The organism is Streptomyces sparsogenes (genome assembly GCF_001704635.1).
GTDB lineage: Bacteria > Actinomycetota > Actinomycetes > Streptomycetales > Streptomycetaceae > Streptomyces > Streptomyces sparsogenes.
Genome location: NZ_MAXF01000020.1, coordinates 1 through 56770 on the forward strand (window position 1 = coordinate 1; position 56770 = coordinate 56770).

Annotated in this window: 52 protein-coding genes and 2 pseudogenes (1 of these 54 cut by a window edge); 36 read left to right on the top strand and 18 right to left on the bottom strand. The window is 70.9% G+C overall.

Features of this window, described 5'->3' with window-relative positions:
• Nucleotides 1-226: pseudogene (locus tag BBH68_RS03055) on the top strand (IS982 family transposase); the annotation flags it as partial.
• Between the two features lie 19 nt (nt 227-245).
• Here the strand turns inward: BBH68_RS03055 and BBH68_RS03060 are convergent.
• The gene (locus tag BBH68_RS03060) at nt 246-2510 is read right to left on the bottom strand and encodes a hypothetical protein (RefSeq protein ID WP_211301815.1); all 2265 of its coding nucleotides are present in this window, start codon (nt 2508-2510) and stop codon (nt 246-248) included.
• A 243-nt stretch (nt 2511-2753) separates the two neighbouring features.
• The gene (locus BBH68_RS41745; protein WP_065958680.1) at nt 2754-3656 is read right to left on the bottom strand and encodes a hypothetical protein; all 903 of its coding nucleotides are present in this window, start codon (nt 3654-3656) and stop codon (nt 2754-2756) included.
• Nucleotides 3657-3819: 163 nt separating this feature from the next.
• Here BBH68_RS41745 and BBH68_RS03070 point away from each other — a divergent pair, with 163 nt between their 5' ends.
• On the top strand, nt 3820-4167 hold the full coding sequence (locus tag BBH68_RS03070) for a putative quinol monooxygenase (protein WP_065958681.1): 348 nt from the start codon (nt 3820-3822) through the stop codon (nt 4165-4167).
• A gap of 52 nt (nt 4168-4219) precedes the next feature.
• Here the strand turns inward: BBH68_RS03070 and BBH68_RS03075 are convergent, their stop codons facing one another.
• Nucleotides 4220-5572, bottom strand: coding sequence for a hypothetical protein (locus tag BBH68_RS03075; RefSeq protein ID WP_065958682.1), 1353 nt, complete (start codon nt 5570-5572; stop codon nt 4220-4222).
• A 373-nt stretch (nt 5573-5945) separates the two neighbouring features.
• Here BBH68_RS03075 and BBH68_RS03080 point away from each other — a divergent pair, with 373 nt between their 5' ends.
• Nucleotides 5946-8696 (top strand): hypothetical protein, encoded by a 2751-nt coding sequence (locus BBH68_RS03080; protein ID WP_076971031.1) that lies wholly within the window; start codon nt 5946-5948, stop codon nt 8694-8696.
• Between the two features lie 98 nt (nt 8697-8794).
• Here BBH68_RS03080 and BBH68_RS03085 read toward each other — a convergent pair whose 3' ends face one another.
• The 6 genes from BBH68_RS03085 to BBH68_RS42890 all read right to left on the bottom strand — a co-directional run bounded on the left by BBH68_RS03085 (nt 8795) and on the right by BBH68_RS42890 (nt 12498).
• Nucleotides 8795-9184, bottom strand: a complete 390-nt coding sequence (locus BBH68_RS03085) for a peptidase inhibitor family I36 protein (RefSeq protein WP_065958683.1) — start codon at nt 9182-9184, stop codon at nt 8795-8797.
• A gap of 103 nt (nt 9185-9287) precedes the next feature.
• The gene (locus BBH68_RS03090; RefSeq protein ID WP_245737863.1) at nt 9288-10580 is read right to left on the bottom strand and encodes a hypothetical protein; all 1293 of its coding nucleotides are present in this window, start codon (nt 10578-10580) and stop codon (nt 9288-9290) included.
• 12 nt (nt 10581-10592) lie between these two features.
• Nucleotides 10593-11054, bottom strand: coding sequence for a hypothetical protein (locus BBH68_RS42710; protein ID WP_065958684.1), 462 nt, complete (start codon nt 11052-11054; stop codon nt 10593-10595).
• Between the two features lie 395 nt (nt 11055-11449).
• Nucleotides 11450-11866, bottom strand: a complete 417-nt coding sequence (locus tag BBH68_RS03100) for a PIN domain nuclease (RefSeq protein ID WP_065958685.1) — start codon at nt 11864-11866, stop codon at nt 11450-11452.
• A complete protein-coding gene (locus tag BBH68_RS03105) occupies nt 11863-12072 on the bottom strand; it encodes a type II toxin-antitoxin system VapB family antitoxin (protein ID WP_065958686.1) in 210 nt (69 codons plus the stop codon). The genes BBH68_RS03100 and BBH68_RS03105 overlap by 4 nt, the downstream gene beginning before the upstream one ends.
• A gap of 156 nt (nt 12073-12228) precedes the next feature.
• Nucleotides 12229-12498 carry an ATP-binding protein gene (locus BBH68_RS42890; RefSeq protein WP_245737864.1) on the bottom strand — a complete coding sequence of 90 codons (270 nt, stop codon included), beginning with the start codon at nt 12496-12498 and terminating at the stop codon, nt 12229-12231.
• Between the two features lie 295 nt (nt 12499-12793).
• On the opposite strand from BBH68_RS42890, the gene BBH68_RS03115 reads away from it, so the two are divergent.
• From BBH68_RS03115 to BBH68_RS03190, 16 genes are all read left to right on the top strand, one after another.
• Entirely contained in the window at nt 12794-13681 is an 888-nt protein-coding gene (locus BBH68_RS03115) for a helix-turn-helix domain-containing protein (protein ID WP_076971030.1), read from the top strand.
• Nucleotides 13682-13693: 12 nt separating this feature from the next.
• Nucleotides 13694-13894 carry a DUF397 domain-containing protein gene (locus tag BBH68_RS03120; RefSeq protein WP_065958687.1) on the top strand — a complete coding sequence of 67 codons (201 nt, stop codon included), beginning with the start codon at nt 13694-13696 and terminating at the stop codon, nt 13892-13894.
• Nucleotides 13895-13980: 86 nt separating this feature from the next.
• Nucleotides 13981-14640 carry a response regulator transcription factor gene (locus BBH68_RS03125; RefSeq protein WP_065958688.1) on the top strand — a complete coding sequence of 220 codons (660 nt, stop codon included), beginning with the start codon at nt 13981-13983 and terminating at the stop codon, nt 14638-14640.
• A 42-nt stretch (nt 14641-14682) separates the two neighbouring features.
• Nucleotides 14683-15822 (top strand): winged helix DNA-binding domain-containing protein, encoded by a 1140-nt coding sequence (locus BBH68_RS03130; protein ID WP_065958689.1) that lies wholly within the window; start codon nt 14683-14685, stop codon nt 15820-15822.
• Nucleotides 15823-15999: 177 nt separating this feature from the next.
• Nucleotides 16000-19146: an alpha-N-acetylglucosaminidase gene (locus tag BBH68_RS03135; RefSeq protein ID WP_065958690.1), complete on the top strand. Its 3147-nt coding sequence runs from the start codon at nt 16000-16002 to the stop codon at nt 19144-19146.
• A 96-nt stretch (nt 19147-19242) separates the two neighbouring features.
• Nucleotides 19243-21267 carry a hypothetical protein gene (locus BBH68_RS03140; RefSeq protein ID WP_065958691.1) on the top strand — a complete coding sequence of 675 codons (2025 nt, stop codon included), beginning with the start codon at nt 19243-19245 and terminating at the stop codon, nt 21265-21267.
• Nucleotides 21268-21386: 119 nt separating this feature from the next.
• Nucleotides 21387-21617, top strand: coding sequence for a type II toxin-antitoxin system VapB family antitoxin (locus BBH68_RS03145; protein ID WP_065958692.1), 231 nt, complete (start codon nt 21387-21389; stop codon nt 21615-21617).
• The gene (locus BBH68_RS03150) at nt 21614-22015 is read left to right on the top strand and encodes a PIN domain nuclease (protein ID WP_065958693.1); all 402 of its coding nucleotides are present in this window, start codon (nt 21614-21616) and stop codon (nt 22013-22015) included. Before BBH68_RS03145 ends, BBH68_RS03150 begins: the two co-directional genes overlap by 4 nt.
• A 24-nt stretch (nt 22016-22039) precedes the next feature.
• Nucleotides 22040-22222: a hypothetical protein gene (locus tag BBH68_RS03155; protein ID WP_065958694.1), complete on the top strand. Its 183-nt coding sequence runs from the start codon at nt 22040-22042 to the stop codon at nt 22220-22222.
• Nucleotides 22223-22411: 189 nt separating this feature from the next.
• Entirely contained in the window at nt 22412-24070 is a 1659-nt protein-coding gene (locus BBH68_RS03160; RefSeq protein ID WP_065958695.1) for a glycoside hydrolase family 13 protein, read from the top strand.
• 25 nt (nt 24071-24095) lie between these two features.
• The gene (locus BBH68_RS03165; RefSeq protein WP_065958696.1) at nt 24096-25136 is read left to right on the top strand and encodes a LacI family DNA-binding transcriptional regulator; all 1041 of its coding nucleotides are present in this window, start codon (nt 24096-24098) and stop codon (nt 25134-25136) included.
• A 115-nt stretch (nt 25137-25251) separates the two neighbouring features.
• The gene (locus BBH68_RS03170) at nt 25252-26130 is read left to right on the top strand and encodes a phosphatase PAP2 family protein (RefSeq protein ID WP_076971028.1); all 879 of its coding nucleotides are present in this window, start codon (nt 25252-25254) and stop codon (nt 26128-26130) included.
• Nucleotides 26131-26402: 272 nt separating this feature from the next.
• Nucleotides 26403-27335, top strand: coding sequence for an HAD family hydrolase (locus BBH68_RS03175; RefSeq protein WP_079150766.1), 933 nt, complete (start codon nt 26403-26405; stop codon nt 27333-27335).
• A gap of 19 nt (nt 27336-27354) precedes the next feature.
• On the top strand, nt 27355-28530 hold the full coding sequence (locus BBH68_RS03180) for a threonine synthase (RefSeq protein ID WP_065958698.1): 1176 nt from the start codon (nt 27355-27357) through the stop codon (nt 28528-28530).
• Entirely contained in the window at nt 28527-29162 is a 636-nt protein-coding gene (locus tag BBH68_RS03185; protein ID WP_065958699.1) for a helix-turn-helix transcriptional regulator, read from the top strand. The genes BBH68_RS03180 and BBH68_RS03185 overlap by 4 nt, the downstream gene beginning before the upstream one ends.
• 104 nt (nt 29163-29266) lie before the next feature.
• Nucleotides 29267-29716, top strand: coding sequence for a DNA-binding protein (locus BBH68_RS03190; protein ID WP_065958700.1), 450 nt, complete (start codon nt 29267-29269; stop codon nt 29714-29716).
• Between the two features lie 30 nt (nt 29717-29746).
• On the opposite strand, the gene BBH68_RS03195 is transcribed toward BBH68_RS03190, so the two are convergent.
• Complete coding sequence (locus BBH68_RS03195) at nt 29747-31129, bottom strand: MFS transporter (protein WP_065958701.1); 1383 nt, start codon at nt 31127-31129, stop codon at nt 29747-29749.
• A 205-nt stretch (nt 31130-31334) separates the two neighbouring features.
• Between BBH68_RS03195 and BBH68_RS03200 the strand changes: the two genes are divergently transcribed.
• A complete protein-coding gene (locus tag BBH68_RS03200) occupies nt 31335-31874 on the top strand; it encodes a winged helix-turn-helix transcriptional regulator (protein WP_425428763.1) in 540 nt (179 codons plus the stop codon).
• On the opposite strand, the gene BBH68_RS03205 is transcribed toward BBH68_RS03200, so the two are convergent.
• The 4 genes and pseudogenes from BBH68_RS03205 to BBH68_RS03220 all read right to left on the bottom strand — a co-directional run bounded on the left by BBH68_RS03205 (nt 31862) and on the right by BBH68_RS03220 (nt 37084).
• A complete protein-coding gene (locus tag BBH68_RS03205; RefSeq protein ID WP_065958702.1) occupies nt 31862-35176 on the bottom strand; it encodes a bifunctional [glutamine synthetase] adenylyltransferase/[glutamine synthetase]-adenylyl-L-tyrosine phosphorylase in 3315 nt (1104 codons plus the stop codon). The two genes, BBH68_RS03200 and BBH68_RS03205, sit on opposite strands and share 13 nt — an antisense overlap.
• 152 nt (nt 35177-35328) lie before the next feature.
• A pseudogene (locus BBH68_RS03210) lies at nt 35329-35415 on the bottom strand (glutamine synthetase); the annotation flags it as partial.
• Between the two features lie 129 nt (nt 35416-35544).
• A complete protein-coding gene (locus BBH68_RS03215) occupies nt 35545-36234 on the bottom strand; it encodes an HAD family hydrolase (RefSeq protein WP_342673113.1) in 690 nt (229 codons plus the stop codon).
• Nucleotides 36218-37084 (bottom strand): GntR family transcriptional regulator, encoded by an 867-nt coding sequence (locus BBH68_RS03220; RefSeq protein WP_065958703.1) that lies wholly within the window; start codon nt 37082-37084, stop codon nt 36218-36220. Before BBH68_RS03220 ends, BBH68_RS03215 begins: the two co-directional genes overlap by 17 nt.
• A 703-nt stretch (nt 37085-37787) precedes the next feature.
• Here BBH68_RS03220 and BBH68_RS03225 point away from each other — a divergent pair.
• From BBH68_RS03225 to BBH68_RS03295, 15 genes are all read left to right on the top strand, one after another.
• Complete coding sequence (locus tag BBH68_RS03225; protein ID WP_425428764.1) at nt 37788-38045, top strand: hypothetical protein; 258 nt, start codon at nt 37788-37790, stop codon at nt 38043-38045.
• Nucleotides 38042-38371 carry a hypothetical protein gene (locus BBH68_RS03230; RefSeq protein ID WP_065958705.1) on the top strand — a complete coding sequence of 110 codons (330 nt, stop codon included), beginning with the start codon at nt 38042-38044 and terminating at the stop codon, nt 38369-38371. The genes BBH68_RS03225 and BBH68_RS03230 overlap by 4 nt, the downstream gene beginning before the upstream one ends.
• The gene (locus tag BBH68_RS03235; RefSeq protein ID WP_065958706.1) at nt 38368-39345 is read left to right on the top strand and encodes a DNA cytosine methyltransferase; all 978 of its coding nucleotides are present in this window, start codon (nt 38368-38370) and stop codon (nt 39343-39345) included. The genes BBH68_RS03230 and BBH68_RS03235 overlap by 4 nt, the downstream gene beginning before the upstream one ends.
• Entirely contained in the window at nt 39342-39677 is a 336-nt protein-coding gene (locus BBH68_RS03240) for a hypothetical protein (RefSeq protein WP_065958707.1), read from the top strand. Before BBH68_RS03235 ends, BBH68_RS03240 begins: the two co-directional genes overlap by 4 nt.
• A 158-nt stretch (nt 39678-39835) precedes the next feature.
• On the top strand, nt 39836-40891 hold the full coding sequence (locus BBH68_RS03245; RefSeq protein ID WP_065958708.1) for a hypothetical protein: 1056 nt from the start codon (nt 39836-39838) through the stop codon (nt 40889-40891).
• A 211-nt stretch (nt 40892-41102) separates the two neighbouring features.
• Nucleotides 41103-41603 carry a hypothetical protein gene (locus tag BBH68_RS03250; RefSeq protein ID WP_065958709.1) on the top strand — a complete coding sequence of 167 codons (501 nt, stop codon included), beginning with the start codon at nt 41103-41105 and terminating at the stop codon, nt 41601-41603.
• A gap of 20 nt (nt 41604-41623) precedes the next feature.
• On the top strand, nt 41624-42184 hold the full coding sequence (gene traA, locus BBH68_RS03255; RefSeq protein WP_065958710.1) for a plasmid transfer protein TraA: 561 nt from the start codon (nt 41624-41626) through the stop codon (nt 42182-42184).
• Between the two features lie 72 nt (nt 42185-42256).
• Nucleotides 42257-44287, top strand: a complete 2031-nt coding sequence (gene traB / locus BBH68_RS03260; protein WP_065958820.1) for a plasmid transfer protein TraB — start codon at nt 42257-42259, stop codon at nt 44285-44287.
• A gap of 171 nt (nt 44288-44458) precedes the next feature.
• Nucleotides 44459-44911 (top strand): hypothetical protein, encoded by a 453-nt coding sequence (locus tag BBH68_RS03265; protein ID WP_065958711.1) that lies wholly within the window; start codon nt 44459-44461, stop codon nt 44909-44911.
• Between the two features lie 13 nt (nt 44912-44924).
• A complete protein-coding gene (locus BBH68_RS03270; RefSeq protein ID WP_065958712.1) occupies nt 44925-45206 on the top strand; it encodes a hypothetical protein in 282 nt (93 codons plus the stop codon).
• A 20-nt stretch (nt 45207-45226) separates the two neighbouring features.
• Nucleotides 45227-45502 carry a hypothetical protein gene (locus BBH68_RS03275; protein WP_065958713.1) on the top strand — a complete coding sequence of 92 codons (276 nt, stop codon included), beginning with the start codon at nt 45227-45229 and terminating at the stop codon, nt 45500-45502.
• Nucleotides 45503-45585: 83 nt separating this feature from the next.
• Nucleotides 45586-46470 (top strand): bifunctional DNA primase/polymerase, encoded by an 885-nt coding sequence (locus BBH68_RS03280; protein ID WP_065958714.1) that lies wholly within the window; start codon nt 45586-45588, stop codon nt 46468-46470.
• A gap of 2 nt (nt 46471-46472) precedes the next feature.
• Nucleotides 46473-47948: an ABC transporter ATP-binding protein gene (locus BBH68_RS03285; protein ID WP_065958715.1), complete on the top strand. Its 1476-nt coding sequence runs from the start codon at nt 46473-46475 to the stop codon at nt 47946-47948.
• Between the two features lie 537 nt (nt 47949-48485).
• Complete coding sequence (locus tag BBH68_RS03290; RefSeq protein WP_065958821.1) at nt 48486-48725, top strand: helix-turn-helix domain-containing protein; 240 nt, start codon at nt 48486-48488, stop codon at nt 48723-48725.
• A 90-nt stretch (nt 48726-48815) separates the two neighbouring features.
• A complete protein-coding gene (locus BBH68_RS03295; RefSeq protein ID WP_065958716.1) occupies nt 48816-50081 on the top strand; it encodes a tyrosine-type recombinase/integrase in 1266 nt (421 codons plus the stop codon).
• 75 nt (nt 50082-50156) lie between these two features.
• On the opposite strand, the gene glnA is transcribed toward BBH68_RS03295, so the two are convergent.
• A complete protein-coding gene (gene glnA / locus BBH68_RS03300) occupies nt 50157-51518 on the bottom strand; it encodes a type I glutamate--ammonia ligase (RefSeq protein WP_065958717.1) in 1362 nt (453 codons plus the stop codon).
• Nucleotides 51519-51901: 383 nt separating this feature from the next.
• Between glnA and BBH68_RS03305 the strand changes: the two genes are divergently transcribed.
• Nucleotides 51902-53521, top strand: a complete 1620-nt coding sequence (locus tag BBH68_RS03305; RefSeq protein WP_065958718.1) for a multicopper oxidase family protein — start codon at nt 51902-51904, stop codon at nt 53519-53521.
• Nucleotides 53522-53628: 107 nt separating this feature from the next.
• Here the strand turns inward: BBH68_RS03305 and BBH68_RS03310 are convergent, their stop codons facing one another.
• From BBH68_RS03310 to BBH68_RS03320, 3 genes are all read right to left on the bottom strand, one after another.
• A complete protein-coding gene (locus tag BBH68_RS03310) occupies nt 53629-54414 on the bottom strand; it encodes an alpha/beta fold hydrolase (RefSeq protein WP_065958719.1) in 786 nt (261 codons plus the stop codon).
• A 176-nt stretch (nt 54415-54590) separates the two neighbouring features.
• On the bottom strand, nt 54591-55796 hold the full coding sequence (locus BBH68_RS03315) for an MFS transporter (RefSeq protein WP_065958720.1): 1206 nt from the start codon (nt 55794-55796) through the stop codon (nt 54591-54593).
• Nucleotides 55797-55921: 125 nt separating this feature from the next.
• Nucleotides 55922-56770, bottom strand: partial view of an endonuclease/exonuclease/phosphatase family protein gene (locus BBH68_RS03320; RefSeq protein WP_076971025.1) — the 3' portion only. Its footprint extends 180 nt past the window's final position; only the last 849 of its 1029 coding nucleotides appear in the window; its start codon lies beyond the right edge, outside the window; its stop codon occupies nt 55922-55924.

Sequence of the window (56770 nt, forward strand, 5' to 3'; positions counted from 1 at the left end):
GGACGAGCCCGTCCGGCACGGGAAGATCGTCCGTGTCCGCCAGTGGATCGAGGCCGTCATCGACACCCTCAAGGGCCAGCTCAGCCTGGAACAGCACGGCGGCAGAACACCGGCCGGAGTCTTCGCCCGCACCGGACAACGACTCCTCGCCCTGGCAGCCGGCATCTGGCACAACTGGACCACCGGCGCCAAGATCAAACGATCCCTGATCGCCTACGACCACTGAGAACATCGGACTCACTCATCTAGACTCCCGGCCGCCCCAGGGCCTGGAGCGCCTCCCGGCGCGCGCTGTCGTGGCGTTCCTGGCCGGAGCCGACGAGGGTCTTGGTGAGGCCGCTGTCCGCGTCCTCACCGTGCTGCTGGGTCCAGCCCACGACGAGGGAGTCCACCTGCCGCTGGCCGACGTCGAAGACCTTCATGTTGTCCAGCGCCGCCGACGCGTTGGCCTGGGCGGCGTAGTCCTTGCCCCACTCGTACATGCCCGCGTAGAGGATGGAGCCGGCGATGTCGGCGGCAACCGGCAGATGCCCCCCGAGGGGCTTGTCCGGCACGAAGTTGAGCGCCCCTCCGGTCACCAGGAAGCTGGCCGTCCGGACGTCCGTGGCCCACTGCACCGCCTTGTCCCTCTTGTCGAAGAGGATGTCGGAGGTGACCCCGTCGTAGAAGCCGAAGGTGGAGGAGGCGGCGTTGATGGCGGCGGTGCGGTCGTTCGGGTTCTTGAAGTCGGTCCGGGCCAGAGTCTCCGCCGCGTACTGCCGCTCCGCGGCGTACATCCCGGCGTAGGCGTTGGGGTCCTCCGCGACGCCGCGCATGATGCGCGACAGCTCATCGGGCGACACGGCCATGCGGACCGTGCCGTCGTCCGTCCACACCCCGCCGCCCGCGTAAATGTCGGAGCCGTCGCCGGTGCGGGAACGGAGCGTCCCGTCGTCGTCCCCCATCCCGCTGTACGCGTGATTCTTGTAGTCCTCGTTGGTGCGGGACAGGATCTCGTGGGTGTCGGGGGTGTAGTCCATCAGCATGTGGCCCAGGGGCGAGCGCAGGCCGGCGGGCATCTGATCGCCCTTCCAGTCCTTGTTGAGCAGCTTGATGGTGTCGTGCATGACCCGCGCCTCGGCCTCGGTGTGTCCGCCCAGCGCGTGGTCGGTGCCCGGCACATTGCCGGTGGCGGCCGCCTCCAGGGCCCGGCCGAACCCGCCGCGCACATCCGCGTCGGAGGCGTCGTCGCCCACGGTCTCGATGTTGCCGCGCCAGTTGGTGGTGTTCTTGAGGTCCCAGTCGCGGTCCTGCACCAGGTACTTCAGCCGGTCGTTGCCGCCGTCCGCCTTCGGGTCGAGATACCCGGTGGCCGTCTTGGGGTCATGGCTCATGATGTCGAGGGCGCCGTCGACGGGGTCGTTGGCGAACCAGCCGTCGTCCTTGCCGCTGAACTCTCCGTAGAGGTCCCAGATGTTCTTGTCCTTCCGCTCCGCCGCGATCATGTCGTCGGTCAGGTCGGAGAGGAACTGGGAGGAATACCCGCGGCCCTGCTTCATGAGGGTGACCAGGCTCTGGTAGCCACGGGCCCCCTGGCCCTGACCGGTGCCCACGCTGATCTTGTTGTCCACCGCGTCCAGGTCGTACTTCTCGACGCCCGCCTTTTTGAGGCCCTCCCGCCACGTGTCGTAGAAGGGGTCGGAGGGGGACTTGGTGGCGGTGGCCAGGGTGGTGGCCAGGCCCTTTTCCAGGGCGCGGAAGTTCTCCTTGTCGTCGCCCTTGGCCAGGTCGAAGTACTTGTTGGCCAGCTCGATGGTGCCCTTGGGGCCCATGCCGGCCAGGAAGGTCTGGCTGAACGTCTTGTCGTCCTGGTTGTCCCGGAACAGCCGCTGGTACTCGGCCATCTCCTTGGCGCTGAGCTTCTCGCCGGAGTTGAGCTTGGTCGAGAGGTCCTTGGCTTCCTCGGCCTCGACCTTCTCGATATCGCCCTCGGCCTTGGCGTTGAACCCGTTGTCGATGCCGTCGATGAGGTTGGAGTCCCGCACGGCCGCCTGGAGCGCGAGCTTCACGCCCTGGTCGGCGTCGTCGACCGCCTTGACCGCGGCCGCGATGTGTTCCGTCCATGACAGCTCAGTGGTGTGCAGGTCCGGGTCGTGCTTGATGGTGAAGGCATCGTCCTTGCTGACCTTCGAGAAGTCGTAACTCGCTCTCCCGTCCTCCGAGACCTTCATCCCGGCCTTCACCGCGTCCGCGACCGCGGACTTCACCTTCCCGTGCAGGTCCTTCAACTGGGCGTGCGCGTCCCGGAGAATCGAGGCGATTGCCTTCGCCTCCGTCTGGGCGGCGGTGAATTGCTCATCCGTCATGCCCACCTGAATCTGCCCGAGGCCATTCGCCACGCCGGTCCACGTGCCGTCGGTCGCGGCCGTCTTTACTTGCTGCTGATATGCCTTCTGGACTTCGGAGAACTGCTTCGCAGCCTCCGTCCATTGCTTCGCTGCGGTCTCCAGGAAAGACAGGTCGACTGTCATGACCTGGTGGTACGTAAGCACAAATCCCCCATGGTTGGCCATCAATAGAAAATAAAACGGGTACGTCGGCCAACCGTGACAGTACCCCTGACCTGGGGCCGCAAGACCCCTCCGAGGCCGTTTTCATAATACGGCAAGAAAACTTTCACAAAGAAAGGGAAAACGGTCGGACAGCCAGGGGTATTTGTGACTCGCCTCACGGTCCGCAGGTCCGTCTCGCACGCAACCCGCGGACGACACCGGTCATTTCGGAACTTCGACCCTCACCTCCTTACGGAGAGCGGTGGCGATCTGGGCGGACTCGTCGAGCGTCAGATCCCTGGTCCCTTCCTGGGGCGCCACCAGGACCACCGTGTCGTAGTCGGCCCAGACACACAGCGCCAGCGTGTTGGGCTCATCCGGGCTCGGCTCCTCCTTCGCCCTGATGGCCTGGCACTTCATGACGGCGTTCTCCAAGCCCGCGGGCGACTTGCGCTCCGGGCTGCCCACCACGAGGGCGTCACTGTCCTCGCCGCCCACCGTCTCGCTCTTCTTCTTCAGGTTGGTGAAGAAGGCGTCGACGGACTTCTCCGGATCCGGCACAGTCCCGTAGACGCCCATCATCTGGATCTTCTTCGCGTCATTGGGGGTGGCCCACTCCACCTTCACCCCCATGCCCGACGTCAGGCCGAACTCCTGCGCCTCCTCGCTGTCCAGTTGTTGCGCGGTGCTGTCCCCTGAATCACTCGTGTATTCACCGAGCACGGTCGAGGGCACGGTGAGCCTGTAGTCCTTTCCGTCGTCGGTCAGCCCGCCGTCGTCGCTCGCCCCGCGGAACAGCAGGACGCCCCCGACGATCGCGGCGACCACCACCACGGCGCCGATCACCAGACCCGTCGTCTTGCCCTTGCCGCCCCCGCTCGGCGGGGCCGGCGGCATGCCGGGCGGATAGCCCGGCGGCATCTGGGGTTGCTGCGGATAGCCGTAGCCGGGCTGCGGCGGCTGCGGCTGCGGCTGCGGCTGCGGGGCGGCGTACGGGCCGCCGCCCTGCCCGTACGGGTCCGGCACCCCCTGCCCGTACGGATTCGGACCGCCCTGCGGCGGCGGACCGGGCGGCTGGCCCGGAGGCGGCCCGTACGGTCCTGGTGGCGGCTGGTTGTGACTCATAGGCTGTGGCCCCTTCCCCTCGGCACTGACCCCCTGAGCAGCGGTCACAGACCTGGACGCGACAAGTGGTGCAACGGGTTCCACTCGCCCCGGGACGGTTCGTCAGGCGCCAAGCAGCTCACGACTTGGCCCTCACACCGATGTCAGGCTCTAGCGTGCCCGCATGACGACGCCGACGACCAGCACCCAGGCACCCCTCTCCCTCTACGGCTTCCTGCGCCCCAGGCCGGAGCGCGCCGAGGAGGTCAGACAGCTCCTGTCCTCCCTCGTGGAACCCACTCGGCGGGAAGAGGGCAACCTCGAATACCACCTCCACGAGCACGAGGACGGCCGCCTCTTCCTCTACGAGGTCTGGCGCTCCCAGGAGGACCTGGACCGCCACAACGCCCGCGAGCCGCTGCGCGGTTTCCTGGCCAACCTGCTCGACTATCTCGTGGAACTCCCCGAGGGCTACTTCAACACCATGATCAGCCCCTACCCCGGGGCCGCCTCCGCCGCACCGCAACCGTGACGGCGGCGGGCGCGTCCCGCGTTGGTGATGATCGGGGAACGGAAACACGCCTCTAGTCGGTGATGTACCAGTTGCCCTTCAGGTACTCCAGGGTGGAGGTTCCGATCTCGCTCTCGGAGAAGGTGACGGAGGCCCTGACCGCCGCGGCCGGGATGTCGAACTTGTCGGGGGCTCGTACGACGACCTTCCGCGGGTCGACCGTCGCGGTCTGCAGAGCCTTCTTCTGCGTGGGCGAGATCATCTGGAACGTGATGGGGAACGTGGCCTCGCACGGACCGAACCCCTCGTCCTCCGCCTTCTTCGCCGCGGGCCCGGCCACCTCGCAGACCGTGTCGAGGTCCTCCCGGCCCACGGCGTGCAGGTACTGCTCGTACCGCCGGATCGCGCCTTCCTTCGTCCTGGGCGCGGCCTGGTCCGTGGGCTGATCCGTGGGCTGGTCCGAGGGCGGGTCGGTCGGCTTCTCGTCGGCGGGCCCGCAACTGTCGCTGGTGAAGATGCCCGGCAGCAGACGCTTCGGGTACGGGCCGATCGGCCCGTTGAAGCCGCTCACATGCTGCTGCGAACCCCACCACCCGGCGTACCCCCACCACGGCTGCCCCTTGACGGGGCGGATGTTGTCCCATGTGTGCCACTCCGTGCCCTCCGAGGTGCGGTCGAGCGTGGTCTTCACCCGGTGGTAGCCCTTGGTCGGGTAGGAACCGTGGGAACCACGCGCCGAGTACACCGTCGGATGCCCGCCCTTCGGATCCAGGTCCGACCACTTCACGCTGCACGGATCGCCGCCGTGCTTCGCGAACGTCATCGCCTCCGGCTTGCCGTCGCGCAGTTGCACCGCGACGCGCTCCCAGTCGCCCTCGTGCCTGTTGCCCCCGAGCAGGTTGTTGTAGGCGTAGAAGAACCAGTACACATACGCCCCGCGCGCCGGGTCGGTCTTGTGCTTGTGGTACTCCCAGTAGACCGGCGCGCCGGTACCCTCGCCCTCGCGCACCTCCTTCGGCGGGTCGAGGTAGAAGCCGCCATCGGGCTCGGTCGAGGTGCGCCACCGCTCCCCGTGCCCCGGGCAGGACACCGGCTTGGACGACGCCTTCCCCGGCTCGATGTCCGCGTGCTGGTAGGGATTCTCCGCACTCCCCAACCGCCGCGGGTCCGCCGGATCGGCCACCGGCCCCTCGTCACGGCACATGCCGTCGTGGTCGAAACGCAGCGCGGAACGCTCGATGAAATGCGTGGCGTCCATCGGCTCCAGCGTCTCCCCCTTGGCGAGCCGCACCAGCGGCGCGAACCGCGCGGCGTCGGCCGCGGTCCCCTGCGAGGGCTCCGCCCCCGTGTACTCCTTCTCCTTCTCCGGCCCGCACGCCACCAGCGCCACCGACAGCGACACCGCCACGCCCGCCAAAGCCCGCATCCGACCCCGCACCGGCTCCCCCTTCGATCGCCCACCATCAGCCAGTGGCACGTCTGGACATCACGCGGAATCCGGCTGAACGGTTCCCCCGTTACCTTTCTCGTGGCCCCGAAAACGGGGCGCCTGGCCCCGGGCCCGGTATGGCTGTCTGCCACCGCTTGACCGCTGATGAGGGACCTGACGACCGCCCGGTGCGTGTGGTGGCTTCGCGGGAACCGGAAGGTATGTCGTCTCGTCTGAATACGTGGTGAACCCGGGTGAAGCCCTCTATGGGTGCGGGTGCGCAATCGCGCGATGATCACAGAGATACTGGTAGACGTTGAGTGAAGTCCGGGTCCTGGGGCGCGTTGGCGCCCGAAGTGAGGAGGCATCGGTGGCGGGCGAGTCCCCCGACATGTCGGAGCAGCGGAGCGACCTGCGGTCGGCTTCGGGCGCGGGTACCGGTACCGGTCGGCCTGCGGCCGATGCCGGTACGGGTGTTGCCGGCGGCAGGGACAGTGGTTCCGGTGCCATCGCCGTTGACGGCGGTCGGGGTGAGGGGCGGCCGACCGGTGCCGCAGGTGGAGACAGTGCGACCGGCGCCGCCGGTTCGGGAACTGGGGTTTCCGGCGCGACCCGACAGGGCACGGATGCCGACCGTCCGGATCCGAGGCTGGCTGTGCGTAACGGCGCGGTCGGCGCCGAGGGTAAGGTCGGCGGGGCGCCTGCGTCGTCGTCGGTGACGGCCGGTGACGGCGAGGGCACCCGGGAACCGGCGGAGGCCGACGGGACCAGTGACGGCAAGGCTGGTCAGGCGACCGGGCCCGCGAAGTCCGGTGCCGCCGGTGGTGGCAAGGCCGACCGGGCGACGGCGGGGTTCGGAGCCGTAAAGAATTCGGCCGGTGAGGCCGCTGCCTTATCCGGTGGTGGCAAGGCTGACCAGGCAGCTGCGAGGGTCGGTGCTGCCGACGACGACGAGGCTGGTCAGGCGGCTGCGGCGGCCGGTGCCGTGAAGTCCGGTGCGGCCGGTGACGGTAAGGGTGAGCAGGCGGGGACGAAGACCAGCGTCTCTGGCAGCGACAAGGTCGACCAGGCGACCGCGGTATTCGGCGCGCTGAAGACGGGCTCGGCAGGCGACGGCAGGGCCGTCCAGGACACCGCTGCCTCCGACGCCCCGAAGGCCGACGCCGCCGATGATGCCAGTGCAGTCGAGGCGGGTGTGGGATCCGGAGCGGCAGGCGACGGCAAGTCCGCCGCTCTGTCCAGTGGCGGCAAGGCCGGTCAGGCGCCCGCGAAGCCCGGCGCCACCGGTGGTGGCAAGGCTGATCAGGTGACCGCGGTGTTCGGCGCTGTGAAGTTAGACGTCACCGAAGGCGGTAGGGCCGAGCAGGCCACCGCCAAGCCCGGCGTCCTCGGCAGCGGCAAGGCCTCCGAGGGCGAGGCCAAGTCCGCGCCCAAGGCTGCCTCCTGGGGGGCCAGACCAGACGGTGACGGCAAGCCCAAGGAGGATGCCCGGCTCAAGGCCGCCGTCGCGGCCGGGGTCGCCGAGGACGACAGCGACGGCGTTGGAAAGGTGGGCTCGGCCGATCAGGCCACCCAGCAGATCGAGGCACCCAAGCCGGCGGAGGCCGGGTCCGCCGACCAGCCCACCGAGCTGATCAAGGCTCCCACGAACCCGGAGTCCGAGTCCGAGCGCACCAGCAAGTTCGTACCACTGAAGAAGGACGACGCCCCGGCGCTGCAGCCGCTCAAGGCCCCCAAGCCGGAGGCCGAGCCCAAGGCGACACCGTCGGCTCCTCCGAAGCCGGCGGCACCGACCGAGTCTCCGGCGGAGCCTCGGACTCCGCTTGACCTGCTCGCCCAGCTGACGAACACTCCGCCCCCGCCAGAGACCCTGATGCGCACGATGGTGCGCCGGGTGAAGATCTGGACCCCGCTGGTGGTGCTTCTCGGGATAATCTTCGTGGTCGTGCAGGCGATGCGCCCGCTGCCTGCCCCGAAACTGGCGATCGTCGGCAAGTCATCCTCCGTCTTCGAGGGCGGCACGCCGTCGCTGCCCTGGCCCACTGAGGGGCAGGCGATCGTGGACGTCGACGGACTCGGCCGGGTCGGCTCGTACGGTGAGATGAAGCCGCTGCCCATCGGCAGCGTGGCCAAGGTGATGACGACGTACATCATCCTGCGCGACCACCCGCTGAAAAAGCGTGAGAACGGGCCGCTGATCGACATCGACCAGAAGGCCGAGGACGACTTCACCAACGGTGTCAAGGAGAAGGAGTCGGTCGTCGAGGCCCACAAGGGTCAGAAGATCTCCGAGAAGGAGGCCCTCGAGGCCGTCATGCTGCCATCCGCGAACAACATCGCGCGGCTGCTGGCCCGCTGGGATGCGAGCACTGAGGAGGCGTTCATCAAGAAGATGAACAACACCGCCAAGGAGCTCGGCATGACGAACACCACCTACACCGACGCGAGCGGCCTCCTGGAGAGCACCGTCAGTACGGCCGAGGACCAGGTGAAGCTGGGCAAGAAGGCAATGCAGGACCCGGTCTTCCGGGAGATCGCTAAGGCGACCGAGTACAACTCCACGACCGCCTCCGGGGCGGGCAGCGGCGTCGCCTACCAGAAGACGCAGCGCAACTTCAACAAGCTCGTCCCCATGTACGGCGTCGTCGGTATCAAGACAGGTTCCACGACCAAGGCCGGTGGCAACCTGCTCTTCGCTGCAGAGAAGAAGGTCGGCGGCTCCACACAGCTGATCATCGGCGCGGTCTTCGGGCAGCACAAGAGCCCGATCATCGACACCGCCACCGAGTACAGCAAGCAGCTCATCCTGGCCGTGGACAAGGCGCTGACCACCAGCACCATCGTGAAGAAGGGCGAGGTCGTCGGCCACGTCGACGACGGCCTGGGCGGTATAACCCCGGTCGTAGCAACCAAGGATCTGACGGCGGTCGGCTGGCCCGGTCTCAAGGTCAGCCTGAAGCTCACCGCCGGGGGCAAGACCCTCCCGCACACGGCGAAGGCCGGTACGCAGGTCGGCGAGCTGACCGAGGGTGGCGGCATGGGTGAGGTGAAGGTGCCCGTGGCATTGCAGAAGGACCTCGCCGAGCCGTCGTTCGGCGCGAAACTGACACGAGTACCCTGACAGGTGGACACGGGCCGGGCCCCGGTACGCACCGCACTGACGCGTACCGGGGCCCGGTTGTGTTGCAGGGGCCCAGTTGCATTGGGCCCTGTCGGTTCTCAGCAGTCTCTGGCGAACTTCACCGAGGCATTGTTGTTGTACGTGTTCTCCAGGTTGTTTGCGTTGCGGTAGTTGAAGACGTCGCTGGGACCGCTGTAGTTGGAGTTGTAGAACACGGTGACGGTCATGCATACGTTGGAGACAGCGGATGCGGCATTGTTCTTGACACTCTTGCCCTGACCGTTGCCGGGACTGGTGAACTTGTATCCGGCGAGATCCGACACGCTGCTTCTCAGCGCGTTGTGGGAGCCCTGCTGGTTCGAGTTGTAGAAGAAGCAGAAGCTACTCGCCTCGCAGTCGCTCGGACTGGCCTGCGCGGTGGTGGCGAAGGCAGGGACGAGCAGGGCAGCGCCCAGGACTGCTGCGGCGAGCTTGGGGGTGCGCTTCATTAATTTCGGTCCTCTCTTTGGGGTCGTCCATGGCGAGTGTGCAGTCCCCAGGTATGCTTGGGAAGGGTGGGCGTGCCAGGACGTAGAAGTGTCGGCCCACTATTTACTGATCGCGGAGTACGGATTTGGCCTTGGCGAGTTGTTTCTTCTTTGCCTTCAACGCTGCATCGAAGTCAGCTCGTTGCCGTGCGATCAGTTCCTTTTGCAAGGAAGTCTCGACTGTGAACCATGTGCCGATCAGGTTCACTTGCTGCTTGCAGGCCACATCGGCGGTCGCCACTTGGCGCTCCAGCCGCGTAGGTGAGTTCCCCTGAAAGCGACGGTCGCTTATGGCCGCCAAGGGGTCGGGATAGGAGTAACCCTTCCCCTTCATGCAGCTGGACCACGCTTCGAACGCCTGCTTCACTTGCGATACCGACCGACTGGCGGTAAAAGTCCGGACGTTGGCCTGCCGAGCCACGTCGCTCGAGCCCAGATTTCCGGAGCCGACCAACTCCTTCTTCGCCTCGTTGTAGCAGCCCCCGGGCGGTACCGTCACACCGTTGACCCGGAGCGCGGTGTCACCCTCGCCAGCCTTCTCCTGGGAGTGCCCGGTGAGCACTTGCTGTTCCTCGGCGGAGAGCTTGGGCGGGTGGGGCGGGTGAGTGCGCGGGTCGCGGTCACCGAGGTGGTAGCCGTTGGCAGCTGCCTCGGTCTTGTCCGTCACCCCGTACCGGCGCTCCATAAAGGTGCGTGGCCCCGTCAGCGGGCCCGACGGGTCAATCTGATAGTCGAGGCCGAATCGGTGTAGGCACTTCTTGCGCAGCACGGCGCTGGCTCTGGCTATTTGCTCCGAGTCCGCATCGGAAAAGAGATAGCTCTCTATCGGGAGATGCAGGTCAACGCTCGACAGAAGTTTTGGAGCGTGTATTTCCTGCGCCGCCTTGGCGGCAGAGGGATCAGATGAGCTGCAGCCGGCCAGGAAAAGGAACATGATGCCTGTCAGGCCGAGCAGTCCCGTTCGCGGATTGTGGCTGGATAATCGTCGGTCCATGACTGAAACTGGATCCCCCCTCAACGCCAGTCTCGCAATAGCATTCAACATGATTAAGTGATGTTGATCAAGGCGATTCCAGCCAATCTCAAGTGTGGCTGAGTGCTCCACCTGGCGGTTGAGTGGTCGAGTTGGAGGATTGATCATTCCGCAGGTCAGCGCGGTGCGACTTCTCTCGATAGGTGACACTTGGTCGAGTTGGTCGACACCGGGGGCTGTGTATTGGCCTGTCGGCGGCGGCTGAAATCTGGTTCTGGACCACCCTTCGCGCACCGCTGACGGATGCTCACGGGCCGCGCCGGCTGTTAGTTGGGTTTTGCTGGCGTCCTTCAAGGTGTAGAAGTCGCAGCGTGCGCAGGCCATGCGGGGCGGGCACTACTCGAAGAAGGTGTAGGTGCAGTAGCCGTGCCCGAGGTCGTAGTGCTGCCAGGGTTCGACGGCCGCGGTGGAGCCGGAGGTGGCCGCGTCAACGACCGCCCGACCCTGAACAAGGTCGGGCGGACGCTGTTGTGGACGCGGGGTGTGAGCGATGAGGTGTCGTACCAGCGGTCCACCCACCGAGCCCACCCCTGCGCTCCGCCGCTTGCCCGTGCCGAGTGGCCCAGTCATCCGCTGGGGCGGCTCGCAGTAGCCCAGCTCGGCAACGGCCTGCTGCATGGCGTGCGAGGTGTTCAGCCGCACGTCGGGAAGGAGCCGTTCGCCGCGTATCCGCTCGAACAGTTCGATGGTCAGCTGCTCGATGTGCAGGCTTCGCCTGAGAAGAAGCACCTGGCAGGCGACCATCGGCAGCACCGTGTCGTTGCCGCAGCGGAGCTGGTAGCCCCATCCGTCGAGCACCGCGCGACCTTGCGACAGCCCTGCTGGCCGCGGTCGAGGAGGTCGGCCCACTCCGCGTCCGCCCAGGACCAGTACGGCCGGTCGGTCTTCGCGCATGGCAGCAGCCCTACGGCGTCGGCATCCAGCATCGCGCGGCGGCGGTGCTGGGTGGGCGGCGAGTCCAGAGCGGCAGCGGCGTCGTCCAGAGGCCGCAGCAGTCGCCGGCTCCGTCACCACTGAGGGGCACCCAGGGGCGCCTCCATCCGCGGCGGGCACGCCCCCCTACCGCGGCTACCGACTCCTCAAAGCGTCCTGTTCCAGGCCGCCTTCGCCGCGATCGGCCGCAAGTCCGGCCCATCCTCGCGGACTACTACGACCTTCAGCGCGCACCCGGCAAGACCCAGGGGCATCCTGAGTCAGTCGGCGTCACCGGCGGGCACGACCCACCGATGGGGCTGCCCGGTGATCGCGGCGATCTGCTCGTAGTCCTCGTCGTAGTGCAAGACGACGGCCGCATGCCGCTCAGCCGTCGCCGCGATCAGCAGATCCGCCATCGACAACGCCCGGTGGTTTCCTTTACGGATCGCTCGGGCCTGGACATCCTTGGCGCGGTCCCATACCTCGTCCGGGCAAGGGAGGTAGTCGAAGCCGGACAGCCAGTAGCGCAGCTTTTCGGCCTCCGTGTCATTGCGAGCGGAGTAGAGAATCTCCATTTCGACCGCACCTGTGACGGCGATCAGGCCCCGCTGGACCAGTGGGTCGAGCACCGCCCGAACGGACGGCTTGGAGCGCCGGGCCAGAGCCGATTTGTCGATCAAGTAACGCAAGCTCAGGCCGCATCTCCGGAGTCGACGGCGCGCGCATCGTAGGTGAGATCGATTGCGCCGCTGTCGATGGCGTCCATGAACTCCATGCGCCGGTGCAATTTGGCCGCCTCCTCCATTGCCCGGCGCACAGCCGCCGCCTTGGTCTTCACGTTGTAGACCCTCATCAGCTCTTCGGTCGTTTCGTCATCGAGATCGATCACGGTGCGAGACATCAAAACCCACTCTCCGGAGGCCATCGATATCTTTACGATATCAGAAAGACGCGGCATTCGATATCGAAAGGGAACCGAACATACACCGCACGAGCCCCCTGAACGCGTGGGGCACCCCCTGGGAGCTGCCCCACGCACGGATCCCGCCGCTCACGCTCAGCCGTACCGCTCCTCGGGCTTCGGCGGCGCAAGGGCGAACCACACCGCCTTGCCGGTGACGCCCGCGTCCTTGTCGGTGTAGTCGACCACGCCCCAGTCGTCCGAGCACGACTCGACGAGCGCCAGCCCCCGCCCGCCCTCGTCGTCGGCCCCGGCCTCCACGGGCTGCGGCAGCGCGGAGCCCGAGTCCCACACGGTGACGCGGAAGTCCGGCGGCTTCGGCTGCCAGTCCATGCTGACGTACGAGTCGGTGGCGGTGTTGCGCAAAGCGTTCGTCGTCAGCTCGGAGACGAGGAGTTCGGCGGTGTCGACGAGGCAGTCGAGGCGGGCCGATGAGGATGTGGCGGATGGTGGCCCGTACGACGCCCACGGCTCGGGGATCGTGGGGAATGAACAGGCCGTAGGACCAGGGCTCTTCGGGCGTGCGCATGTGGCAGCCTCCAGGTGAGTACCTTACGTGACTGGCGCCACACCCAAGGTAGCGCCGGGAGTTGCCAATCCACAACACGATCAGCACGCTTCGTGGTTGAGTAGTCACGCTAGTCACTACCAGGGAGGGCGTATGGGACTTCGGGCCAACCCCACGTACCGTCAACGACGCTTCGGGGCTGAGGTTCGCAAGCTGCGCGAACGTGCTGGCCTCAGCGTTGGCCAGAGCGCCGCCGTGATGAACATGAACCAGTCGCACATCAGCAACGTCGAGTCCGGACGCACCGGCCTCTCGCCTGAGCGGCTGCGCGCTCTGGCCGGAGCCGCAGGCTGTGAAAGTACAACCTACGTTGACGCGCTTGTGGCGATGAGCCAGGCGTCAGGAAAAGGCTGGTGGAGTGCGTATCGCGACAAGGTGCCCGCCTCGCGCATGGACACGGCCGAGTTGGAAGCCGGTGCCGATGTGATGCTCTGCTACGAGCCGATGTTCGTGCCGGGGCTGCTACAGACCCGGGAGTACTCGGCGGCGATCCACCAAGCCGGGTACGTCTCCGCCTCACGCGAAGAGAACAACTCGTCCGTCGAGTTCCGGCTGGAGCGCCAGAAGGTGCTCACCGGCGAGCGACCTCCCCACTTCCACGCCGTCATTCACGAGGCCGCCCTGCACGCCATGCTCAACGGTCGCCCCGACGTCATGCGCGGTCAGTTGCTCCGGCTGATCGAGCTGTCACGGCTTCCCAACGTCACGGTCCAGGTGCTCCCCTTCGACGGACCCGTGCCATTTGGTACGTCCTTCACGTTGATCGAGCCCACCGTAGCCGAGTTGAGCACCGTGATCGTTCCGCACATCGAGAAGTCGCTCTACCTGGGCGACGATGCCGCGATCGCTCGATACAACGAGGTTTTCGCTACTATGCGCGAAGTGGCGTTGCCTGCCGTCGACGCGACGGTTTCGCCGGAGGCACATGGCATGAAGGACTCACTGGGGTTGATCCAGCGGCTCCTCTATCCCCTGCTCTAGGAAGGCGCACACATGTCTCAGCTCAAGTGGCGGAAGTCGAGCTTCAGCGAGGGCCACACGGACACGTGCGTGGAGATCGCAGCAGACCCCGCAGGTATGCCCCACCTCCGGGAAAGCGACCACCCCCACACCGTCATAACCACCACCCCCACCGCCCTCCGCGCACTCCTCCGCACCATAAAGACCGGCGCCCTCGACCACCCAGGCCACTGATAACCCCCGCTCACCTCACAGCGGTACATTCGTCGGATTCGGTCACGTCCCCAACCCCAGGGGCCCGACGAAGTCTTGGAGCCGCCGTGCGCGTTGTCCTCGCCGAAGACCTGTTCCTCCTGCGGGACGGCCTGGTCCGGATGCTGGAGGCCTACGACTTCGAGATCGCGGCGGCCGTGGACACCGGGCCCGATCTGACCCGCGCGCTCGCCGAGCTGAAGCCGGATGTCGCGGTCGTGGACGTGCGGCTGCCGCCGTCGTTCACGGACGAGGGGTTGCAGTGCGCGCTGGCCGCGCGGCGGGCGCGGCCGGGGTTGCCGGTGTTGGTGCTGTCGCAGCATGTGGAGCAGTTGTACGCGCGGGAGCTGCTGGCCGACGGGAGCGGTGGGGTGGGGTATCTGCTCAAGGACCGGGTGTTCGACGCGGATCAGTTCATCGACGCGGTGCGGCGGGTCGCGGGGGGCGGGACGGCGATGGATCCGCAGGTGATCTCGCAGCTGCTGAACCGGCGGGCGCAGGACAAGCCCATGGGGAATCTGACGCCGCGCGAGCGGGAGGTGATGGAGCTGATGGCGCAGGGGCGGTCGAACGCGGCCATCGCCACGCAGTTGTTCGTCACCGAGCGGGCGGTCGCCAAGCACACGTCGAACATCTTCGGGAAGCTCGGCCTGCCGCCGTCCGACGACGACAACCGCCGGGTGCTGGCCGTGCTGGCCTATCTCGACCGGGGGCATGCCCAAAGCTGAGCCCTGTCCACACCCCCGCCTCGCACGGCACAATCCTCCCCCGTGAAGATCACCGCACGCGAACTCAACCGGTCCACCCTCAGCCGCCAGCTGCTCCTGCGACGCGAGTCGCTGAGCACTCTCGACGCCGTACGCCGTGTCGTCGCGCTCCAGGCGCAGCACGCCGGTTCGCCGTACGTCGCGCTGTGGAACCGGCTGACCGGATTCGACCCGGCCGAGCTGGACGCCGCGTTCACCGGCCGGAAAGTCGTCAAGGCGAGCTTGCTGCGGATCACGCTGCACGCGGTCCACGCAGACGACTACCGGGTCTTCCGCGAGGCGATGCGGCCGACCCTGTACGCTTCCCGGCTCGGCTACCGCTTCGCCGCCGCCGGGCTGACGCCGGCCGATGCCGATGAACTCGTCCCGGAGCTGCTGGCGTTCGCCGAGCAGCCGCGCATGACGACGGAGTTCGATGCGTGGCTCGAGGAGCGGCTGGGCGTCGAAAAGAAGGCCGGGGCGTGGTGGGGGCTGCGGGCGTACGCGCCGCTGTGGCACGCGGCGACCGGCGGGCCGTGGTCGTTCGGGGCCAGGCCGTCGTACCGGGCGGCGGGGACCGGGCCGCTGCCCTTGGGGCGGGAGACGAACGAGGAGGCGCTGCAAAGGCTCCTCGTGCGCTATCTGGAGGGGTTCGGACCGGCTTCGGTCGCGGATATGGCGCAGTTCGCCATGGTTCGGCGGACGCCGATACGCCAGGCGCTGCGCGCGCTCGGCGGTGCCGTCGAAGAGCTGCAAGGGCCCGATGGAACGGCGCTGTTCGATCTCCCGGGCGCCCCGCGCCCGGCCGCGGACACCCCGGCCCCGCCCCGGCTGATGGCGATGTGGGACAGCGTCCTGCTCGCGTACGCCGACCGCGGCCGGGTGATCCCCCCGGCCTACCGCCGGGAGGTGATCCGCGTCAACGGCGATGTGCTGCCGACGCTGCTGGTGGACGGGTACGTGGCCGGTGTGTGGCGGCCGGTCGGGGGTGGGATCGAGGCCATGGCCTTCCATGAGCTGCCGGCGGCGGCATGGGACGGGCTCGCCGCGGAGGCCCGCTCGCTGCTGACGCTGCTGGCCGACCGCGACCCCCGCCTGTACAGCCGGTACGACCACTGGTGGGCCAAGCTCTCCGGCGCCCAGGTGCGCGTACTCCCGGGCTGACCGGCCGGACGGGCCCGTACGGGTGGACGCGCCCGTACAGGTGGACGCGCCCGGACGAGTGGACGGGCCCGTACGGGTGGACACCTCGTACGCACCATTGCTGCCGCCCCGTCCCCCTCGTTAACGTGCCGCTCACATACGACCGTTGGCCCGGGCCGGGCGGCATTGGGGGGCACCATGAGCGATCTGAGCAGACGCACGCTGATCGGAACCGCCGGAGCACTCGGCGTCGGGGCCGCGATCGGGAGCCAGTCCCCGGCGGCGGCCGAGGGGGTGGGGGGCGTGGAGGACGCTGAGGGCGCGGAGGGCGCCACCGCCGCCTTCGACGCCGCGCCCGCGCGCGCCGCGCTGAAGCGGCTGCTGCCGGAGCACGCCGAGCAGTTCCGGCTGGTGGCGCTGGAAGGCGAGGGCGGCGAGGAGCGGTTCGAGGTCTCGGGGAAGCCGGGGCGGATCGAGGTGGCGGGGACCAGCCCGGCGGTGCTGCTCACCGGGGTGCACTGGTATCTGAAGTACACGTGTCATGCCCTGATCACCTGGTCCGGGGACCAGCTCGACCTGCCCAAGAGGCTGCCGGCGCCCCGGGGCCGCGTCGAGCGGTCGACCGCGCTCCCCCACCGCTTCGCGTTCAACGACACCCACGACGGCTACACCGCTCCGTTCGCCGGCTGGGACCACTGGGAGCACCTGATCGACGTCGCGGCCCTGCACGGCTGCAACGAGCTGCTGGTCACCGCCGGCCAGGAGGCCGTCTACCACCGCCTCCTCAAGGACTTCGGCTACTCGGACGAGGAGGCGCGCGTCTGGCTGCCCGCGCCCTCCCACCAGCCGTGGTGGCTGCTGCAGAACATGAGCGGGTACGGCGGCCCGGTGAGCCCCGAGCTGCTGGCCAAGCGCACCGAGCTGGGGCAGAAGATCGCCGGACGGCTGCGCGAGCTGGGCATGCGGCCGGTGTTCCCCGGCTACTTCGGGACCGTCCCGGACGGGTTCGCCGAGCGCAACCCGGGCGCGCGCACCGTCCCGCAGGGCACCTGGAACGGGCTCGAGCGCCCCGACTGGCTCGATCCGCGCACCGAGTCCTTCCGGCAGGTGGCCGCCGCGTTCTACCGCCACCAGGAAGAGCTGTTCGGCGCCTGCAAGCTGTTCAAGATGGACCTGCTGCACGAGGGCGGCGCCGCCGGGGACGTCCCCGTGGCCGACGCGGCCCGCGCCGTGGAGACCGCCCTGCGGACCGCCCGGCCCGGCGCGACCTGGGTGATCCTCGGCTGGCAGGCCAATCCCCGGCGGGAGCTGCTGGACGCCGTGGACCGGGACCGGATGCTGGTGGTGGACGGCCTGTCGGACCTGGACTCCATCACCGACCGGGAGAAGGACTGGGGCTCGGTGCCGTACGCCTTCGGCACCATCCCCAACTTCGGCGGCCGCACCACGATCGGCGCCAAGACCCACATCTGGGCGCGGCGGTTCACGCAGTGGCGCGACAAGCCGGGCAGCAAGCTGGTCGGCACCGCCTACATGGCGGAGGCGGTCGGGCGCGATCCGGCGGCCTTCGAGCTGTTCAGCGAGTTGGCGTGGCGGGACGAGGCGGTGGACCGCGAGGAGTGGTTCCGCACCTACGCGGACGTACGGCTGGGCGGCCGGGACGACCGGGCCCGGGAGGCGTACGCGGCGCTGCGCGACACCGCGTACCAGATCACCAGCTCCGACGGCCGCCCGCACGACTCGGTGTTCTCCGCCCGCCCCGATGTGACCGCGCGCTCCGGCACCAACTACGCCACCCGCGTGCCCGCCTTCGACCTGCCGGACTTCGACGCCGCCTTCGCCGCGCTGCTGGCCGTGCGCCCCGCGCTGCGCGACTCCGACGCCTACCGCCACGACCTGACCGACCTGGCCCGCCAGGCGCTCGCCGACCGCTCGTGGACACTGATCCCCCACCTGCACGACGCGTACGCCCGCAAGGACCTCGCGACCTTCCGGGCGCTGGCCCGGCTGTGGCTGAAGCTGATGCGGCTGAGCGACGACATGACCGGCGCGCACCGCGGCTTCCTGCTCGGGCCGTGGCTGGAGGACGCCAAGCGGATGGCGTCCGGCGAGGCGGAGGCCGCCCAGCTCGAACACGCCGCCCGCGCCCTGATCACCACCTGGGCGGACCGGGTCACGGCCGACGAAGGCAAGCTCGCCAACTACGCCAACCGCGACTGGAACGGCCTCATCGGCGACTTCCACCTGCCGCAGTGGCAGAGCTACCTGGACGAGCTGGAGGACGCGCTCGCCGAGGGGCGCGAGCCGCGCGACTTCGACTGGTTCGCGGTCGAGGAGCCGTGGACACGGGAGCGCAAGAGTTACCCGGTGCGGCCCACGGCGGACGCCCACCGCACCGCGCGGCGGGTGTACGAGGCGTTGGCCAAGGCCCCGTACCAGGGCGCGGCCACCGTCTCCACCACCCCGCCCCAGGTGCCCCCCGGCGGCGCCGCCGACATCGCCGCGTCCCTGCGCAACCTCAACGGGCTGCGCGCCACCGGCCGCGTCGACTTCGACCTGACCGTGACCGGCCTCGACCCCAAGCCGCAGGGAGACACCTGGCTCCCCTCGGTCGCCCCGGCGAAGAGCGGCGAGGTCCACTGGCGGGCCACCGCGCCCGGCGAGCCGCTGAAGGACCCGCTCAAGCCGCTGCCGTACGAGCTGGCGGTCGAGTTCGGGCCGCGCGGCGAGGACCGGGTGCGGCTGGACCGGACCGGCACGCTGTGGGTGGCCGGGCCGCTGGATCCGGGCCTGAGGACGGTCACCAACAACGGCGCGGTCTTCGGTCAGCTGGGCGAGCGCTTCGCGATCGACGGCGCGGGGCGGGACCTGTGGAAGGCGACTGCCGAGTTCGGGTCGGTGTACCGGGAGGGGGCGCTGGCCGTCTCCACCGCCGTGACGGTGAAGGTGGACAGCCAGGCCGCGACGGGCGCGTGGGCGCGGGCCGGCATCATCGCGCGCGACAGCCTGGCGACGGCGGGCTCCTTGGGCTTCGTCAACCTGTCCGTCACCCCGTCCAGCGGCGTCGTACTGTCGTACGACACCAACGGAGACGGCACGCTGGACGCGTACAAGCGCGTCACCGGCGTCAAGGCGCCCGTGCTGCTGCGGCTGACGCGGGTGGCCGCCGCCTCGTACAAGGGCGAGCTGTCCACCGACGACGGGGCGACCTGGCGGGCGGTGGGGACGGTGACGGCGCCCGGCGGCGCCGGTTCCGCGCAGGACGTCGGGATCTTCATGAGCGCGGCCCACGGGGGGAACGTGGCGCGCGGCACGGTGGAGTTCAGCGGCTGGCGCGTCGGCTGACCGCGCGGGCCCCGCTCGGGCGGGGAGCCGGGGCCCGCGCAGGGGCCCCGGCTCCGCGCGGCGGTGACCATCGCATCCGGCGCTCGTTCTCCAACCGTGGAGCAGCAGCAGGAGACAGCCGACCTCCCCGGTGGTTCCCCCACCCTGATCGACGTCGAGCAGGCCGAGGCCGCCATCGTCGAGCACTACCCGCGCCTGGTGCGGCTCGCGTATCTGGTGCTGCCGCCCGGCATGGGGCGCACCCGCCGGGTACTGGCGGCCCACGGGCTCGCGCAGCGCGCGCTGCCCCGCGGCCGGGCCAACGGCGCCGGGGCCGGGCCACAGACCGGTGTCAGGCCACAGACCGGGGCCGACGGCCGGGGCGGCGCCGGGGCCACGCCCGGGCTCCCCGGGCAGCGCGGGACGGAGGGCGCGGCGGACGACGCCGGGTACGCCTTCGTGCGGCTGCGGGTGCTGCGCGGCGCGCTGCGGGCCGCGCAGCGGCGGCGCCTGCCGCTGGGGCCGGCGCTGCCGCGGGTGTGGGGGCTGCGGCTGTCCCCGTCCCCCGGCGGGTCCGACGAACTCGCCCTGGACAAGGCGCTGTCTCAGCTGTCGGGCCCCGGGCGTGCCGCGTACGCGCTGCGCGGCCTGGAGCGGCTGGGCGACCGCGAGGCGCGGGAGGTGCTGAAGGCCGCCGGGGTCGCCGACCCGCGCGGCGCGCTCGCCGAGGCGGACACGGTGGAGGACCCGGCGGGCAGCCGGGACGGGACGCTGCTGGAGTCCCCCGAGTTCGACCCTTGCGCGCTGCGGGCCCGGCCCACCGATCTGATGCGGCGCCGGCAGCACGCGCGCGCGGCGCTCGCCGCCGCGGCGGCGCTGGTGGTGTGCGGCACGCTGCTCGGCCTGCCCGGCGAGGGCTGGGGCCCCAGCGGCGCGGCCGCGCCCCCGTACGCGCGCAACCCGTCCTCGGAGCGCGCGCTCGACCCGGCCGAGCTGACCCGTGCCGCGCCCGGGGCGTGGCGCACCGCCACTCGCGCCGACTTCTCCACCTGGCCCGCGCGCGGCGACCGCACGGGCGACACGCCGCTGCTGCGCCGCGCGCTGGCCGTTTGGGCGCGGCCGGGCCGCTCGGTGCGCGTGTCGGCCACGCCCGGCACACAGTCCGGCCCGCCCTCGGGCCCGCCCCAGCTGCTGTACGCGGGCGAGGTCGACCAGGTGGCGGTGGTGCTGCTGTACGACGGGCTGCGGGTGGTGCGGTACGCGGAGGTAGGGGACGGCGACGGCGGCGCCGTGGCGCTGGACTTCGCGCGGGCCGACGCCGCCGACGCGGCCTCCTCGACCGGCCTGGTCGTGACCCGCGCGGACGGGAACGTCCGCTATCTGGCCGCCCCTTGGGTGCGCCACCCCTCCGTACGGGACCTGGTGCGGCCCGGCGAGGCGGCCCGGCCGCTGCGCCTGACGGCGGACGGGGTGACGGATCCGGTGCGCGCGGGCGGCGCCGACCTGGTGGGCGGCGCGGGACGGGCGCCGGAGTGCGAGAGCTGGACCGCGCTGCGGCTCGGGTCCCGCCTGGTGACGGACCTGGGCGAGATCGTCCCGGCCCGGCTGACGTACGGCGCCCCGGGCGGCCGGGGCGGCGGGCCGCGGGACGTGTCGGGCGCGCCGGCCCGGGCGGCCTGGGCGCACACCGCGTGCCGGCTCCCGCTGCTGCATTCGCGGGGGGTGCGCACGGTCAACGCCTGGCGGTTCGCGGCCCAGCGGCTGCCCGAGGGCGGCGGCTCGGCGGAGTGGGTGTGCACGCGCGCGGAGACCTGGCGGGGCGCGGGCGGCCGGGTGCTGGCCCAGTTCCAGCCGCCCACCACCGACCCGGCCGCGCCGGCCGCGGTCGTGGCCAACGCGGGCGACTCCCCGGCCTGCGGCCCGCGTGAGCCGCGCGTGCTGGCGGGCGCGCTGTGGAAGTCCCGCGCCGGGCGGTGGTATCTGCTGGCGGCGGGCAGCAGCCAGGTGACCTCCGTCGCCGCGCGCGGCGACGTCCGGGGCACGGCGGTGGGCCGGACGCTGACCCTGCCCGCGCGGGAGGGCGACCAGGCCCGGCTGAGCGGCCGCCTGGCGGGCGGCGGGCGGGTGACGGCGCTGCGCTGACGGGCGGGTGCCCGGCACCCGACGACCTGGTTATCCGCGCCTCACCATTGTCAACGCCTCACCCAAGCGGGAGTGATATCTTGAATCGAGATTAGATATCAACACGATGTGGAGCAGATATGTCGCGCACGGTAATCGATCTGGATGACGAAGCCCTGGCCGAAGCCGCGCGCCACCTGGGCACCACGACCAAGAAGGACACGGTCAACGCGGCACTGCGCGAGATCAACGACCGCCGTCGACGAGCAGCCGCGGTGGCCCGCATGCGGCAGATGGTGGCCGCGGGCGAGATCGACTTCTCGGCGCTTGATGAGGCCGCCCCCGCGAGCGAGGGGCACAACGCCGCATGAGGGAGGAATTCCTCATCGACACCAGCGCCCTTGTGCGTTTCTACCGGGGGCAGACGGGCCCGGAGTGGGACCAGGCCGTCACTGCAGGGCTCGTCGGCATCTGCGAGCCCGTTCGACAGGAATATCTGCGCGCCGTGGGAAGCCGTGCCGCGTACTACGAGGCGAACAGCCTGTTGCGCGAGACATTCCCCCATTACACACTGCGGGACTCGGCGTGGGACGAGACCGCAGAACTACAGCAGCGACTCGCAGACCGCGCCTGGCACCAGTGCGCGAGCCCGGTCGATCTGCTCGTGGCCGTCACAGCCTCGCACCACAAGCTCACAGTGTTGCACGCGGATTCCGACTTCGAGACGATCGCCCGAATCACCAGCCAGCCCGCGCGGCGTATCGACTGAACGCGGAGGATCAGCGGCACGTCGATGTCCGCGAGCGGCAACAAGGGCACCTGCTCCGGGACCATCAGCGCCTCCATGGCAGCCACCTTCACCTGCCAGGGCGCGACCACCAGCGGCCCGGCCCGGCTCAGCGACGGCGGCCAGACCCTCACCTTCACCTGGAGCGACGGCAACCCCCACCGGTTCGTCCGCGCCAAGCCCGCGTAGCGGTTCAGTTCGGCAAAAATTTGCGGTGCGTTTCTGCAAGATGCCGGACCCGCCACCCCTCGCAGGTTCGCCGTCGGCACACTGACCCCTGCCGAGAGCGCCGGAGCACGCCCGGATCACGCTGGATGGGCACCGCAAGCCCCTGCAATCCCTTCCACAAGGCATTGCAGAGCTGTTACGTTCACCGGCATGACCCAGGAGCTGACCACCTCACCCCAGACCGAGACCGCCCGTCCGGCCGGCGGTGCCGACTGGTGGCGCGACGCCGTCATCTACCAGGTGTACGTGCGGTCCTTCGCCGACAGCGACGGCGACGGCATCGGGGATCTGCGCGGCGCCCGCGAGCGGCTGCCCCACCTGGCCCGGCTGGGCGTGGACGCGGTCTGGCTGACCCCGTTCTACGCCTCGCCGCAGGCCGACGGGGGCTACGACGTGGCCGACTACCGCGCCGTCGACCCGCTGTTCGGCACCCTCGGCGACGCCGACGACCTGGTGCGCACCGCCCATGAGCTGGGCCTGAAGGTGATCGTGGACATCGTGCCGAACCACACCTCCGATCGGCACGTGTGGTTCCAGGAGGCGCTCGCGGACCGGCCTCGGGGGGCGGCCCGCGAGCGCTACCACTTCCGGCCCGGCCGGGGCGCGGACGGCGAACTTCCCCCCAACGACTGGGAGTCGGTCTTCGGCGGCCCCGCCTGGACCCGCACCACCGATCCCGACGGCACCCCGGGCGAGTGGTACCTCCACCTCTTCGCGCCCGAGCAGCCCGATCTGAACTGGGACTGCCCTCAGGTCGCCGAGGAGTTCGAGTCCATCCTGCGGTTCTGGCTTGACCTGGGCGTGGACGGCTTCCGCGTCGATGTCGCGCACGGCATGGTCAAGGCCGCGGGCCTGCCCGACATCGGCCACACCGAACAGGCCAAGCTGATCGGCGCGCAGGTGCTGCCGTTCTTCGACCAGGACGGGGTGCATGAGATCCACCGCTCCTGGCGGCGGCTGCTGGACTCCTACAGCCGGGCCGACGGCACGGTGCGGATCGGCGTGGCCGAGGCGTGGGCGCCCACCTCCCAGCGGCTGGCGCTGTATGTGCGCCCCGACGAGCTGCACCAGGCGTTCAACTTCCAGTTCCTCAGGTGCCCGTGGGACGCGGCGGCGATGCGCGAGGTGATCGACGAGTCGCTGGCCGCGACCGCCTCCGTGGGCGCCCCCACCACCTGGGTGCTCTCCAACCACGACGTGGTCCGGCACGCCACCCGCTACGCCGAGGACAGCCCGGCCCAGGGGCTGCGCCGGGCGCGGGCCGCGGCCCTGCTGGTGCTGGCGCTGCCCGGCTCGACGTACATCTACCAGGGCGAGGAGCTGGGGCTGCCGGAGGTCACGGACCTGCCGGACGAGTGCCGCCAGGACCCGGCGTTCTTCCGCGCCCTCCACGCCGGCGGCCAGGACGGCTTCCGGGACGGCTGCCGGGTGCCCATCCCCTGGTCGCGCGACGGGGAGTCGTACGGCTTCGGCCCGGGCGGCAGCTGGCTGCCGCAGCCCGCCGACTGGCCCGGACTGTCGGTGGAGGCGCAGACCGGCGACCCGGACTCCACGCTGGAGCTGTACCGCGGCGCGCTCGCGGCGCGCCGGGAGCTGCCTGGTCTCGGGGACACCCCGATGGCCTGGCTGGACGCGCCCGACGGGGTGCTCGCGCTGTCCCGGCCGGGATTCGTGTGCACCCTCAACACCCTCGGGGAGGAGGTGGAGCTGCCCGTCCCCGGGCGTGCGCTGCTGTCCTCGGCCCCCCTGGAGTACGGGGCCGGCACCGTGCGCATTCCCGCCGATTCCTGTGCGTGGTGGGCAATCTGACGTGCGACCGGTACAGTCCAGCCCCATGACCGCACGGCTCGCTGACATCGCAGCCCAGGCGGGGGTCAGCGAGGCCACGGTCAGCCGTGTGCTGAACGGCAAGCCCGGCGTGGCGGCGACCACCCGCGAATCCGTCCTCGCGGCCCTCGACGTGCTCGGCTACGAGCGGCCGGTGCGGCTGCGTCAGCGCAGCGCGGGGCTGGTGGGGCTGATCACCCCCGAGCTGGAGAATCCGATCTTCCCCGCGCTCGCGCAGTTCATCGGGCAGGCGCTGACCCGCCAGGGCTACACCCCGGTGCTGGCCACCCAGACCCCGGGCGGCTCGACCGAGGACGAGCTGACGGAGATGCTGGTGGAGCGCGGGGTGGCCGGGATCATCTTCGTCTCCGGGCTGCACGCGGACACCACCGCCGATATGCGGCGCTACGACCGGCTGCGCGGCCAGGGCGTGCCGTTCGTCCTGGTCGACGGCTACTCGCCGAAGGTGCGGGCGCCCTTCATCTCCCCCGACGACCGGGCGGCGATGCTGCTGGCGGTGACCCACCTGGCCTCCCTCGGGCACACCCGGATCGGGCTGGCGCTCGGCCCGAAGCGGTTCGTGCCCGTGCTGCGGAAGATCGAGGGCTTCCAGCGGGCGATGCGCGAGCAGCTGGGGGTCGGGCCGGAGGAGTCCGAGGAGCTGATCCAGCACTCCCTGTACACCCTGGAGGGCGGCCAGGCGGCGGCCGAGGCGCTGATCGAGCGCGGGTGCACGGCGGTGGTGTGCGCGAGCGACATGATGGCGCTGGGCGCCATCCGCGCGGCCCGGCGGCAGGGCCTGGCCGTGCCGGAGGACATCTCGGTGGTCGGCTTCGACGACTCACCGCTGATCGCCTTCACGGACCCGCCGCTGACCACCGTCCGCAAGCCCGTGCAGCCGATGGGCCAGGCGGCGGTGCGCGCCCTGCTGGAGGAGATCGGCGGCACCCCGGCGCCGCCCAGCGAGTTCGTCTTCCTCCCCGAGCTGGTGGTCCGCGGCTCCACGGCCTCGGCGCACGGGGCGGGCGCGCGGGGCGGCGGGACATAATCGGGCGTTTGCCGGACTCCCCTACAACCGGGACCACCCCAAGCGGGACATAAGGCGTCAAGACCGGACTCGGGGACGATCTGCCGCCGGGTCGCTTCTGGCAGACTGTTGCCCTATGGGTGAAGCGACTGTGAGGACTCTGCCAGGCCGGACGGCCACTCCGTCACCCATCGAGGAGACCGAAGCGCGCCCGGCGCCGCCCCCTACGCTGATGGACCGGCTGCGCGCCCCCCGCAGACCCCGGCTCTGGTTCGAGATCCTCCTGGTCGCCGTCGGCTACTGGACGTACTCCCTGATCCGCAACGCCGTCCCGGAGCGGAAGCACGAGGCGATGCGCAACGCGGGCCGGATCTGGGAGTGGGAGGACCGGCTCGGCCTGGCCTTCGAGCACGGCGTCAACCACGCGCTGGACTCGGTCGGCTGGCTGATCGTCGGGATGAACTACTACTACGCCACGCTGCACTTCGTGGTGACCCTCGGCGTGCTGGTGTGGCTGTACCGCTGGCACCCGGGCCGCTACGCCGCCACCCGGCTGGTGCTCTTCGCGACCACCGGGGTCGCCCTGCTGGGCTACTACTTCTTCCCGCTGGCGCCGCCCCGGCTGATGGCCCGGGGCCACTTCATCGACACCGTCGTGGCGCACCACACCTGGGGGTCGATGGCCTCCGGGAACCTGGCCGGCATGTCCAACCAGTACGCGGCGATGCCGTCGATGCACATCGGCTGGTCGCTGTGGTGCGGGATCACCATCGCGGTGCTGGCCCGCCCGGTGTGGGTGAAGGCGCTGGGGCTGCTGTACCCGGCGGCCACGCTGGTGGTGATCGTGGCGACGGCCAATCACTTCTGGCTGGACGCCGTCGGCGGGGCCCTGTGTCTGTCGTTCGGCTTCGGCCTCTCCCGCCTCTGGTACGGCAGGCTCTCGTACCGGCTGCCGAAGCAGGTGGCGGCGCGGCAGGCGGAGGCCGAGCCGGAGGCCGGGCCCCGGACGGCCTGAGGACGGCCGGCGCGGGCGGCTTGAGGGCAACTGCCGTGGGCGGCTTGAGGACGGCTGCCGCGGGCGGCTTGAGGACGGCTGCCGTGGGCGGCTTGCGCGCGGCTGTCAAGACGGCTTGATCGCACCCGCCCGAGCCGCCATTCTGGCTCAGCATTCAGGGGCTCGATCTTTCGCGCGAGGGCGACGATCCGCGTCGCCCTCGCGTCGCTGTGGGCACGCCTCGGGCCCGACGACACGGCGCGGGCCCGAGGACATGAAAGGGACACCGGCACGTGCACACCGCCGACGCCACACCAGCCGCCTCCGCCCCCTCCGCCCCGCGGCTGCCCCGGCCCCGCTCGGGCTCCGCGCCCCGCTCGGGCTCCGCGCCCCGCCCGGGCTCCGCCGGGCCGCGCTTCCGGCTGGTGGCCACCGACCTCGACGGCACGCTGCTGCGCACCGACCTGACCGTCTCCGCCCGCACCCGCGCGGCGCTCGCCCTCGCCGGCCGCTCCGGGGCGCGCCATCTGGTCGTCACCGGGCGGCCGGCCGCCTCCTGCCGGGAGTTCCTGGTCGCCATCGGCTACGAGGGACTCGCGGTGTGCGGTCAGGGCGCGCAGCTGTACGACGCTTCGGCGGACCGGCTGCTGGTCTCCGCGGCGCTGGACCTGGACCTGGCGCGGGCGGTGGTCAAGCGCACCGAGGAGGAGCTGGGCGGGCGGCCGCTGGAGCTGGCGGTGGTCACCGCCGCGCCCGAGAACCGCTTCGTGGTCACGCCCCGCTTCACCGACCGGGTACGGCCGGACTGGGGGCTGGTGGGCAGCCGGGAGGAGTTGTGGGCACGGCCGATCGAGAAGGTGCTGATGCGCCACCGCGAGCTGCCCGACGGCCGGGTCGCGGCGGCCGCGGCGCTGGCGGGCGGGGACGAGGTGTCGGTGACCCACTCGGAGAAGGGCATGATCGAGGTGCTGCCCGCGGGGGTGGACAAGGCCCTGGGGCTGGGGCGGGCGGCGGAGCGCATGGGCTTCGCGCCGGAGGACACCATCGCCTTCGGCGACATGCCGAACGACATCCCGATGCTGGAGTGGGCGGGCTACGGGGTGGCGATGGGCAACGCGCACCCGGGGCTGATCGCGGTCGCGGACGAGGTGGCGCCGGACCACGACGAGGACGGGGTGGCGGCGGTGCTGGAACGGGTGTACGGCCCGCCTGACACTCTTGACTGACTCTCCATGGCTAAACAGAATGTCCAAAGTGCAGCCTGAATCCCGCCCCGCCGACCCGCGCCCCACCGCACCCCACTACCTGGACGAGCGGTCCGGCGCCCGCTACCCGCTCACCGACCCGCGCTGGCGCGGCGACGACGGCGCCCCGCTGACCGTCTCCGCCCTGCCCGGCATCACCCGCGAGGACGTGGACACCGGCACCCGTTCGCTGTGGCGCTACCGCGCGGCCCTCCCCCTGGACATCCCCGCCCCGGTGTCGCTCGGCGAGGGCCTCACCCCCCTGGTCGAGAAGGCCTGGGGCGAGGCCCCGGTCCTCTTCAAGCTGGAGTGGTTCAGCCCCACCGGCAGCTTCAAGGACCGCGGCAGCAGCGTGATGATCTCCCTGCTGGCGCAGCGCGGCGTGCCGGAGGTCATCGAGGACAGCTCCGGCAACGGCGGGGCGTCCGTCGCCGCGTACTGTGCCGCGGCCGGCATCCGGGCCACCATCCTCGCCCCCGCGTCCACCTCCCCCGCCAAGGTCCTCCAGGCCCGCGCGTACGGGGCGCGGGTGGAGCTCGTCCCGGGCGACCGGGACGCCACGGCGGCGGAGACGCTGCGCCGGTCGGCCCGTACGTACTACGCCGGCCACAACTGGCACCCCTTCTTCCTCCAGGGCACCAAGACCCTCGCCTACGAGCTGTGGGAGGACCTGGGCTTCACGGCCCCGGACAACGTGGTGACGGTGGCCGGCGCGGGCTCCACCGTGCTCGGCTGCGACCTCGGCTTCTCCGAGCTGCTGGCCGCCGGCCAGATCCGGCGCCGCCCCCGGCTGCTCGTCGCCCAGCCCGCCCACTGCGCCCCCATCCACGCGGCCTTCCACGGCGAGCCCGCCGCCCCCTTCGCCCCCACCATCGCCGAGGGCGCGGCCATCCGCGCGCCCGTCCGGCTGCCCGAGGTCGTGCGGGCCGTGCGCCGCTCGGACGGCGACATGGCGGCCGTCCCCGAGGACGAGATCGCCGCCGCGGCCCGCCGCCTGGCCGCCATGGGCCTGTACGCCGAGCCGACCAGCGCGACCGCCGCCGCGGCGATCGACGTCTTCCGCGCCCGGGGCGCGATCCGGCCCGGCGAGACGACGGTCGTGCTGCTGACCGGCTCGGGCCTGAAGGCGGCGACCACGATGAGCGCCCTCTTCACCGATCGGAAAGACGCCTCATGACCGCCGAGGACGACCTGCTCCTGCGGGAAGCCGAGAAGATCGTCGTCGCCATCGGCCGGATGTTCCCGGGGCTGTGCGAGGTCGTGCTGCACGACCTGCGCGACCCCGAACACGCCATCCGGGCCATCGAGTCCAACCTCTCCGGCCGCGCCGTCGGCGACCCCGCCACCGAGCTCGGCATCGCCCGTATCCAGGACCCCGACTTCCCCGACATCGTGCAGAACTACCCGAACCGCTTCCCGGACGGCCGCCCCGCCAAGAGCACCTCGATCGGCATCAAGAACAGCGCGGGCGAGTACGTCGCCGCCATCTGCCTCAACCTCGACGTGTCCCTGTTCGCCAGCGTCGCCCGCAGCCTCAGCAACCTGGTCCGCACCGACGACCAGGAACAGCCCCTCACCGAGACCCTGCGCGCCCGCACCGCGGACGAACTCCGCACGGTCATAGAGGAGTTCGCCGCCGCCCGCGGCCACACCCCGCGCAGCCTCGGCTCCCCGGCGAAGAAGGAACTCGTCCGCTCCCTCAAGACCCGCGGCTTCCTCCAGGTCAAGCACTCCGTCCCGGTGGTGACCGAGCTGCTGGGGGTGTCCCGGGCGACCGTCTACAACTATCTGCGCTCGCCCGCCGAGTGACGCCCCTGGCGGGCGAGGCACCGAGGGGTCGGCACCCAGGCGAGTAAACAAGTCGTTCAAAACAACTTGTTGACACCAACCCGTGCGGGACCCATCCTGGTGCCATGCCTTCGACACCCGATCAGCAGCCCGATCCCTTCACGCCCCCGCGGCCGGAGGCGGCGCGCGCGCACCGCGTCTACGCGTCGCTGATGCGCATCGCCGAGCGCCACGCGGCCACCGACGCCCAGCGCCGCCGGCAGACCCACCCTTCGGTCCTCGGCCCGCACGAGGCCGTCAGGCTGGTGTCCTTCCTGCTCAGCGGGGCGGCTCAGCGGGATGAGGGGGAGCCGGAGGTCGACCAGGCCGACATCACCGCGGCGCTGACCCTCGTCCCGCTGGTCCGCGGGGAGATGGACGAACTGGAAGCCGGACTCCTGCAGATGGCCCGCGGCCGCGGCATGACCTGGCAGGAGATCGCCTTCGGACTGGGGCTCGGCACCCCGCAGGCCGCCCGGCAGCGCTACGAGCGACTGGCCAGCCGCGCCACGGCCGACGAAGAGGCCCCGGCGTAGGGCTCGGCGCGGAGGAGCCGACCTTCGGCGTCATGCCGCCGCCTTCCCGTCGCGGGGACGGCCGCGGAGGCCGAACGCGCTGATGAGCGCGGCCAGTGCGGCCGCGGCGAGCGGGACGAGCAGCGCGGCGTGGTAGCCGTCGAGCAGGGCCCGGGGGGAGCCGCCGTCGGTGGCGGCGACGTTGACGGCGGTGACGGCGGACAGTCCGAGGGCGGCGCCGAACTGGAAGGAGGTGTACAGCAGCCCTCCCGCGAGGCCCTGTTCCTCCTCCTCGACGCCCTCGGTGGCGACGATGGTCAGCGGGCCGTACGCCAGGGAGAAGGCCAGTCCGAGGGTGATGAAGGCGGGGAACATCGCCGCGTAGCTCCAGTCCGCGCCGACCCGCAGGAAGAGGGCGTACGCCACCGCGGCCAGCACCAGGCCGCCGAAGATGACCCGCGCGTTGCCGAAGCGGCTGACGAGCCTGGGGGTGAGCGTGGGCGAGAGCGCGGCGTCGATGCCGATCACCAGGAGCGCGAGACTGGTCTCGACCGTGGACCAGCCCCGCAGTTCGCGCAGGTACAGCACGGCGATGAACTGGAATCCGAAGAAGCCGCCGGAGAACAGCAGCGCGGAGAGGTTGGCGCGCACCAGGGGGCCGCTGCGGAAGATGCCGAGCCGCACCAGCGGCTCGGCCGCCCGGCGTTCGGCCGGCACGAAGACGACGAGGAGGACGAGGCCGGCGCCGAGGGTGGCGAGCGTCTGGCCCACGCCGGCGTGCGCGGCGCGTTCGACGCCGAGGACGAGGAGCACGATCCCGCCGGTCACGGTGGACGCCCCGAGCAGATCGACGCGCTGTCCGGTGCGGTCGGGCCGCTCGGACGCGGGGAGGAGGGCCAGGGCGGCGACCAGGACGAGGAACGACAGGACGACGGGCGCGTAGAACACCCAGCGCCAGTCGGCCGAGGTCAGCAGCCCTCCGACGACCAGGCCGACGGAGAAGCCCCCGGCCGCGGTGCCGGAGTAGACGAGGAGGGCCTTGTCCCGCTGCGGTCCCTCCTCAAAGCTGGTCGTGATGATGGACAGCCCGGCCGGGGTCATGAACGCGGCCGCGACCCCCGTCACAAAGCGGGCGACGATGAGCGTCGGCCCGTCGTCGGCGAAGCCGCCCAGTCCGGAGAAGAGCAGGAACACGGTGAGCCAGAACAGGAACATCCGCCGCCGGCCGAAGAGGTCCGCGGCCCTGCCGCCCAGCAGCATGAACCCGCCGTAGCCCACGACGTAGGCGCTCATCACCCACTGGAGCTCGCCGGTGGACATCCCCAGGTCGGCGCGGATCGACGGCAGGGCCACATTGAGCATGGCCACATCGATGCCCTCGAGGAAGATCGCTCCGCAGAGCACAAAGAGCACCCCCCACGCACGCCCGCTCATGCGGGACCGCGCGACGGTCTCCTGCGGTGGCGATGTGGAGGGCGGGGACGAAGTGGACGACGCGGACACGGCACAGCTCCTTGAAGCAGGAAGGAACGAGGGAAAGGAAGGAGGGAAGAAGAAGGGGACGCGTCGCGAGCGGTTACCGGGACGCCTGTCGGTTCCCTCTTGTTACCGCCTCGATCCTGATGCACCCTGAACGACCATGGAAGAAGGCACTTTTAAGTCACCGAGTCACTGCACGGGAACCGACGACGACCACGCCCGTCAGTGGGACACCCGGGAGGGCTGCGAGGTCCGGCAGATCCTCGACCGCGTCGCCGACAAGTGGTCGCTGCTCGTCATCGCCCTGCTCGACCGCCGCACCCTGCGCTTCACCGAACTGCGGCGCGAGATCGACGGGATCAGCCAGCGCATGCTCACCGTGACGCTGCGTCAGCTGGAGCGCGACGGGCTGGTGCGCCGTACGGTGCACCCGGTCGTCCCGCCGCGGGTGGACTACCAGCTCACTCCGCTGGGCGCGACACTGCACGACACCATTCAGGCGCTGGTCACCTGGACCGAGGACCACCAGGACGAGATCGCCGTCGCGCGTGCCGAGTACGACCGGCGCGAGGCCGGGGTCGGGGCCGGGGCCGAGCCCGGCGCCGTGGCCGGGGCAGGGACCGGGTCAGGGGCCGGGGGCGGAGCAGGAGCAGGAGCAGGAGCAGGGGTCGGGGCTGGAGCCGCGCGTCAGGCCTCGTAGTCGTAGAACAGCCGCTCCACCACGGCCCGCGCCCGCCGCGTGGTGCGCCGGTAGTCGTCGAGCATCTGGCCGACGAGCCCGGGCCCGTAGCCCAGATAGCGGGCCACCGCGGCCAGCTCCCGGCTGTCGGCGGGGAAGGTGTCGCCGGGGCGGCCGCGGACCAGCATGACGCCGTTGCGGACCCGGGTGGCCAGCACCCATGCCTCGTCCAGGGTCTGCGCGTCGTCCGCGCCGATCAGCCCGGCGTTCCGGGCGGCGGCCAGGGCCCGGCGGGTGCGGGTGGTGCGCAGCCCCGGCTCCGCCCAGCCGTGGCGCATCTGCAACAGCTGCACCGTCCACTCGACATCGGCCAGGCCGCCGCGGCCCAGCTTGGTGTGGGTGGCGGGGTCGGCACCGCGGGGCAGACGCTCGGACTCCATACGGGCCTTGAGCCGCCGGATCTCGCGGACCGCGTCCTCGTCCAGGCCCTCGGCGGGGTAGCGCAGCGGGTCGATCAGCTCGATGAAGCGGGCCCCGAGGTCGGGGTCCCCCGCGACCGGCTCGGCGCGCAGCAGCGCCTGGCTCTCCCACACCAGCGACCAGCGCCGGTAGTAGGCGGCGTACGAGGCGAGGGTGCGCACCAGCGGGCCGGACTTGCCCTCCGGCCGCAGGTCGGCGTCGATGGCCAGCGGCGGGTCCACGGTGGGCAGCTGGAGCAGCCGCCGCATCTCGTTGGCCACGGCGAACGCGGCGCGCGAGGCCTCCTGTTCGTCCGCGCCCTCGCGCGGCTCGTGGACGAACAGCACGTCCGCGTCCGAGCCGTAGCCCAGCTCGTGGCCGCCGAACCGGCCCATGCCGATGACCGCGAAGCGGGTGGGCAGCTCGTCGCCCCACTTCTCGCGCACCGCGGCGCGCAGGGCGCCCGCGATGGTCGCGGCGTTGAGGTCGGAGACGGCGTCCCCGACCAGGTCCACCAGCGCCGCCGGGTCCAGCGGTGGCTCGGCGGCCCCCGGGGTGCGCGGGGCGGCGGCGGCCGCCGTACCCCCCGGCCTCGGCGCCCCGCCGGCCCGCGGCAGGCCGGGGGCCGGCGGGGCGCCGGACTGCCTGCCGCCGGGCGGCCTCGTATCGGGCAGCGTGCCGCCTCCGGTGCCGGCGGCGCTCGCCGCGAGGGCGCCGCCGGCCGACGCGCCCCCCGCGGAAGCCGCACCGAACCCGGCGCCGCCGAGCCCCGCGCCACCGGACGGCGGCAGGCTCACCGACGGCTGCACGGCGCCGTTCGCCAGGCGCGCGCTCTCGATGATGTCGGCGGCCGCCGTGCGGAACAGCTCGCGCCGCCGCACCCCGCGCGCCGCCGCCACCGCGGCCTCCGCGCCGTCGGCCCGGCCGACCGCCGCGAGGGTCTCCTGCTCCAGATGGTCCCGGCCGCGCGGCCGCAGCCCCTCGGGGTCGCCGAGCAGCGCGACCGCCTCGGGGGCGCGCAGCAGCAGGTCGGGGGCGAGCCGCCCGGCGGACAGCACCCGCGCCAGATTCTCCGCGGCGGCGCCCTCGTCGCGCAGCAGCCGCAGATACCAGGGCGTCTTGCCCAGCGCGTCGGAGACCTTGCGGAAGCCCAGCAGCCCGGCGTCCGGGTCGGCGGAGTCGGCGAACCAGCCCAGCAGCACGGGCAGCAGCGTACGCTGAATCGCCGCTTTACGGGTCACACCGGACGCCAGCGCCTCGAGATGTCGCAGCGCGGCCGCCGGGTCGGCGTAGCCGAGGGCTTCCAGGCGCTGGCCCGCGGCCTGGGAGCTGAGCCGGGTCTCGCCGGGCTCCAGTTGGGCGACCGCGTCCAGCAGCGGCCGGTAGAAGAGCTTCTCGTGCAGCCGCCGCACCTCGCGCGCGTGGCGCCGCCACGCCGTGCCCAGCTCGGCCACCGGCTCGGTGCGCAGGCCGAGGGACCGGCCCAGCCGCCGCAGGTCGGCCTCGTCCTCGGGCACCAGGTGGGTGCGGCGCAGCCGGTACAGCTGGATGCGGTGCTCCATGGAGCGCAGGAAGCGGTACGCGGCGTCCAGCGCGGCGGCGTCGGAGCGGCCCACGTAGCCGCCGGCGGCCAGCGCCGCGAGCGCGTCGAGCGTGGTGCCGCTGCGCAGCGTCTCGTCGGACCGCCCGTGCACCAACTGCAGCAGCTGGACGGCGAATTCGACGTCCCGCAGACCGCCGGGGCCGAGCTTGAGCTCCCGGTCTATCTCGGCGGCGGGGATGTTCTCGACGACGCGGCGGCGCATCTGCTGCACGTCCGGGACGAAGTTCTCGCGCTCGACGGCCTGCCACACCATGGGCGCGAGTGCGTTCACGTACGCCTGGCCGAGTTCGGCGTCGCCCGCGACCGGCCGGGCCTTGAGCAGGGCCTGGAACTCCCAGGTCTTGGCCCACCGCTGGTAGTACGCCACATGGCTGGACAGGGTCCGCACCAGTGGCCCGTTGCGGCCCTCGGGGCGGAGGTTGGCGTCGACCGGCCAGATGCTGCCCTCGACGGTGGCCTCGGAGCAGACGCGCATCAGCCGGGAGGCGAGCCGGGTCGCGGCCTGCACCGCCTTGCCCTCCTCGACGCCCTCCACCGTTTCGGCCACGAAGATGACGTCCACGTCGGAGACGTAGTTGAGCTCCCGCCCGCCGCACTTGCCCATGCCGATCACGGCGAGCCGGCAGGCGGCGGCGTCCTCGGGCTGCTCCTCGGCGGCGATCTCCAGCGCGGCGCGCAGCGTGGCGGTGGCCAGGTCGGCCAGCTCGGCGGCCGCCTGGGCGACATCGGTGGTGCCGCACACATCCCGGGCCGCGATGGCCAGCAGCGCGCGGCGGTAGGCGACGCGCAGCGCGTCCGGCCGGGGCCGGCCCTCCCCGGCCTCGCCCCAGACGCCCTCGGCCAGGGCCCGCTCGAACTCGGGGGTGGTCGGGTGCAGGTCCGCCGACTCGTAGGTCACCAGGGCCTGCCAGTCCCCCGGGTGCCTGGCGAGGTGGTCGCCCAGCGCCTCGGACGCGCCGAGCACGCCGAGCAGCCGGTCGCGCAGCGGCTTGGCGGTCACGAGGGTGTCCAGCAGCGCCTGCCGCGACCCGCCGCCCGGGGCGTCCCCGCCGGCCGGCAGCGCCTCGACGAGCCGGACGAGCCCGCGCAGGGCGAGGTCGGGATCGGCGGTCGCGCCCAGCGCCTCCAGCAGCACCGAGTCGCTCCGCACGCCGGACAGCTCGGGCGAGTCCAGCAGCCGCTGGGCGGCGGACGGGTCGGTGAAGCCGTGCCGCAGCAGCCGGGTGAAGTTGCTGCTCCTGCGTCCCTGCGGTACGGACATCCCGCCGCCTCCCGTGCCTCTCGAGTGCCGCCGCCCACGGACCCGCGCCCCCGGTGACCTGCTCGGTGACCTGGGGTGGGCCCGGTGACGAGCTTAGGCTCTGCGGGGCGGGACGCGCCGTGCCGGATCACACAGCCGCGCCCCGCCCGCGCTCACAGCACCGGCAGGTTCTTGCGCAGCTCGAAGGGGGTGACCTCGGAGCGGTACTCCTCCCACTCCTGCTTCTTGTTGCGCAGGAAGTCATGCGGCGGATTCGCCACCTGGGGACACCCTACCGAGGCAGCTTCCGAGCGGGGGCGGCACGGTCGTCGTTGGTCGTTGTTGGTCGCCCTTGGGCGCCCTCGGACGGCCCAGAGACGGCCCCGGGCCTAGGTCAGGGCGGAAGCGATGCTGCGCATGTCGAGGACGACGGCATCAGCACCTGCTTCCGTGAGGGAAGCGCGCTTGCCCGGCTTGTTGGCAAAGCCGATGCTCCGTGCCTGGGCCGCTCGGGCTGCTTCGATGTCCGTTACAGAGTCGCCTACGAGAACCGTCCGATCGGGTGCGACGTCGAGGGACGAAGCAGCAGTCAGGAGCGGATGCGGTGAGGGCTTCATGAGGTCCGGCCTGAGGTGCGGCCGACCGATCACCTCGTCCACGACTTCCAGGAGGCCATGAAGGAAGAGGTACCTGCGAACACACTCCCCGGAGTTGTTGCTCACGACCGCCACGCGCCGGCCGGACTCACGCGCGGCGTGGAGAGCCTGCACGGAACCATCGACCGGCAGGCCAGCAAGCGAGACCGCCGCCACCTCTGCTTCGGTGAGTGCTGTCTCAACCACCTTGAGTGCGTCGCCGCCCCCCTCTGGCGACAGGCGGTGGATCTCCATGGGGTCATCCGTCGCGCGTGCCCGCGCTTCGAGCGCGGGCACGCGGGCGATGAGCAGGGCCGCAAGCTCATCCGCAACGCCCGGGGCCGGTAGCCCTCGAAAGACGTCGCAGATCGGGCCGTCGAAATCGAAGAGAACGGCGTCAGAGGCACCGAGCACTTCGGCCAGGGCGTCAGCGTTCATCAGCATCAAAGTCCCTTCCGATCGTGTCCCACACACTGTCGAACCACATACGGGCTTGCTCTACCTGCCGCGCGCCGCCCGATGAATCACCGTCGTTGACGGAGTGGTGAAACAGGATCGTGTCTTTGCCCACGAGGTCATAGATCTCGATCGCTTCGCCTTGTGCGACGACCTTGTTCGGCCGGATGGGGTAGTAGCCGAAGAACGCGTCCTCGTTGTTGATGACGTAGAGCTTGAAGAACTGGGTGCCGCTGTGCACGCGGACACTGACATTGCTCTCCTGGACCAGCCCCAGGTGACCGAGCTCGCTTATGGCGTCCGAGATGCTGCGCGTGTAGCCGATCATGATGTCGTGCATCCGGGCGCGAAGTCTTGGGTCGTCCGCGCAGTCCTCTCGCTTCACTGGCGCGGCCTGCGGGACCGACATGTCCGGGACAAGGATGCGAATCCGGATGCTCTTCGGCGTGAGTCGTCCGATCCGAATCTTGTCCAGCGGTTCCTGTAGGGCGCCGTGAAGCGTCTCGCTGGAAAATCCAGCGAAGTCGATGGTCACGTTGCTGCTGGCGAAGGCTTGCTCGACGTACGGGCGAAGACCCGCAGGTCGTTCGGTCCGGTTCCGGACGAAGACCCCGCTGCCCTTGCGTGAGACGACAAGGCCCTCGTCTTCGAGATCTCGAAGGGCCCGCTGAATCGTCGCGCGGGCGAATCCGTAGTGCTCCGTCAGCATCTTGTGCGACGGCAGCTTCTCCCCAGGTCCCAGCTTCCTGGTTCGGATGGCCGCTCCGAGACTGCGGGCCACCTGCTCATACGGCGGTCGATCGTCGTCCGGGTCCAGAGGCTCAAGCGCAAACGTCATGCCTCGATGCTACGGCCAACCTGACTATCTGGACAGCCTGGCTAGTCACCTGTTGACGTGACTAGCCAGGATGGCTACGTTGTTCTCGTGCCCACCGGGCTAGCCAGGTAAGTCAGGCTGGAGCGGGTGAGCTGTGCCGGAATCGGTGCTGCTTGAGGGCGCACGTACGACCAGGAGCCCCGCGGCGGACGGGGGGAGGGCGCACCCGACCCTTGTCATTCGGGAGGGCTAGAGACCGAAAGGTCATGTCTCCATACGCCTACAACGGGGTCATACCGCGCTACCTGATACGGGCGCGGCCCGCCCCGAAGGAGACCTGTTCACGTCCGCTTCTTCGCAAGGAGGGACCGTGCACAACCAACGAACTACGTGGGCGCCGCCGTGATCGACCGGCACGGCGGCGCCTGTGCGTCATCCCCGTTCGTGGCGTCTTCCGCCGACGAACAAGCCGGTCCTTCTTCTTCCTGCCATCGCAGCGGCTATCGCTGCGGCCGGTTGCCTCCTCCGCCCGTCCGGCTCACGCACTGCGTGGGGCCGTACGGGCGGGGCGTGGGGAGTCGGATCTACCGCTTCAACGGCTCGCGGCGCCGGTGCTCGCAACACCGGCGCCGCTGTTTTGGGCCGTTCCCGTGTGAGAGGAGCACGTCCCATGAAGTGCATCGTTGCTGGTCATGAGGCCGTTACTGCGAAGGATTTCGCGGAGTTGGCCTTTGGTATCGACTTGGAGCTGTTCACCGGTTCGGCCGCGGAGTCCGACGACGACCGTAGGGCGCGTCTGGATGTGGCCCGCGCCGTGCTCGCGGAGCTCCGGCAGTCGGACCCGGAGGCCGCGGCGTACGCGGCGTCGCTGCTGCGCACCAGCCCGCTCAAGGGCAGGCGGCCGGCTGCCCGCCGGTCGCACCGGACGTCGGCGCGCCGGTCGGTGCGGCGCCCCGCAGTGCGGACGGTGGTGGCGGCATGAGCGAGCGTCTGACGCTGGACGACCTGGCGGTGCCGCTGCGCACGCTGCGTCTGCTGGCCGCGGACTTCGGGCACCTTCCGGCGCCGGAAGTGCGGCTGTCCACCATCTACCTGAACCGGGTAGAGCTGGACTTCTTCGACGACTTGGCCCAGTTCGAGGCATGGCGTGAGGCGCTGGGCGTCGCTCCTGAACGAGTGAACTACCGGGTGCAAGGTGGTGGCCGTACGCAGGTTCTGCGCATGACTGTCGCCTACGCGGGCGCTGAGCTGGAGCTGATCGGCTACGGCGACGTTCCCACCCCGGCGCTGGTGGGGGGCGCGGCATGAGTACCGTGCGGATCGGGTCGGTGTGCACCGGCTACGGCGGGCTGGACGCGGCGGTGCAGGAGGTGTTCGGCGGCTCGCTGGCGTGGGTCGCCGACAACGACCCGGGCGCGTCCCGCATCCTGGCCCACCACCACCCGCGGGTGCCGAACCTGGGCGACATCACGGCCGTGGACTGGGAGGACGTGGAACCGGTCGACATCGTGTGCGGCGGGTATCCGTGCCAGCCGTTCTCCCTCGCCGGCGAGCTGAAAGGAACCGCGGATGACCGGCACATCTGGCCGTTCATTGCCCGTGCCCTTGGGGTTCTACGACCCCGAGTCGCGGTCTTTGAAAACGTCGCGAACCACCTTCGACTCGGCTTCGACACTGTCCTGTGCGACCTTGCCGACCTCGGGTTCGATGTTGAGTGGTGCGTTGTACGCGCGGACGAGGTCGGTGCGCCCCACCAGCGCCGCCGGCTCATCGTCCTCGCCACTGCTGCCGACGCCCCGCACCTCGGACACGAACGGGGCAGGTCCGCACGGGGAGGGCGGTCCGGACTTGCGGACCGCAATCTCGCTGCTGCCGACGCCGAGGGCGCTGGATGGGCCAAAGGGTGCGGTGTCGCAGACGCCGGCGACGGCACGGCGCGTAGAACAAGGCAAGGCGAATCTGCCCGAGATGGTGCTCAGCGCGTTTCCGGTAGCGGCGTCGACTGGGGGGAGTTCGCGCCCGCGATCACGCGGTGGGAAACGGTCCTCGGCCGCCCCGCCCCCGGGCCAACTGACGATCTGGGACGGCTGAGCCCGCTGTTCGTGGAATGGCTGATGGGCCTGCCCATTGGCCATGTCACCGGAGTGCCGGACCTGTCGCGCTCCGCCCAGTTGAAAGCCCTCGGCAACGGCGTCCTGCCGCACCAGGCCATCGCCGGGCTCCGTCACCTCGCCACCCGGATGGACACCGTCCGGCAGCGCGGCATGGGGGTGGCGGCATGAGTGAGCCGATCGTCTACGCCGCCGCATGGCGGCCGGTGATGAAGGCGGCCGGTTACCGCTGCGAGTGCGCCGGCCAGTGCGGCAACCCGCATATCAAGGGCGGGGGGCGGTGTCCGCGTGAGCACGACCAGCACGCCGGCAAGCACCGAGGGCCCGTCCGCCTGATCGCCGCCCCGGCGGACCCGCTCACCCCCGCGAGTGTGGCGGCCGGGCTTCCGGCGGCCGGGCTGCGGGCGTGGTGCCCGGACTGCCAAGACGCCGCCCGCCGCGCCGCCCAGCGCGCGGCCCGTATCGCGCCGGACCCCGCGCAGGGTGGCCTCTTCGACCTGTAACGGCCCCGCGCCGTGCCGGGCTGCTCGCCTGCCGCACGGGCCCGAGCTGTCGGCTCGATGTCGGCTACTGCATTCCGCGTTCCCGCAGCATCTGCGGGGCGTGCATCGCCTCCGAGGAACAGCGCACCACCTGATCCCTTCGACGACAGGAAGCTTCGATGAACGACACCCGTGAAAGGGCTCTGAGCACGGCTCAGAAGATCGTTTTGGGCGCCGCGGCGGTGCCCATGGTCGCCTTCGGCGGTCTGGGTGCGGTCGGCACCTACAGCAACATCACATCTGTCTTCCACCGGTCGGCTACCGCGCTGGGTGTGGTCGCGGCCGGTGAGGGTGCGACGCTGGTCCTGGCCTTGACCCTGGTCGGTCTGACCATGCTGGGCCAGTCCTCCCCGGTCGCCGTGCGGATCGGGCTGTGGACGCTTCCGGCGGTGGCCTCGCTGGTCGGCGCCGCGGTCGCCGAGACTGTGACGGAGGCGGTGGTGTTCGCCGTCACCCCGATGGCCATGTGTGTCTCTGCGGAGGGCATGGGTCTGCTGGCCCGCCGCATCGTGGTCTACCTCACGGGCGTGGATGCCGAGGCGCAGCGCCGGAATGCGGCCGTGATGCAGCGGCTTGCCTACCACCGGGCCCGCGCCGCCAACCACCCCGACGAGGACGCCCGCAATGACTCCGAGCTGGAGTCGTGGAAGCTCGCGAAGAAGGTCGGCGCGGGGGATGCCCTGCTCGGGGACAACCTGATCGATGTCCAGCGCCAGCGGATGACGGACGGCGCGGACGCGGCGCTTGCGGGCATGTTCGCTCTGCCCGTCACACCCCCCGCCCACGGCGTCACGGCCGCCCCGGCGCCGCTCGCCGTCGAGGGCACGGATGAGGGGGGCGTCACGCCCCCCGTGACGGAGGAAGACACGCAGGTCACGCCCGATTTGGAGACCGTTCCGGCAGAGCCCGTCACGCCCGTGACGCCCCCGGCCGAGGCGCCCGTGACGCTGGAGGAGATCGCGACCGTGGCGGGCGTGCCCACACCGGTCGCGGGGGAACCGCTGAGCGATGTACAGCTCGTGGTCGTCCTGCGGCACCTGCGCTACTCCGACGACCCGCCGCTGTCCTACCGCCAGGCCGTGGCCGCCTTCCGTGAAGCCGGTTTCGTCGGCGGGGAACAGCGGGTGCGCCGCGCGTGGGGCTCGCTGATGTCCCACGAGGAATCCGACGCCTGACCGGCGTCCGGCACCACCAATGAGGACCAGCCCAGGTCTAGTGGGCTGGCCCTCGTTGCGACTGCCGGAAGCAGTCGACCGCACCAGTGAAGCAGACCCGGTGAGCCCCGGCGAGCGGCACGTACGCAGACCCGGCGCGCAGACCCGGTGAGCTGAACCTTCGCGCACCGCACAGCACCCCAACCACCCTTCTCGTTCAAGGAGTCTTGCTGTGTCCAGCCGTACCCGTGCCCGCGGCGTGAAGACGGCCGCGAGCGTCCACACCATCCAGATCCCCCGCCAGCGCTGGCGCCGCGGCGCCCAACCGGTCATGGTCGTCGTGCCCGAACAGCCGTCCCTGACGCGCGAAGCGCTCGGCTTCCTGGGCAGCGCGCTGTGGAAGCGGCGCCGCTCTCTCGCCCCGACCGGCATAGCCGTGCTCGCGTTCACCGGCACCGCGCTGCTGCACGCAGTCGCGTGGTGGTCCGGCCTGCTGCTCGCACCCCTGGCCGCGGGCCCGGGGCTGTGGCTGGGGATCGTGCAGCGCCGCCACCCCGCCCGCTCTACCGCGTTCGCCTGGCGCGTCGCCCTGGCCGTGCTGGCCACGTTCGCCCTGGTGTGGGCGGCGCTGGCTGCCGGGTTCGGTCCGCTCGCCGGCTCGCTGGAGCTGGTGTGGCTGCTGACCTGGATCACTGCCCAGACCGCATGGCTCATCGTCCGCCGCAAGCACTGACCTGAGGGAGACATCGTCCGATGGCAACCACGACGCGAGGCCGCGGCACCAACGGCAACGGCCGCTCGGACAAGCCGAACAAGTTCGCCAACGCGGGCGCCGCCGCGGGCGGATTCATCGGCGGACTGGGCGGCTCGATCGCCCCGCCGATCAACATCAACGTCAACCGCACCACCAACAACCACCGCGGCGGCCGAGGCGGCGCCAACGGGCGCCGTTCGCACGCCGAAGCGCTGCTGCCCGCCCCGGAGTTCAACTCCCCGGCGCTGGTGCGCAACTACTGCAACACCCTGCGGGCTGCGGCCGTGACGCTGTCCATCGAGGTGGCGATGGGTGCCGAGATCTTCGAGGGCGTGCTGGCGGCCGTGCCGGACCCGGAGGGCCGCGCGTTCGGCTCGCGCATCCGGGCACGGAAGGTGGCCCGCAAGATGCGGAAGTCCGCCGACGCGCTGAGGGACGCCGCGAAGAACGCGGCGGCCTGCTACTCGACCTTCCAGCAGGAATTCGAAGAAGAGATCAACCGCGTCCGTCACCGTGCCCGGAAGCCTCAGCAGCCGCGCATGGACTGGGCCCAGCAGTAAGGAAGGTCACTGACGATGGCAAGGAACAGCAACGGCCGCCGTGTGCGGCACACCGATTTTCTCGACAACGGGATGGTCGCGGAGTACAGCGGCGCTGGTCTTCTGCCCGGTGAGGGGGGCGGGGGCAGCGTCCGCGGCTACCTGCTGCACCGGGTCAAGCCGCACCTGCCGCCGTGGCTCGGGTGGGGCGCAACCGGTCTGGCCGGGGCGCTGGGGAACTGGCGGTGGGGCGAGAGCGCCGCAGCCGGCGTGGGGCTCACCCTCGCCTCCGTGGGGCTGACCGGCGCTACCTGGCTGATGGGCAAGTCGACCAGCCAGCAGCGCCGCCTTCACTCGGCCGTCACCGTGGCGGCCGGGTCGGCGTGGCTGACCGCCGCGTGCCTGGCCGGTCCGACCACGGGCCCGATCGACGACCTGTACCTGATGGGCGGGCCGGTCGTGGCGCTGTCGTGGAACGTGCGCATGGTCCTGCGCCACAACCCCGAGGGCGCCCCGAGCGGGAGCGCGGACGGCGGTCTGCTGGAGAAGGTCGGGCTGGCGCGGGCGCAGATCGGCAACGCGAAGGTGGAGCCCAACCGGGTCACCGCGCCGGTCGCGCTGGAGCCTGGGGAGCAGACCAACGACGACGTCAGCAAGGCTCTGGCGCGGATCGCGTCTGCGCTGGACCTGCCGAAGTCCGCCGTGCGCTACACGCCCGACCCGGACTCCGAACGGCGCGGCGATCTGGTCATCGTGCCCGAAGACATGCTGTCCGAGGTGGTGGAGTGGGAGGGGCCGTCGAACCTGGGCGGCTCGATCGCCGAACCGCTGGTCATCGGCCGCTACGACGACGGCGCCCCGCTGCTCGTCTGGCTGCCGGGCGACCCCGAGGCGGGGCGCAACTCCACCCACATCCTGATCGCGGGCGGAACCGGCTCCGGCAAGGGCGACACTGCGCTGAACGTGCTGACGGAGATCCTTTCCCGTCGGGACGTGATCGTGTGGTTCTCCGACCCCAAGGCATTCCAGGACTTCGCCCCGCTCCGCTCCGGTCTGGACTGGAGTGCCGAGGGCGGCACGCAGACAGAGGTCATGGTGGCGGCTGTCGAGGCCGTCATCCCCGCCCGCACGCGCTGGCTGGGTGCCCACGGCTACCGGCAGTGGGTCCCGGCCGCGGCCGAGGTGCAGAACGATCCGGAGCACACCTGCCGCAGCGACGGCCGCGCCTGCGGCTGCCCCGGCATGCCGTTCCTGGTCACCTGGTTCGAGGAGGCCGCCAACACCCTGCGCAACCTGGGCGACGACACGTTCACCGGCATCGCGCAGGAAGCCCGGTCGGCGGGTATGTCGCTGGTGGTCTCGCTTCAGCGGCCCTCATACGACCAGATGTCCACCTCCACCCGCGCCTCCCTGCCGTCCGTGATCGCGCTCGGCTGCGACCCACGCGATGAAGGGTTCTCCCTGCCGGAGACGGTCATCGACGCGGGTGCGCACCCGGGTGCGTGGGGCAACCGGCGCCCCGGCTACTGCTACGTCGTCTCGCCGGGCATCGACGAGGACCGCTATCCGTCCCCGGGCCGTACCCGGCGCTTCACCATCCGGGCCGTGCCGGTCATGGAACGCCTCGCCGCGTGGGCGCAGCGCAACGGCGCTCACGCCGACCCGGTCACGGCGGGTGCGGTCTCCGGGGTGGCCGGCCGCGCCTACACCGGCCGCACCACCGACGACGGCGCCCCGAAGCCCTCGGCCCTGCGGGCCGTCGAGGAGGAGGACGACATGGACCGCGGCGGTCTGCTGGTCGACCCGGAAGACGCCGGTATCGACCCGGAGGAGGAACTGCCCGGCGCGGAGGAGGGCGACGACGCCCCGATCTTCGGGCAGGAAACCGGCCGCAAGCCGTCGCCGGAGGAAGCCCGCCGGCTGTTCTCTGACGCGCTCGCGGAGTTCGAGACCGAGGGCCGGATGATCGTCGGTCCGAAGGACTTCACGGACTGGTGCGACCAGCACAACCTGTCGCGTTCCTGGGTGTCCCTTCGGCTGAAGGACGCGGCCCTCGACGGGCGGTTGGAGGCCACGAACCAGACCGGTCGGTGGCGCATCGTCCCGGCCCTCACGGCCGCCTGACACCCGTAACGCGTTACGCCTGCCTAACACCCAAACCCCTAGGCAGACGCGCCGTTACGCGGACCTAACACTGCCCCCTCACACCGCCTAACACCTACGCGTAACACCCGACCCCCGCGGGCCCGCGCCACCCCCGGTGCGGGCCCGCGGCCATCCCGGAAGGGAGCCACGATGTCCCATCCCGAACGGCCCACGGCCGTCGAAGTCCACCAACCCCAACCCATCACCATCCACCCGCCCACCGCACCCCTGGTGCCCGTCCAGCCCGGCATTGTCCCGGCCGTCCAGAGCATCCAGCTCGCCGACGGCCGGATCGTGACCGGCTATGCGATCACCCCCGCGCCCGTCCCGGCGCCGGTCGAGACGCGACCGGCCGTCTCACGGACGGCCGTGAACGTCGCCCTCGGCGGGATCGGGTTCGCCGCAGTCTGCGGCGGCCTGTTCCTGCTCACGTCGTTCATCGCCGCCCTGACCGCGTTCATCACCCAACTCATCATCCTCGCCGCGGTCATCTTCGGCGGCTTCATCGCCGCCCAGATCCTCGGCACCAGCCGCGGCCGGACCGGCGGCACGACGGTCAACATCCGCAAGGCCGTCATCAAGCGCAACCACTTCCACAGCTAGCCGGGAGATCTTCATGGCAACGCGTCTGGTCACCTGCTACATCGCCGTGTGCGACCTGTGCGGCGCCATCACCGACGCCGACGGCTTCACTCCCCACCTCGACAGCCCGGAAGAGGCCGTCCGGTACATCACCGAAACCGCCTTCGGTGACGACGGATGGACCCTCAGCCCGGACGGCCGGCTCGTCTGCGACACCGTCACCGACCCGGCCCACGAAGCCGTCCACGAGAAGGCCGGGAAGCGCATCCCCACCCCGGGCCCGGACGCCATGTGCGTCACCTTCCCCACCACCTGAACCCGCTGGAGGAACGCCGCATGACCCGACTCCGCATCCAACGCACCACGTGGCCCCGCCGCGCGCTCATCCTCACCGACACCCCCCGCCCCAACTGCCGCAACTGCGACGGCGAAGGCGGCACCGCGCACGACTACGGCGACTACGAGACCGGCGAATACGCAGGCACCGACTACGAGCCCTGCCCCTGCTGGAACGAAACCCGCCGCTGGACCCTGCTGCCCCTCCCGCGCCGCCCCCGGTGGCTGCGTCGGCAGCGCCCCGACATCGACCCGTGGGCCGAGCCCCCGTTCTAGACACGGCTGGGGCGGCCGTCTCTCGCCAAAGTCACGGCCGCCCCGGTCTCCCAGCACCGTCAAGAGAACTGGAGACATCCAGCATGACACCTGACCGCAAGACCCCGCCCACGCGCACCACGACTCCAGCCCGGGACCACCTGCGAACCGCGCTGCAGCTGGCCGCGTCCGGTGTACCGCCGCTTCCCCTGCGGGCCGGAAAGGTCCCGTTCGGGAACTGCCGCCGCTGCGCGGACAACGCGTGCGGCGGCCGGCCGAACATGAAGAGCGCCGGACCGTGCGTCTGCCCCGGTCCCTGCCATGCGTGGGCTGCCGCGACCACCGACCTGGACGTCATCAACTCCGGCATCTGGCGGCGGGCGTGGCTGTGCGCGAGCGCGGTCGCCTACCACCCGGGCGGGGCGGGGCTGACGGTCGTGGACCTGGACAACGCCGACGCTATCGCGTGGGCCCGCAAGAACCTGCCTGTCACACGGACCGTGCCCACCACCCGGGGTGAGCACTGGCTCTACCTCGGTCGGATGCAGTCCGCGAACGCGGTCCGGCCCGGCGTGGACATCAAGTCCACCATGGCCTACGCCCGCTGGCTCGGGTTCGGTACCGGCACTATGGCCCCACTGCCGGATGCCGTACGCGCGCTCGCCGTGAGCAAGCCCTCCCCAGTCCAGCCCGCACCGCAGGCCATCACCGTGCCCGCACGGGCGGGGGAAGGGGCGTGCCCTCACCGCACGCCCACCTATCTGGACCGTGGCATCGCCATGGCGGAGCAGCGCATCACCGAGGCCACCAACGGCGTGCACAGCACCGTCTACCGCACCTTCCTGGCCGTGCTCTCCACACATGGCCGGTGCGGCTGCCTCACCGAGGACCACATCGCGCGCTTGTTCACCGCCGCGCAGACCAAGGGCGAATCCCCCCGGCACTGCACCGACGCGTGGACCAACGCCCGCGCGAAGTTGGGACTGTGACCATGTCCGACGACGAGAAGAATCCCGCCCGCGAGGTCATCACCAACTACGCACAGGCGCACTTCCGGTACTTCCGCACCGCCGACGGAACCGTGTACGCGCAGAAGAACGGCCACCCCGTGGCCCGCCCGATCCGCTCCCAGGGCACGACGGGCAGCCACCGCCAGGAACTCATGGTCGGCCTGTTCAAGGACGGGCGCGGCGTGTTCAACGGGACCGCTCTCAAGGAGGCGTTGGACTTGATCGAAGCACTCGCGCTGACCGAGGACGTGCAGCCTGTCCACATCCGCGTCGCGCCCGGATTCGACGGGGCGACGTGGCTTGACCTGGGCCGCAACGACGGGCAGTCCGTCCGTATCCACCCCACCGGCTGGGACATCGCCATCCCCGACCCGCGCGAGGTGTGCTGGCGCCGCACCCAGCTCACCGGGGAACTGCCCCTGCCGGCCAAGGACACCGACGGCAAGGGCATCGATCTCCTGTTGCGGCTGTGCAACTTCGCCAATGCGGAGACCGAGTGCCTGGCCATCGCCTGGCTGATCGGCTGCCTCGGGCCGTCCGTGCCCGTCCCCGCCCCGTTCCTCACCGGCCCGCAGGGGGCCGGGAAGTCCACCGGGGGCCGCATGCTCGTGCGGATCATCGAGGGCATGAGTGGTGACCTGCGCCGGGCTCCGAAGGACGAGGAGAACCTGATCGCGGCGGTGGCGGCCGGATGGGTCACGGCCCTGGACAACCTCTCCCACATGACCCCGGACCTGTCCGACGCCATGTGCTGCATCGTCACCGGAGCCGAGAACGTCAAGCGCGCCCTGTTCACCGATGGGGACGTCTTCCGCGCTCGCTACCGCCGCCCCATGCTCCTGACCGGCATCGACGTGGGCGTCATCCGGCCCGACCTCGCCGAACGGCTCCTGCCCCTGCGTCTGGAGCGGCCCCGCGTCCGGCGCACCGAGGCCGAGCTGTGGGCGGAGTACGCGGAAGTTCTACCCGTCGTTCTCGGGTCTCTCCTGGATCTCACGGTCAAGGTCCGCGCAGCTGAGGCGGAAACCCCCACCGACCTGAGGATGGCGGACTTCGCGCACCTGTGTGCGCAGCTCGATGCGGCGACCGGTCTCGGGGCGCTCACCGCGTACCGGGCCAGTCTGGACGACCTGAACGACGACGTGATCGAGGGCGATCTCCTCGCGCAGACCGTCCTGCGGCATGCGGACACCATGGAGCCGGGCGCGGCCCCGCGGATGACCTCGACTGAGTGGCTGCACTGCCTCAGTCGCCTCTACAGCGGCGATGAACTGCGTCCCCTGCCAAAGGGGTGGCCGACCACGGGGAAAGTCCTCTCGGATCGGCTCAAGCGTCTCCAGCCGACACTTGCCGCCCGTGGCGTCCTCATCGACTGGGGCCGCACCAGCGAGGGCCGTTACCTCGAAATGACCCGCCAATCTGCGCCGCCCCCACACGAGCAGAAGCCGGTGTTCTGACCCGCGACGCTCGATCGCTCCGGGACAAGCAAGAGGAGCACCACCGGGCCAGACGTGCTCCTCTTGCTGTTCGGCGGAACGCCGCCCGATGGTCGCGCCGCGCAGCGGCTCCTTCTTCACGCTGTGAGGCGCACCGCACCACAACAGACACCCCCTCTTTTGTCCTAAGAGGGGAGACACTGCGTCATCTGCGTCATGTAGGCGAAAAAACGGTTCCTGACCTGCGGATACAGGCGTGACGCAGGCGGCGGTGTCTGCGTCATCCTGCGTCATCTGCGTCACCCGATGACGCAGCCTATGACGCGCTGATGACGCACCCCATGGTCACTGCGTCACGCAAACCCGCAGGTCAAAAGCCCAGATGACGCAGATGACGCAATGACGCAGAATTCCGCGCTTCGGACAGGCGCGGCCCCTGGAAAGCCCAAAGACCCCGCTAACCCGCTCTGAGCCGCGACTCAAGGGCAATGTGACTCCAACTCGGAGGACGCAGTGAAACAGCCCCCTGATCTTGAGGAGACCGACCCTCAAGTTCTGCTGTACCGGCTCCTCGACCACCCCGCGCTGGCCGCGATCCTCCGGGGCGGTCTCCCTGACCGGTACCTCAACCCCGACGACATCGCCGAGATCTTCGACGTGCCCGTGGAGACCGTCTACCAGTGGCGCAAGAAGCGCGTCGGTCCGCCGGGCTTCCGCATCGGCAGGCACGTGCGCTACGACCCCGCCGACGTCAGCCGCTACGTCCGGGAGCGCAAGACCGAAGACAGCGCCGCCTGACAGCAACGACCAACCCAGCACGACACCCGCGGGGCGGGGCCACACGGCCCCGCCCCGCTCTGCTCTGCCCAAGAAGGGACCACAGCCTCAATGGCAGGCCACGTTCAAGACCGCTGGTACAAGACCGAACCCGGCCCCGACGGCAAACCCCGCCGCATCAAGACCGACCGCCACGGCACCGGCATGCGCTACCGCGCCCGCTACATCGGCCCCGACGGCACCGAGAAGAGCAAGAGCTTCCCCGACAAGCAGAAGCGAGTGGCCGAGAAGTGGCTAACGCACATCGAGGCCGACATGTCGCGCGGACAGTACATCGACCCGCAGGCCGGACGCATCACGTTCCGCGAGTACGGCGAGAAGTGGCTCGCCGCACAGACCACCGACCCGAACACGCGGGTCCCGGTGGGTGTGCAGCTCAGGCTTCACGCCTTCCCGTACATCGGGTCGCGCCCGTTGGACTCCTTCCAGCCCGCGCACATCCGTGAGTGGCTGGCCGAGCTGGAGCAAGCCGTGCCGGCATCGTCCTACCGCCGGGTGATCTTCTCGAACGTCTCGTCAGTCCTGAGCGCCGCCGTTGATGACGCACTGCTTCTCAAGAACCCATGCAAGGCGCGCTCCGTCCGTGCGCCCGAGCGAGGTGCCCCGCGCGTACGCCCGTGGCTCCCGGAACGCGTCTTCGCGGTGCGGGCCGCGCTCCCCAAGCGCTATCAGGCAATGGTGGACCTCGGGGGTGGCTGTGGCCTCAGGCAAGGCGAGATCTTCGGACTACCTGACGACGAAGTGAACTACGAAGCCGGATGGCTGCACGTCGCCTATCAGGTGAAGGTGGTCAACGGGCACCTGGTCTTCGCGCCACCGAAACGCGGCAAGGAACGGGACGTGCCACTGCCGGAGCGCGTCGGCCGCGTACTCAAGGAGCACCGGAAGCTCTTCCCGCCCGTGGACGTGACGCTTCCGTGGCTGCGGCCGGACGGCCCGCCCGTCACCAAGCGTCTGTTGTTCTCCCTCATAGGGGGCGGCGCGGTCCGCCGGACCGACTTCAACACCCGGCTGTGGAAGCCCGCGCTCGTGGCGGCCGGGGTGATCCCCGAACCGGAGAAGGGTGAGCGGCACGAGGCGGCCCGCGAACACGGCATGCACGCGCTGCGGCACTTCTACGCGTCGGTTCTGCTGGATGCCGGGGAGAACATCAAGGCCCTGAGCGGCTACCTTGGCCACGCGGACCCCGGCTTCACGCTCCGGACGTACACGCACCTGATGCCGAGCAGTGAGGGACGGACCCGGAACGCAGTGGACCGGCTCTATGAGGCGGTCGAATCCGCGCCGGACGGCCCACAGACGGCCCAAGAGGGATGAGACGGCTCCGGGCCAGCGTCGTGACGACGCTGGCCCGGATCATCGGTCTAGCGAAGTACCCCCGTTGACCTGCGCTTACAGCACCGGCAGGTTCTTGCGCAGCTCGAAGGGGGTGACCTCGGAGCGGTACTCCTCCCACTCCTGCTTCTTGTTGCGCAGGAAGAAGTCGAAGACGTGCTCGCCGAGGGTCTCGGCGACCAGCTCGCTGCGCTCCATCAGGGTGATGGCCTCGCCGAGGTTCTGCGGCAGCGGTTCGATGCCCAGGGAGCGCCGCTCCGCGTCGGACAGGGCCCACACGTCGTCGTCGGCGCCGGCCGGGAGCTCGTAGCCCTCCTCGATGCCCTTGAGGCCCGCCGCGAGCAGCACCGCGTAGGCGAGGTACGGGTTGGCGCCGGAGTCGAGGGAGCGGACCTCGACGCGGGTGGAGCCGGTCTTGCCGGGCTTGTAGAGGGGCACCCGGACCAGCGCGGAGCGGTTGTTGTGGCCCCAGCAGATGTACGAGGGGGCCTCGCCGCCCGCGCCTGCGGTGCGCTGGGAGCCGCCCCAGATGCGCTTGTAGGAGTTGACCCACTGGTTGGTCACGGCGGAGATCTCCCCGGCGTGGCGCAGCAGGCCCGCGATGAAGGAGCGGCCGACCTTGGAGAGCTGGAACTCGGCGCCGGACTCGTAGAACGCGTTGCGGTCGCCCTCGAAGAGGGAGAGATGGGTGTGCATGCCGGAGCCGGGGTGCTCGGAGAACGGCTTGGGCATGAAGGTGGCCTGCACGCCCTGCTCCAGCGCCACCTGCTTCATGACCAGGCGGAAGGTCATGATGTTGTCGGCGGTGGAGAGCGCGTCGGCGTAGCGCAGGTCGATCTCCTGCTGGCCGGGGGCGCCCTCGTGGTGGGAGAACTCGACCGAGATGCCCATCGACTCGAGCATGGTGATGGCCTGGCGGCGGAAGTCCATGCCGATGTTCTGCGGGGTGTGGTCGAAGTAGCCGGAGGAGTCGGCGGGCACCGGGCGGCTGCCGTCCACGGGCTTCTGGCGGAGCAGGAAGAACTCGATCTCGGGGTGGGTGTAGAAGGTGAAGCCGAGGTCGGAGGTCCTGGCCAGGATCCGCTTGAGGACGAAGCGGGGGTCGGCGAACGACGGGGAGCCGTCCGGCATCAGGATGTCGCAGAACATCCGGGCGGTGCCGGGGGCCTCGGCGCGCCAGGGCAGGATCTGGAAGGTGCCCGGATCCGGCTTGGCGATCATGTCGGACTCGTAGACGCGGGCGAAGCCCTCGATCGCGGAGCCATCGAAGCCGATGCCCTCGTCGAAGGCGCCTTCGAGTTCGGCGGGCGCGACGGCGACCGACTTGAGGAAGCCCAGCACGTCGGTGAACCACAGCCGCACGAACCGGATGTCGCGCTCTTCCAGGGTGCGGAGCACGAACTCCTGCTGCTTATCCATGGTCCCCTATCCTTGCAGGTCAGACGGCTCTTGGGGTACGCGTGGGGCGCCTGTGGCCCCCAGTATCGCCCGGCGGGGTTTCGGCCAGGTTTCGCACCCGCGCCCCGTGTACCCGCCACGATGTGTGCATCGTACTTTCACGCGGCCCCGGACGGCCCAGAGCGCTTTCCCTCCCGGGCCCGCCACCGGGGTTTCCATACCCCTTGGGGGTAGGCTCCGGCCATGCTCCGCCCCGCCCCGCCGTCGCGCGCCGCCCCGTCGTCGCGCGCCGTTCCGCTGCGCATAGCGGGGCGCGTACGCCGGACCCCGCGCCCCTGAGCGGGGCGGGCGTACGCGCCGACCTCCCACGCAGCTCACACACACCGGCATTGGGGTGCTCACTCATGCACGCATACACTCGCCGCGCCGTGATCGGCGCGGGAATCGGCGTCGCGGGCGGCGGACTGCTCGCTTCCCGCGCGGCCTCCTCCTCCGCGTCCACGGCGTCCTCGGCCTCCTCAGCCTCCTCCACACCTTCCGCGTCCGGCGACCCCGGCGGCCCGGCCTCCGCCGTGCCCCCGGGCTATGTCTCCCCCGACGGCGAGGAGGTCGCCGCCGCCGAGCGCGGGCGGGCGCGGGGGGCCGTACGGGAGATCCGGCTGACCGCCACCCCCTCCTCGCTCGACCTCGGCGACCGCACGGTCAGGACCTGGACGTACGGCGACGAGCTGCCCGGTCGGCCGATCCGGGTCACCGCCGGCGACACGCTCGCGGTCCGGCTCGACAACAACCTGCCGCGCTCGACCACCCTGCACTGGCACGGCATCGCGCTCCGCAACGACATGGACGGCGTGCCGGGCGTGACCCAGCAGCCGATCAGGCCCGGGGCCTCGTTCGACTACCGCTTCGCGGTGCCGGACCCGGGCACGTACTGGTTCCATCCGCACTCCGGCGTCCAGCTGGACCGGGGGCTGTACGCACCGCTGATCGTCGAGGACCCGAGGGAGCCGCTGGAGTACGACCACGAGTGGATCGTCATGCTCGACGACTGGGTCGACGGGGTGGACGGCAGCACCCCGGACGCGGTGCTGGACGAGCTGACCGGCGGCCGGGCGAGGATGGCCGGGATGGACGACAGCGAGGGCGCCCAGGACGCCGAGGACCCCGAAGGCGCCGACGGCGGCCCCGCCGGGCCGTCCCGGAGGCTGCGGGGCGCCCGCAGCCGGCTGCTGGAGGGCGACCCGGGGGACGTGGCGTACCCGTACTACCTGGTCAACGGCCGCACCCCGGAGGACCCCCGGGCCTTCCGCGCCAAGCCGGGCGACCGCATCCGCATCCGCCTCGTCAACGTGGGCGGGGACACCCCCTTCCGCGTCGCGCTCGGCGGCCACACCATGACGGTCACCCACACCGACGGCTACCCGGTCGAGCACACCAGCACCGACGCGCTGCTGCTGGGCATGGCCGAGCGCTACGACGTGCTGGTCACCGCCCAGGACGGCGTCTTCCCGCTGGTCGCGCTCGCCGAGGGCAAGGGGGGCGCCGCGATGGCCCTGCTGCGCACGAGCGACGGCGCCGCCGCGCCGCCGCCGTCCGTGCGCCCCAGGGAGCTGGACGGCAGGCTGCTCACCGCGGACCGGCTCAAGGCCGCGGAGGACGTGCGGCTCACCCCGCGCGCCCCCGACCGGACCGTCCGGCTGCGGATGACGGGGTCCATGGCGAGGTACGACTGGGCGATCAACGGCAAGCCCTACGACCCGGCGCAGCGCTATCCGGTGCGCGCGGGCGAGCGGGTCCGCGTCTCGTTCATCAACGGCACCGACATGTGGCACCCGATGCACCTGCACGGCCACACCTTCCAGCTCCCGGGCGGCGGCCCGCGCAAGGACACGACGATCGTGCTGCCGCACCACAAGGTGGACGTGGAGTTCGACGCGGACAACCCGGGGCTGTGGATGGTCCACTGCCACAACATCTACCACTCCGAGTCCGGGCTGATGACGATCATCGGATACCGGAAGTAGCCGCATCGCCGCGGCCTCGTCGTGGTCCGCGGTGAATACGGGACAACGACACGCCGACGGCACGGCGTGTCGTTGTCCCGTTCTCACCGCAAAGTAACCGCCCGGGCCTACCTTTCCACGTGCGCGTCCAGGAACTTCCTGATCAACCCGAGCCACTCCGCCGGCGCCTCCACGAACGGCAGGTGGCCGGACGGCAGCTCGGCGAACTCCGCACCGGGTATCCCGTCCGCGACCCGCCGGTGGTGGTACGGCGTCACCATGGAGTCCACGGCGGTGGAGATCACCAGGGTGGGCACCCGCACCCGGCCGAGGTCCTCGCGCACGTCCACGCTGCCGACCAGCTCGACCTGCTCCACGGCCCCAGGCGGTACGGAGTCCCGGGCCCCGGCCACGGTGGCCGCGAGCTCATCCGCGGTCATCCGGTCCACGAACGGCGCCCCGGCGCCGTTGAGCACCGCCCACCGGGCCAGCGCCTCCTCGTCGCCGGACCGCAGGTGGCGCAGCCAGTCCTCGCTCAGCAGCCGCAACCGGGCGTTCGGGCGCGCGAAGCCGGCCGTCAGCACCAGCGCGGTCACCCGGTCCGGGTGCCGGCTCGCGGCCCGCAGCGCGACGGGCGTGCCCAGGGAATAACCGGCGATCGCGAAGGTGTCCAGGCCCTCCTCGACGGCGGTGGCGACGAGCTCGTCGGCCAGCCGGTCGAGCTGGAGCGGCTCCTCGGCGCGCGGGGTGCGCCCGGAGCCGGGGTAGTCCGGGCCGACCACCTTGTAGCGCTCGGCCAGCCCGTCGAGGATCGGACCGTAATTCCCGTCGATGCTCCCCGTCGCCCCGTGGGCGAGCAACAGCCCGGGGCCCGAGCCGCGCACGATGCGTCCCAGGGTCGATGTGCTGGTCATGGTGGTGTGCCTCCCGTGGTGGTGATCGGCTGATCGCTCTTCCGGGACGCTAAAGCCTTACATCGATGTCAGAGTCAAGTCGCTCACCGGCGACACAGCACCCAGCACGGCGCAGGAACAGCACGGCGCCCGGCGCGGGATGCCGCGCCGGGCGCCGTGCGCGCGAGGCCGCCGAGTCAGCTCACCTCGGAGTAGCGGGGCACCGAGTCGCTGGTCGCCACCACGCGGGACGGCTCGTGGCGGTCGCGGTCGAGCGCGCCCGCCGTGACGGCGATGGCGAGGCCGACCACGGCGAGGACCGCGCCGACCAGGGTCGGGGAGGTCCAGCCCCAGCCGGCCGCGATCGCGACGCCGCCGAGCCAGGCGCCGCCCGCGTTGGCGAGGTTGAAGGCGGAGTGGTTGGAGGCGGAGGCGAGGGTCGGGGCGTGGCGGGCCTTGTTCATGACCAGCATCTGCAGCGGGGTGGTGGTCATGAAGCCGACCGCGCCCAGCACCACGACCGTGGCCAGGGCCGCCCACTTCACGTGCACCGTGAAGTCGAACAGCACCAGCACCGCCGCGAGGGCCGCCAGCGAGCCGTAGAGCGTCGGCCGCAGCGCCCGGTCGGTGAGGGGTCCGGCGATCAGCGCGCCGAGGGTCATGCCGATGCCGAAGAGGGCGAGCACCACCGTGACGGAGGCCTCGGCGAGGCCGGTGACCTCGGTCATCATCGAGGCGAGGTAGCTGTAGACGGCGAAGACGCCGGCGAAGCCGAAGACCGCGGTGAGCAGGCCCAGCACGACCTGCCGGTCGCGCAGCGCGCCCAGCTCGTGGCGGAGGCCGGCCTGCTGGTCGAGGGAGATCCGCGGGATGAGCCGGGCGAGCGCGGCCATGGCGACGACGCCGATGGCGGCGACCACGAGGAAGGTGGCGCGCCAGCCGAGGCGCTGGCCGAGCAGGGTGGCCACGGGCACGCCGACGATGTTGGCGACGGTGAGGCCGAGGAACATCGTGGCGACCGCGCGGGCCCGCCGCTCCTCCGCCACCAGCCGCGCCGCGACCACCGCGCCGACGCCGAAGAACGCGCCGTGCGGCAGCCCGGCGAGCACCCGCCCGGCCACCAGCAGCCCGAAGGAGGGGGCCAGGGCGGAGGCGAGGTTGCCCACCGTGAAGAGCGCCATGAGAAGGATGAGCATCCGCTTGCGCGGGACGCGGGAGCCGAGGGCGGTCAGGAGCGGAGCGCCCACCACGACTCCGATGGCGTAGGCGGAGACGAGGTATCCGGCGGTTGGCACCGAGGTGCCCAGATCGTCGGCGACGTTGGGCAGCAGGCCCATCATCACGAACTCGGTGGTACCGATGCCGAAGGCGCTCACAGCGAGTGCGAGCAGGGCCAGGGGCATGAGAGACCTTTCCAAACGGGGAGAAACTGCGGGGACTCTTTATGTTCTCTTCCGGAACAAAGTCTCTCACGCGTTTTGTTCCCCCCGTGAAACCCCCAGGTGAACAGATCGTTAGGGCTTGCCGCTCAGAGCTTGACCGACGCCGCCACCGGCAGGTGGTCGCTCTCGGTCCGCGGCAGGGTCCACGCCGACACCGGCGCCACCCCGCGCACCATGATCTGGTCGATCCGCGCCATCGGGAACGACGCGGGCCAGCTGAAGCCGAAGCCGTCGCCCGCCGCGCCCTGCGCGGAGCGCATCTGCGAGGTGACGGGGGCCAGCGCCCGGTCGTTCATCGTGCCGTTCAGGTCGCCCAGCAGGATCACCCGCCGGAGCGGCTCGTGGGCGATCGCCGCGCCCAGCGCGTCGGCGCTGTCGTCGCGCTGCCCGGCGGTGAAGCCCGAGTTGAACTTCACCCGGACGGATGGCAGGTGGGCGACGTAGACGGCGACCCGGCCGCCCGGGGCGGCGACGGTGGTGCGCAGCGCCCGCGTCCAGCCCAGCTTGATGTCCACCGGCTTGGTGCCGGAGAGCGGGTACTTGCTCCACACCCCGACCGTGCCCTGGACCGTGTGGTACCGGTAGGTGCCGGCCAGCGCCCGCGCGTACGTGGGCACCGCGGCGCTCTTCAGCTCCTCCAGGGCCACCACGTCCGCGTCCGAGGCGGCCACGTCCTTCGCGGTGGCGGCCGGGTCGGGGTTGTCCGCGTTGACGTTGTGGGTGACGACGGTCAGATCGCCCCCGCCGCCGGACTTGTCGGCGAACATCAGCCCGCCGAAGAGGTTCAGCCATACGGAGACCGGCAGCACCAGCGCGAGCAGGGCGCTCGCCGAGCGGCGCACCAGCGCGAGCACCAGCAGCACCGGGACCAGCAGGCCCAGCCAGGGCAGGAAGGTCTCCAGCAGGCTGCCGAGGTTGCCCACCCGGTTGGGGAT

Excerpts from the sequence above, each read along its gene's own strand:
- BBH68_RS03230 (WP_065958705.1), top strand. The coding sequence starts at position 38,042 with ATGAGCGAGCGTCTGACGCTGGACGACCTGGCGGTGCCGCTGCGCACG.
- BBH68_RS03115 (WP_076971030.1), top strand. The coding sequence starts at position 12,794 with ATGGGACTTCGGGCCAACCCCACGTACCGTCAACGACGCTTCGGGGCT.
- BBH68_RS03160 (WP_065958695.1), top strand. The coding sequence starts at position 22,412 with ATGACCCAGGAGCTGACCACCTCACCCCAGACCGAGACCGCCCGTCCG.
- BBH68_RS03070 (WP_065958681.1), top strand. The coding sequence starts at position 3,820 with ATGACGACGCCGACGACCAGCACCCAGGCACCCCTCTCCCTCTACGGC.
- BBH68_RS03085 (WP_065958683.1), bottom strand. The coding sequence starts at position 9,184 with ATGAAGCGCACCCCCAAGCTCGCCGCAGCAGTCCTGGGCGCTGCCCTG.
- BBH68_RS03235 (WP_065958706.1), top strand. The coding sequence starts at position 38,368 with ATGAGTACCGTGCGGATCGGGTCGGTGTGCACCGGCTACGGCGGGCTG.
- BBH68_RS03285 (WP_065958715.1), top strand. The coding sequence starts at position 46,473 with ATGTCCGACGACGAGAAGAATCCCGCCCGCGAGGTCATCACCAACTAC.
- BBH68_RS03195 (WP_065958701.1), bottom strand. The coding sequence starts at position 31,129 with ATGAGCGGGCGTGCGTGGGGGGTGCTCTTTGTGCTCTGCGGAGCGATC.
- BBH68_RS03265 (WP_065958711.1), top strand. The coding sequence starts at position 44,459 with ATGTCCCATCCCGAACGGCCCACGGCCGTCGAAGTCCACCAACCCCAA.
- BBH68_RS03305 (WP_065958718.1), top strand. The coding sequence starts at position 51,902 with ATGCACGCATACACTCGCCGCGCCGTGATCGGCGCGGGAATCGGCGTC.
- BBH68_RS03120 (WP_065958687.1), top strand. The coding sequence starts at position 13,694 with ATGTCTCAGCTCAAGTGGCGGAAGTCGAGCTTCAGCGAGGGCCACACG.
- BBH68_RS03310 (WP_065958719.1), bottom strand. The coding sequence starts at position 54,414 with ATGACCAGCACATCGACCCTGGGACGCATCGTGCGCGGCTCGGGCCCC.
- BBH68_RS03295 (WP_065958716.1), top strand. The coding sequence starts at position 48,816 with ATGGCAGGCCACGTTCAAGACCGCTGGTACAAGACCGAACCCGGCCCC.
- BBH68_RS03200 (WP_425428763.1), top strand. The coding sequence starts at position 31,335 with ATGGAAGAAGGCACTTTTAAGTCACCGAGTCACTGCACGGGAACCGAC.
- BBH68_RS03275 (WP_065958713.1), top strand. The coding sequence starts at position 45,227 with ATGACCCGACTCCGCATCCAACGCACCACGTGGCCCCGCCGCGCGCTC.
- glnA (WP_065958717.1), bottom strand. The coding sequence starts at position 51,518 with ATGGATAAGCAGCAGGAGTTCGTGCTCCGCACCCTGGAAGAGCGCGAC.
- BBH68_RS03240 (WP_065958707.1), top strand. The coding sequence starts at position 39,342 with ATGAGTGAGCCGATCGTCTACGCCGCCGCATGGCGGCCGGTGATGAAG.
- BBH68_RS03170 (WP_076971028.1), top strand. The coding sequence starts at position 25,252 with ATGGGTGAAGCGACTGTGAGGACTCTGCCAGGCCGGACGGCCACTCCG.
- BBH68_RS03270 (WP_065958712.1), top strand. The coding sequence starts at position 44,925 with ATGGCAACGCGTCTGGTCACCTGCTACATCGCCGTGTGCGACCTGTGC.
- BBH68_RS03245 (WP_065958708.1), top strand. The coding sequence starts at position 39,836 with ATGAACGACACCCGTGAAAGGGCTCTGAGCACGGCTCAGAAGATCGTT.
- BBH68_RS03215 (WP_342673113.1), bottom strand. The coding sequence starts at position 36,234 with ATGCTGATGAACGCTGACGCCCTGGCCGAAGTGCTCGGTGCCTCTGAC.
- BBH68_RS03165 (WP_065958696.1), top strand. The coding sequence starts at position 24,096 with ATGACCGCACGGCTCGCTGACATCGCAGCCCAGGCGGGGGTCAGCGAG.
- BBH68_RS41745 (WP_065958680.1), bottom strand. The coding sequence starts at position 3,656 with ATGAGTCACAACCAGCCGCCACCAGGACCGTACGGGCCGCCTCCGGGC.
- BBH68_RS03190 (WP_065958700.1), top strand. The coding sequence starts at position 29,267 with ATGCCTTCGACACCCGATCAGCAGCCCGATCCCTTCACGCCCCCGCGG.
- BBH68_RS03145 (WP_065958692.1), top strand. The coding sequence starts at position 21,387 with ATGTCGCGCACGGTAATCGATCTGGATGACGAAGCCCTGGCCGAAGCC.
- BBH68_RS03220 (WP_065958703.1), bottom strand. The coding sequence starts at position 37,084 with ATGACGTTTGCGCTTGAGCCTCTGGACCCGGACGACGATCGACCGCCG.
- BBH68_RS03280 (WP_065958714.1), top strand. The coding sequence starts at position 45,586 with ATGACACCTGACCGCAAGACCCCGCCCACGCGCACCACGACTCCAGCC.
- BBH68_RS03135 (WP_065958690.1), top strand. The coding sequence starts at position 16,000 with ATGAGCGATCTGAGCAGACGCACGCTGATCGGAACCGCCGGAGCACTC.
- BBH68_RS03105 (WP_065958686.1), bottom strand. The coding sequence starts at position 12,072 with ATGTCTCGCACCGTGATCGATCTCGATGACGAAACGACCGAAGAGCTG.
- BBH68_RS03205 (WP_065958702.1), bottom strand. The coding sequence starts at position 35,176 with ATGTCCGTACCGCAGGGACGCAGGAGCAGCAACTTCACCCGGCTGCTG.
- BBH68_RS03150 (WP_065958693.1), top strand. The coding sequence starts at position 21,614 with ATGAGGGAGGAATTCCTCATCGACACCAGCGCCCTTGTGCGTTTCTAC.
- traA (WP_065958710.1), top strand. The coding sequence starts at position 41,624 with ATGGCAACCACGACGCGAGGCCGCGGCACCAACGGCAACGGCCGCTCG.
- BBH68_RS03090 (WP_245737863.1), bottom strand. The coding sequence starts at position 10,580 with ATGGCCTGCGCACGCTGCGACTTCTACACCTTGAAGGACGCCAGCAAA.
- BBH68_RS03155 (WP_065958694.1), top strand. The coding sequence starts at position 22,040 with ATGTCCGCGAGCGGCAACAAGGGCACCTGCTCCGGGACCATCAGCGCC.
- BBH68_RS03075 (WP_065958682.1), bottom strand. The coding sequence starts at position 5,572 with ATGCGGGCTTTGGCGGGCGTGGCGGTGTCGCTGTCGGTGGCGCTGGTG.
- BBH68_RS03180 (WP_065958698.1), top strand. The coding sequence starts at position 27,355 with ATGTCCAAAGTGCAGCCTGAATCCCGCCCCGCCGACCCGCGCCCCACC.
- traB (WP_065958820.1), top strand. The coding sequence starts at position 42,257 with ATGGTCGCGGAGTACAGCGGCGCTGGTCTTCTGCCCGGTGAGGGGGGC.
- BBH68_RS03060 (WP_211301815.1), bottom strand. The coding sequence starts at position 2,510 with ATGACAGTCGACCTGTCTTTCCTGGAGACCGCAGCGAAGCAATGGACG.
- BBH68_RS03315 (WP_065958720.1), bottom strand. The coding sequence starts at position 55,796 with ATGCCCCTGGCCCTGCTCGCACTCGCTGTGAGCGCCTTCGGCATCGGT.
- BBH68_RS03185 (WP_065958699.1), top strand. The coding sequence starts at position 28,527 with ATGACCGCCGAGGACGACCTGCTCCTGCGGGAAGCCGAGAAGATCGTC.